Annotated in this window: 50 protein-coding genes and 7 tRNA genes; 14 read left to right on the forward strand and 43 right to left on the reverse strand. The window is 63.8% G+C overall.

Annotation, left to right across the window (positions count from 1 at the left end; translation table 11 throughout):
- From BG57_RS31810 to typA, 3 genes are all read right to left on the reverse strand, one after another.
- On the reverse strand, positions 1-154 hold a 154-nt coding region (locus tag BG57_RS31810; RefSeq protein ID WP_338151984.1), incomplete at its 3' end, for a biotin/lipoyl-containing protein.
- Positions 155-236: 82 nt separating this feature from the next.
- Complete coding sequence (locus tag BG57_RS24955) at positions 237-3098, reverse strand: 2-oxoglutarate dehydrogenase E1 component (RefSeq protein WP_035969172.1); 2862 nt, start codon at positions 3096-3098, stop codon at positions 237-239.
- 351 nt (positions 3099-3449) lie between these two features.
- Positions 3450-5276: a translational GTPase TypA gene (gene typA / locus BG57_RS24960; protein WP_035969175.1), complete on the reverse strand. Its 1827-nt coding sequence runs from the start codon at positions 5274-5276 to the stop codon at positions 3450-3452.
- 414 nt (positions 5277-5690) lie between these two features.
- On the opposite strand from typA, the gene BG57_RS24965 reads away from it, so the two are divergent.
- The 4 genes from BG57_RS24965 to BG57_RS24980 all read left to right on the forward strand — a co-directional run bounded on the left by BG57_RS24965 (position 5691) and on the right by BG57_RS24980 (position 10717).
- Positions 5691-6206: a MarR family winged helix-turn-helix transcriptional regulator gene (locus BG57_RS24965; protein WP_035969178.1), complete on the forward strand. Its 516-nt coding sequence runs from the start codon at positions 5691-5693 to the stop codon at positions 6204-6206.
- Positions 6207-6285: 79 nt separating this feature from the next.
- A complete protein-coding gene (locus BG57_RS24970; protein WP_035969180.1) occupies positions 6286-7809 on the forward strand; it encodes an efflux transporter outer membrane subunit in 1524 nt (507 codons plus the stop codon).
- A 52-nt stretch (positions 7810-7861) separates the two neighbouring features.
- On the forward strand, positions 7862-9133 hold the full coding sequence (locus BG57_RS24975) for an HlyD/EmrA/EmrK family protein (RefSeq protein WP_035969182.1): 1272 nt from the start codon (positions 7862-7864) through the stop codon (positions 9131-9133).
- Positions 9134-9157: 24 nt separating this feature from the next.
- On the forward strand, positions 9158-10717 hold the full coding sequence (locus tag BG57_RS24980) for a DHA2 family efflux MFS transporter permease subunit (RefSeq protein ID WP_035969184.1): 1560 nt from the start codon (positions 9158-9160) through the stop codon (positions 10715-10717).
- A 66-nt stretch (positions 10718-10783) separates the two neighbouring features.
- Here the strand turns inward: BG57_RS24980 and truB are convergent, their stop codons facing one another.
- From truB to BG57_RS25025, 9 genes are all read right to left on the reverse strand, one after another.
- Positions 10784-11725 (reverse strand): tRNA pseudouridine(55) synthase TruB, encoded by a 942-nt coding sequence (truB, locus tag BG57_RS24985; RefSeq protein ID WP_035969186.1) that lies wholly within the window; start codon positions 11723-11725, stop codon positions 10784-10786.
- Between the two features lie 3 nt (positions 11726-11728).
- The gene (gene rbfA, locus BG57_RS24990) at positions 11729-12106 is read right to left on the reverse strand and encodes a 30S ribosome-binding factor RbfA (protein WP_035969188.1); all 378 of its coding nucleotides are present in this window, start codon (positions 12104-12106) and stop codon (positions 11729-11731) included.
- 96 nt (positions 12107-12202) lie between these two features.
- Positions 12203-15202 (reverse strand): translation initiation factor IF-2, encoded by a 3000-nt coding sequence (infB, locus tag BG57_RS24995; protein ID WP_035969191.1) that lies wholly within the window; start codon positions 15200-15202, stop codon positions 12203-12205.
- 93 nt (positions 15203-15295) lie between these two features.
- A complete protein-coding gene (gene nusA / locus BG57_RS25000) occupies positions 15296-16771 on the reverse strand; it encodes a transcription termination factor NusA (protein WP_035969193.1) in 1476 nt (491 codons plus the stop codon).
- Positions 16768-17226, reverse strand: a complete 459-nt coding sequence (gene rimP, locus BG57_RS25005) for a ribosome maturation factor RimP (RefSeq protein WP_035969196.1) — start codon at positions 17224-17226, stop codon at positions 16768-16770. The genes nusA and rimP overlap by 4 nt, the downstream gene beginning before the upstream one ends.
- Positions 17227-17590: 364 nt before the next feature.
- The gene (gene rluB / locus BG57_RS25010) at positions 17591-19456 is read right to left on the reverse strand and encodes a 23S rRNA pseudouridine(2605) synthase RluB (protein WP_052005984.1); all 1866 of its coding nucleotides are present in this window, start codon (positions 19454-19456) and stop codon (positions 17591-17593) included.
- Positions 19457-19628: 172 nt separating this feature from the next.
- Positions 19629-20525, reverse strand: coding sequence for an SMC-Scp complex subunit ScpB (gene scpB / locus BG57_RS25015; RefSeq protein ID WP_035969200.1), 897 nt, complete (start codon positions 20523-20525; stop codon positions 19629-19631).
- A 315-nt stretch (positions 20526-20840) separates the two neighbouring features.
- Entirely contained in the window at positions 20841-22076 is a 1236-nt protein-coding gene (locus BG57_RS25020) for a pyridoxal phosphate-dependent aminotransferase (protein ID WP_081850983.1), read from the reverse strand.
- An 86-nt stretch (positions 22077-22162) separates the two neighbouring features.
- Positions 22163-23065: a LysR family transcriptional regulator gene (locus tag BG57_RS25025; RefSeq protein WP_035969264.1), complete on the reverse strand. Its 903-nt coding sequence runs from the start codon at positions 23063-23065 to the stop codon at positions 22163-22165.
- Positions 23066-23488: 423 nt separating this feature from the next.
- Here BG57_RS25025 and BG57_RS25030 point away from each other — a divergent pair, with 423 nt between their 5' ends.
- Entirely contained in the window at positions 23489-23890 is a 402-nt protein-coding gene (locus BG57_RS25030; protein ID WP_035969202.1) for a transposase, read from the forward strand.
- Positions 23891-24092: 202 nt separating this feature from the next.
- A complete protein-coding gene (locus tag BG57_RS25035) occupies positions 24093-24350 on the forward strand; it encodes a hypothetical protein (RefSeq protein WP_035969204.1) in 258 nt (85 codons plus the stop codon).
- Between the two features lie 200 nt (positions 24351-24550).
- Here the strand turns inward: BG57_RS25035 and BG57_RS33915 are convergent, their stop codons facing one another.
- Positions 24551-24862 (reverse strand): hypothetical protein, encoded by a 312-nt coding sequence (locus BG57_RS33915; RefSeq protein WP_035969206.1) that lies wholly within the window; start codon positions 24860-24862, stop codon positions 24551-24553.
- 244 nt (positions 24863-25106) lie between these two features.
- Between BG57_RS33915 and BG57_RS25045 the strand changes: the two genes are divergently transcribed.
- Positions 25107-25856: a YdcF family protein gene (locus tag BG57_RS25045; protein WP_075583200.1), complete on the forward strand. Its 750-nt coding sequence runs from the start codon at positions 25107-25109 to the stop codon at positions 25854-25856.
- Between the two features lie 290 nt (positions 25857-26146).
- Positions 26147-26392, forward strand: a complete 246-nt coding sequence (locus tag BG57_RS25050; RefSeq protein ID WP_035969211.1) for a hypothetical protein — start codon at positions 26147-26149, stop codon at positions 26390-26392.
- Between the two features lie 101 nt (positions 26393-26493).
- On the opposite strand, the gene BG57_RS25055 is transcribed toward BG57_RS25050, so the two are convergent.
- A complete protein-coding gene (locus BG57_RS25055) occupies positions 26494-26910 on the reverse strand; it encodes a gamma-glutamylcyclotransferase family protein (RefSeq protein ID WP_035969213.1) in 417 nt (138 codons plus the stop codon).
- A 146-nt stretch (positions 26911-27056) separates the two neighbouring features.
- Between BG57_RS25055 and BG57_RS25060 the strand changes: the two genes are divergently transcribed.
- Positions 27057-27890, forward strand: a complete 834-nt coding sequence (locus BG57_RS25060; RefSeq protein ID WP_035969215.1) for an AraC family transcriptional regulator — start codon at positions 27057-27059, stop codon at positions 27888-27890.
- A gap of 18 nt (positions 27891-27908) precedes the next feature.
- On the opposite strand, the gene BG57_RS25065 is transcribed toward BG57_RS25060, so the two are convergent.
- The 9 genes from BG57_RS25065 to gltX all read right to left on the reverse strand — a co-directional run bounded on the left by BG57_RS25065 (position 27909) and on the right by gltX (position 31152).
- Complete coding sequence (locus tag BG57_RS25065) at positions 27909-28373, reverse strand: GNAT family N-acetyltransferase (protein ID WP_035969266.1); 465 nt, start codon at positions 28371-28373, stop codon at positions 27909-27911.
- A 174-nt stretch (positions 28374-28547) separates the two neighbouring features.
- Positions 28548-28624: transfer RNA gene (locus BG57_RS25070), tRNA-Asp, on the reverse strand.
- A gap of 75 nt (positions 28625-28699) precedes the next feature.
- Positions 28700-28775: transfer RNA gene (locus tag BG57_RS25075), tRNA-Glu, on the reverse strand.
- Between the two features lie 72 nt (positions 28776-28847).
- Positions 28848-28924 (reverse strand) — tRNA-Asp (locus BG57_RS25080).
- A 75-nt stretch (positions 28925-28999) separates the two neighbouring features.
- Positions 29000-29075 (reverse strand) — tRNA-Glu (locus BG57_RS25085).
- Positions 29076-29147: 72 nt separating this feature from the next.
- A tRNA-Asp gene (locus BG57_RS25090) sits at positions 29148-29224 on the reverse strand.
- 75 nt (positions 29225-29299) lie between these two features.
- A tRNA-Glu gene (locus BG57_RS25095) sits at positions 29300-29375 on the reverse strand.
- 160 nt (positions 29376-29535) lie between these two features.
- Positions 29536-29611 (reverse strand) — tRNA-Ala (locus tag BG57_RS25100).
- A 134-nt stretch (positions 29612-29745) separates the two neighbouring features.
- The gene (gene gltX, locus BG57_RS25105; protein ID WP_035969216.1) at positions 29746-31152 is read right to left on the reverse strand and encodes a glutamate--tRNA ligase; all 1407 of its coding nucleotides are present in this window, start codon (positions 31150-31152) and stop codon (positions 29746-29748) included.
- A gap of 283 nt (positions 31153-31435) precedes the next feature.
- On the opposite strand from gltX, the gene BG57_RS25110 reads away from it, so the two are divergent.
- A complete protein-coding gene (locus BG57_RS25110) occupies positions 31436-32374 on the forward strand; it encodes a patatin-like phospholipase family protein (RefSeq protein WP_035969218.1) in 939 nt (312 codons plus the stop codon).
- A gap of 69 nt (positions 32375-32443) precedes the next feature.
- Here BG57_RS25110 and BG57_RS25115 read toward each other — a convergent pair whose 3' ends face one another.
- From BG57_RS25115 to BG57_RS25180, 14 genes are all read right to left on the reverse strand, one after another.
- Positions 32444-33706, reverse strand: coding sequence for a c-type cytochrome (locus BG57_RS25115; protein WP_035969220.1), 1263 nt, complete (start codon positions 33704-33706; stop codon positions 32444-32446).
- Entirely contained in the window at positions 33703-34275 is a 573-nt protein-coding gene (locus BG57_RS25120; RefSeq protein ID WP_035969222.1) for a (2Fe-2S)-binding protein, read from the reverse strand. Before BG57_RS25120 ends, BG57_RS25115 begins: the two co-directional genes overlap by 4 nt.
- Entirely contained in the window at positions 34272-37094 is a 2823-nt protein-coding gene (locus BG57_RS25125) for a xanthine dehydrogenase family protein molybdopterin-binding subunit (protein ID WP_035969224.1), read from the reverse strand. The genes BG57_RS25120 and BG57_RS25125 overlap by 4 nt, the downstream gene beginning before the upstream one ends.
- Positions 37095-37443: 349 nt before the next feature.
- The gene (gene iscX / locus BG57_RS25130; RefSeq protein WP_035969227.1) at positions 37444-37641 is read right to left on the reverse strand and encodes a Fe-S cluster assembly protein IscX; all 198 of its coding nucleotides are present in this window, start codon (positions 37639-37641) and stop codon (positions 37444-37446) included.
- 14 nt (positions 37642-37655) lie between these two features.
- Positions 37656-37997 (reverse strand): ISC system 2Fe-2S type ferredoxin, encoded by a 342-nt coding sequence (gene fdx, locus BG57_RS25135; RefSeq protein WP_035969229.1) that lies wholly within the window; start codon positions 37995-37997, stop codon positions 37656-37658.
- A gap of 25 nt (positions 37998-38022) precedes the next feature.
- Positions 38023-39888, reverse strand: a complete 1866-nt coding sequence (gene hscA / locus BG57_RS25140; RefSeq protein ID WP_035969231.1) for a Fe-S protein assembly chaperone HscA — start codon at positions 39886-39888, stop codon at positions 38023-38025.
- A 36-nt stretch (positions 39889-39924) separates the two neighbouring features.
- Positions 39925-40452 carry a Fe-S protein assembly co-chaperone HscB gene (gene hscB / locus BG57_RS25145; protein WP_035969233.1) on the reverse strand — a complete coding sequence of 176 codons (528 nt, stop codon included), beginning with the start codon at positions 40450-40452 and terminating at the stop codon, positions 39925-39927.
- 83 nt (positions 40453-40535) lie between these two features.
- Positions 40536-40859: an iron-sulfur cluster assembly protein IscA gene (gene iscA / locus BG57_RS25150; protein ID WP_035969235.1), complete on the reverse strand. Its 324-nt coding sequence runs from the start codon at positions 40857-40859 to the stop codon at positions 40536-40538.
- A 125-nt stretch (positions 40860-40984) separates the two neighbouring features.
- Positions 40985-41413 (reverse strand): Fe-S cluster assembly scaffold IscU, encoded by a 429-nt coding sequence (iscU, locus tag BG57_RS25155; protein ID WP_035969238.1) that lies wholly within the window; start codon positions 41411-41413, stop codon positions 40985-40987.
- Positions 41414-41449: 36 nt separating this feature from the next.
- On the reverse strand, positions 41450-42673 hold the full coding sequence (locus tag BG57_RS25160) for an IscS subfamily cysteine desulfurase (protein ID WP_035969241.1): 1224 nt from the start codon (positions 42671-42673) through the stop codon (positions 41450-41452).
- A gap of 85 nt (positions 42674-42758) precedes the next feature.
- The gene (gene iscR, locus BG57_RS25165) at positions 42759-43286 is read right to left on the reverse strand and encodes a Fe-S cluster assembly transcriptional regulator IscR (protein WP_035969242.1); all 528 of its coding nucleotides are present in this window, start codon (positions 43284-43286) and stop codon (positions 42759-42761) included.
- A 143-nt stretch (positions 43287-43429) separates the two neighbouring features.
- Positions 43430-43912 (reverse strand): low molecular weight protein-tyrosine-phosphatase, encoded by a 483-nt coding sequence (locus tag BG57_RS25170; RefSeq protein WP_035969244.1) that lies wholly within the window; start codon positions 43910-43912, stop codon positions 43430-43432.
- 88 nt (positions 43913-44000) lie between these two features.
- Positions 44001-45218 (reverse strand): DUF3734 domain-containing protein, encoded by a 1218-nt coding sequence (locus BG57_RS25175; protein WP_035969245.1) that lies wholly within the window; start codon positions 45216-45218, stop codon positions 44001-44003.
- Positions 45219-45231: 13 nt separating this feature from the next.
- On the reverse strand, positions 45232-46026 hold the full coding sequence (locus BG57_RS25180; protein ID WP_035969247.1) for a 3-hydroxybutyrate dehydrogenase: 795 nt from the start codon (positions 46024-46026) through the stop codon (positions 45232-45234).
- Between the two features lie 251 nt (positions 46027-46277).
- Here BG57_RS25180 and BG57_RS25185 point away from each other — a divergent pair, with 251 nt between their 5' ends.
- Positions 46278-47123 (forward strand): 23S rRNA (adenine(2030)-N(6))-methyltransferase RlmJ, encoded by an 846-nt coding sequence (locus BG57_RS25185; protein ID WP_035969249.1) that lies wholly within the window; start codon positions 46278-46280, stop codon positions 47121-47123.
- A gap of 12 nt (positions 47124-47135) precedes the next feature.
- Here BG57_RS25185 and BG57_RS25190 read toward each other — a convergent pair whose 3' ends face one another.
- A complete protein-coding gene (locus BG57_RS25190; RefSeq protein WP_052005986.1) occupies positions 47136-47471 on the reverse strand; it encodes a hypothetical protein in 336 nt (111 codons plus the stop codon).
- 96 nt (positions 47472-47567) lie between these two features.
- On the opposite strand from BG57_RS25190, the gene copM reads away from it, so the two are divergent.
- The gene (gene copM / locus BG57_RS25195) at positions 47568-47966 is read left to right on the forward strand and encodes a CopM family metallochaperone (protein WP_035969251.1); all 399 of its coding nucleotides are present in this window, start codon (positions 47568-47570) and stop codon (positions 47964-47966) included.
- Between the two features lie 100 nt (positions 47967-48066).
- Here the strand turns inward: copM and BG57_RS32720 are convergent, their stop codons facing one another.
- Positions 48067-48213, reverse strand: a complete 147-nt coding sequence (locus BG57_RS32720; RefSeq protein ID WP_152562693.1) for a DUF3563 family protein — start codon at positions 48211-48213, stop codon at positions 48067-48069.
- A gap of 209 nt (positions 48214-48422) precedes the next feature.
- The gene (cueR, locus tag BG57_RS25200; protein WP_035969253.1) at positions 48423-48809 is read right to left on the reverse strand and encodes a Cu(I)-responsive transcriptional regulator; all 387 of its coding nucleotides are present in this window, start codon (positions 48807-48809) and stop codon (positions 48423-48425) included.
- Between the two features lie 99 nt (positions 48810-48908).
- Here cueR and BG57_RS25205 point away from each other — a divergent pair, with 99 nt between their 5' ends.
- Together BG57_RS25205 and BG57_RS25210 are read left to right on the forward strand one after the other, a co-directional pair.
- Positions 48909-49115 (forward strand): heavy-metal-associated domain-containing protein, encoded by a 207-nt coding sequence (locus BG57_RS25205; RefSeq protein WP_035969255.1) that lies wholly within the window; start codon positions 48909-48911, stop codon positions 49113-49115.
- Positions 49112-50044, forward strand: coding sequence for a dTDP-4-dehydrorhamnose reductase family protein (locus tag BG57_RS25210; protein WP_035969257.1), 933 nt, complete (start codon positions 49112-49114; stop codon positions 50042-50044). The genes BG57_RS25205 and BG57_RS25210 overlap by 4 nt, the downstream gene beginning before the upstream one ends.
- Before the next feature lie 2 nt (positions 50045-50046).
- On the opposite strand, the gene BG57_RS25215 is transcribed toward BG57_RS25210, so the two are convergent.
- The 3 genes from BG57_RS25215 to imuA are packed head-to-tail and all read right to left on the reverse strand — an operon-like array spanning position 50047 to position 55910.
- The gene (locus BG57_RS25215; protein WP_081850982.1) at positions 50047-53511 is read right to left on the reverse strand and encodes an error-prone DNA polymerase; all 3465 of its coding nucleotides are present in this window, start codon (positions 53509-53511) and stop codon (positions 50047-50049) included.
- A 7-nt stretch (positions 53512-53518) separates the two neighbouring features.
- Positions 53519-55102, reverse strand: coding sequence for a Y-family DNA polymerase (locus BG57_RS25220; RefSeq protein WP_035969259.1), 1584 nt, complete (start codon positions 55100-55102; stop codon positions 53519-53521).
- On the reverse strand, positions 55047-55910 hold the full coding sequence (gene imuA / locus BG57_RS25225; RefSeq protein ID WP_035969261.1) for a translesion DNA synthesis-associated protein ImuA: 864 nt from the start codon (positions 55908-55910) through the stop codon (positions 55047-55049). The genes BG57_RS25220 and imuA overlap by 56 nt, the downstream gene beginning before the upstream one ends.
- Between the last annotated feature and the right edge of the window lie 209 nt (positions 55911-56119).

Below are 56119 nucleotides of genomic sequence, written 5' to 3' on the forward strand. Positions count from 1 at the left end.
GCGCGGGCACTTCGAGCACGACCTTGTCGGTCTCGATTTCGATCAGGATTTCATCCTGGGCGACAGCCTCGCCCGGCTTCTTCTTCCACTGCAGCATGGTGGCTTCCGAGACCGACTCGGAGAGCTGGGGAACCTTGACTTCTACGATAGCCATTTCTGTATTGTCCTAATGCGTGTCTGTGTGTACGAGCATCGGGACCGGCGCACGTTTCGCGCGCCGGTCCCGGTCAGGCAGATTACTTCGCGATGGTCTGCGCGCCCTTCAGGCGGCCGAACGCGCCTTCGACCAGCGCTTTCTGCTGCTCGTAGTGCTTCGCGTAGTAGCCGACTGCCGGCGAGGCCGAAGCCGGGCGGCCGCTGTACGCGAGCTTCATCCCTTCCTTCATGCCTTCACGCAGATGGTGCTCGACGTAGAACCATGCGCCCTGATTCTGCGGCTCGTCCTGCACCCAGACCACTTCGGTCGCGTTCTCGAACTTCTTGAGTTCCGAGTCGAACTGCTTGTGCGCGAACGGATACAGCTGCTCAATACGCACGATGGCGACGTCGTTCGCCTTCGCTTCGCGGCGATGCGCGACGAGGTCGTAATACACGCGGCCCGAGCAGCAGACCACGCGCTTCACCTTCTTCGCGTCGATGGCTTCGTCCACTTCGCCGATGACCGGCTGGAACGAACCCTTCGCCAGTTCCGACAGATCCGACACGGCTTCCTTGTGACGCAGCAGCGACTTCGGCGTCGCGATGATCAGCGGCTTGCGGAACAGGCGGATCATCTGGCGGCGCAGCAGATGGAAAATCTGCGCGGGCGTCGTCGGCTGGACCACTTGCATGTTGTGATCCGCGCACAGTTGCAGGAAGCGCTCGATACGCGCCGACGAGTGCTCCGGACCCTGGCCCTCGTAGCCGTGCGGCAGCATCATCGTGAGACCCGAGACGCGGCCCCACTTCACTTCGCCCGACGAGATGAACTGGTCGATCACGACCTGCGCGCCGTTCACGAAGTCGCCGAACTGCGCTTCCCACGCGACGAACGTGTTCGGCTCGGCGGTCGAATAGCCGTACTCGAAGCCGAGCACCGCTTCTTCCGACAACACGGAGTCGATGACGGTGAACTTGGCCTGACCTTCCGCGATGTTCTGCAGCGGGATATACGTGCCGTCGTTCCAGCGTTCGCGGTTCTGATCGTGCAGAACGGCGTGACGGTGCGTGAACGTGCCGCGGCCCGAATCCTGACCCGTCAGACGCACCGCATAACCCGATGCGACCAGCGACGCGAACGCGAGATGCTCGCCCATGCCCCAGTCGAGCTTCGATTCGCCACGGCCCATTGCGCGGCGATCGTTGATCACGCGCTCGACGAGCGGATGCAGCTTGAAGTTTTCGGGGATCGTCGTGACACGCTCGGCGAGGCGCTTGAGTTCCGCGAGCGGGACGGCCGTATCGGCGGCGTCGGTCCACTTGCGGTTCAGGAACGGCACCCAGTCGACCGCGTACTTGCTCTTGTAGTTCGAGAGCACCGGATCGATCGTGTGATGGCCTTCGTCCATCGCCTGACGGTATGCCTTCACGAAGTTATCGGCATCTTCAGCGGTGATCACGCCTTGCTGCACCAGCTTCTCGGCGTACAGCGCGCGCGTGCCCGGATGCTTCGCGATGGTCTTGTACATCAGCGGCTGCGTGACCGCCGGCGTGTCCTGCTCGTTGTGACCCAGCTTGCGGAAGCAGACGATGTCCACCACCACGTCCTTGTGGAACTTCGTGCGGAAGTCGATCGCGAGCTGCGTGGCGAGCACGACGGCTTCGGGATCGTCGCCGTTCACGTGCAGCACCGGCGCCTCGATCATCTTGACGACGTCCGAGCAGTACAGCGTCGAGCGCGAATCGCGCGGGTCCGACGTCGTAAAGCCGATCTGGTTGTTGATGACGATATGCAGCGTGCCGTGCGTGCCGTAGCCGCGCGTCTGCGCGAGGTTCAGCGTTTCCATCACGACGCCCTGGCCTGCGAAGGCCGCGTCGCCGTGAATCTGCACCGGCAGCACTTGCAGGCCTTCTTCGTCGCCGCGGCGATCCATACGCGCCTTCGCCGAACCTTCGACCACCGGGTTCACGATTTCGAGGTGCGACGGGTTGAACGCGAGCGACAGGTGAACCGGGCCGCCTTCGGTCGACACGTCCGACGAGAAGCCCTTGTGGTACTTCACGTCGCCGGCCGGCAGATCATCGACGTGCTTGCCTTCGAATTCGGCGAAGAGGTCAGCCGGCATCTTGCCGAGCGTGTTGACCAGCACGTTCAAACGCCCGCGGTGCGCCATGCCGATGACGATTTCCTGCACGCCGTTCTTGCCCGCGTGACGGACGACTTCGTCCATCGACGCGATGAAGCTCTCGCCGCCTTCCAGCGAGAAGCGCTTCTGGCCGACGTACTTGGTGTGCAGGAAACGCTCGAGGCCTTCGGCGGCCGTCAGGCGATTCAGAATGTGCTTCTTCTTTTCGTTCGAGAAATTGGGCGTCGAGCGGATCGACTCGAGGCGTTCCTTCCACCAGCGCTTCTGTTCCGGATCGCTGATGTACATGTACTCGGCGCCTATCGTGCCGCAATACGTGTCGCGCAATGCCTTGACGATCTCGCGCAGCGTCGCGCGCTCGAAACCGAAATACAGGTTCGTGGCGCTGAACGTCTGGTCCATGTCGGCTTCGGTGAAGTCGTAGAACGCAGGCTCGAGTTCGGGGATATGCGGACGCTCGCGGCGCTTGAGCGGATCGAGATTGGCCCATTGTGAGCCGAGAAAGCGATACGCGCCGATCAGGGACTGAACGTAGACTTGCTTGCGCGCGGTGGCGAGGTCTTCCGTTGCGCCTTCACGCGGGAGGAAGGCGTTCGACTTCGCGCGTTGTGCGAAAGATTCGACGATGGGGCCGTGGGCCACGTCGTTGTGATTGGTGCCGTCCGATGCGGGCACGTTTTGCAACGCATCGAAATAGGCTCGCCAGGTCTCGGGCACTGACGCGGGATTATCGAGATATGCCTCGTACAACTCTTCGACGTACGGAGCATTACCGCCGAACAGATAAGAGTTCGACTGGAATTGCTTCATCATTTTACGCTCACCTTTCTTCGAGTTTCTCGAGGAAGTGCGGGTTACAAAACCTTCCGCGACACGGCCTGACCGTTTAGCGGATTGCGCGAATCAAGTCTGCTTGGAAGGACCTAAAATGCGACAGCTAATCCGAGTAGCATAGCACATAACCATTCGTCATATGACCGGTGGTCGCACCGTCGCTCTCGTCTTCGCCCTTCTGCAACGGGCATTTGCGGGCGCTGATCCGCGTTGCAAGGGCGCATGCTCCCGATATTTAACGGTTGCCGCCGGACAATCTTTAGCGGCTCTCACGGCCACTAAACACAAAAGCCGCCCGAGGGCGGCTTTTGCTTGTCACTGCTGTAAGGCTTAGTCAGCAGCCGACTCGCGGCTCGCGCGACGGCGCTCGTGTTCCTTCAGGTGACGCTTGCGCAGACGGATCGACTGCGGCGTCACTTCGACGAGTTCGTCGTCATCGATGAACTCGACCGCGTATTCCAGCGAAAGCTGGATCGGCGGCACGAGGCGCACGGCTTCGTCGGTGCCCGATGCGCGCACGTTGGTCAACTGCTTGCCCTTGATCGGGTTCACGACGAGGTCGTTGTCGCGGCTGTGAATGCCGATGATCATGCCTTCATACAGCGCATCGCCGGGCGACACGAACATGCGGCCGCGATCCTGCAGCTTCCACAGCGCATAAGCGACAGCGGCGCCATCGTCCTGCGAGATCAGCACGCCGTTGCGGCGCTCGCCCACCGAGCCTTCCTTGACCGGCGCATACGAATCGAAGGTATGGCTCATCAGGCCCGTGCCGCGCGTGAGCGTCAGGAACTCGCTCTGGAAACCGATCAGACCGCGCGCCGAAATCTTGTACTCGAGACGCGTGCGGCCACGGCCGTCGGACGTCATGTCGAGCATTTCGCCCTTGCGGCGGCCGAGTTCTTCCATCACGCCGCCCTGATGCTGGTCTTCGATATCGACCGTCAGGTTTTCATACGGCTCGCACTTCACGCCGTCGATTTCCTGCAGCACCACGCGCGGACGCGACACCGCGAGTTCATACCCTTCACGGCGCATGTTCTCGACAAGAATGGTCAGGTGCAATTCGCCACGGCCCGACACTTCGAACGTGGTTTCGTCGCCGGTATCTTTCACGCGCAGCGCGACGTTGTGATTCAGTTCCTTCGTGAGACGATCGCGGATCTGGCGGCTCGTCACGAACTTGCCTTCCTTGCCCGCGAGCGGCGACGAATTCACGAGGAAGTTCATCGTGAGTGTGGGTTCGTCGACGGTGATCATCGGCAGGGCTTCAGGATTCTCCGGCGCGCAGATGGTCACGCCGATGCCGATTTCCTCGATGCCGTTGATCAGCACGATATCGCCCGCTTGCGCTTCTTCCACTTGCACGCGCTCGAGGCCGTGGAACGACAGCACCTGATTGATCTTGCGATTCAGGATTGCGCCGTCCGGACCCGAACGCACCGCGACCTGCATGCCGGGGCGGATGCGGCCACGCGCGACACGGCCCACGCCGATACGGCCGACGTACGAGTTGTAGTCCAGCGAGGTGATTTGCAGTTGCAGCGGACCGTCAGGATCGGCCGGGCGAACCGGCACGTGCTCGAGAATGGCTTCGAACAGCGGACGCATCGTGCCTTCGCGCACGTCCGGATTCAGTCCGGCAAAGCCGTTCAGGCCCGATGCATAGACGATCGGGAAATCGAGTTGCTCTTCGGTGGCGCCGAGCTTGTCGAACAGATCGAAGGTCTGGTTGATCACCCAGTCGATGCGCGCGCCCGGACGATCCACCTTGTTGACGACGACGATCGGCTTGAGGCCGAGCGCGAGCGCCTTCTTCGTGACGAAGCGCGTTTGCGGCATCGGGCCTTCGACGGCGTCGACGAGCAGCAACACGGAATCGACCATCGACAACACGCGCTCCACTTCGCCGCCGAAGTCGGCGTGCCCGGGGGTGTCGACGATGTTGATGTGCGTGCCTTCATACTCGACCGCGCAGTTCTTCGCGAGGATCGTGATGCCACGTTCCTTTTCGATGTCGTTCGAGTCCATGACGCGCTCGGCGACCTGCTGGTTTTCACGGAACGTGCCCGATTGACGGAGCAACTGGTCGACGAGCGTGGTCTTGCCGTGGTCGACGTGAGCAATGATGGCGATATTGCGGAGGGCGCGAGTCATAAGGGATATCTTGGTTGTGCGCCGTCGAAGCGAACCCCGGGAGCTGGAAACTCCTGGCTGGCTCGGCAGACCGTCGATTGAGCGTCACATCGTGCATGACGCCTGGCGTGGATCGCTCGGAAGACTTCAGGGATTTGAACTACTCTTCCGGCCCGGCGCGGTGAGAACCGTAAAGTATAGCACGCACAAACGTCCTCTTTTCGACAATAGGACGCTACCCGAACCTTTAGGAAGGCCTTCGCCGGCGCCGCGCCGGGCCGCCGAAGGCGACGAGACGCGCCGAAGCCCGTCGCATAAGGCCGCAGGCGTAACGCGCCGTTCATTGTAAGCGGATCCAGAAAAGTCCCTTGCAGGCGGCGCAACGCCGCGCCTATAATCCTGCCTAGTCCACTATTGCACTTGCATATTCCTTTCATGAGCGACGCCCCAAAACCCACGTCGATCGACAGCTATGTGCTGAGCGAGAGCGTCGGCTATCTGATCAGTCGCGTGCGCTCGACGCTCTGGAACATGGTGACGCAGCACACGACGGCCGAACTCGGCATCACGAGCACGCAGGCGAGCATCGTGTTCATGCTGGCGGTCGGCAAGTGCCTGACGGCGGCCGACATTGCCCGCGAATACGGCATCGACGCGAGCGCGGTCACGCGTCTCATCGACCGGCTGGAGAAGCGCGGGCTGCTGTCGCGCGTGCGCAGCAACGAAGACCGCCGTGTGGTGCGCCTTGCGCTCACGCCCGACGGCCGCGCGATGGCCGAGCAGGTCCCGGCAATCTTCACGCGCGTGCTGGATACGCTGCTCGCCGGCTTCACGCCCGAAGAAGTCGGGTTCCTGAAAAGCATGCTGCGGCGGATTCTCGCGAACACCTGCGATCCCGCCGCCGCGTGCCTCGCCGGCACCGTCGAAAAGCCCGGCGCGCCTTCGCGATGACGCGCGAGACGATCGGTCTGCCAGCGCATCTGAAATAGTTGCAACGTCCATAATCCATACCTCTCTCAAGAGACGAGCGATGAAACACCTTTCCTTGTCCGCACTTTGGCCCGCGAGCCAATTGCGCCGCGCGCAGAGCGCCGTGGCCGCCGCCGTGGCTGCGCTCGCGGTCGCGGGCTGCGCGAACTACGCGGGCATTTCGAGCGACAAGCAGATCACCGCACCGGAAACGCTGGAGTCCACCCAGAGCGTGCCGGCGCAAGGCGGCCAGTGGCCGAGCCTCGACTGGGCGAAACAGTTCGGCGATCCGCAATTGCCGCAACTGATCGACGAGGCGCTCGCGGGCAATCCGAGCATCGCGCAGGCGCAGGCGCGCATTGCGAAGGCGTCGGCTTATATCGAGAGTTCGCGTTCGTCGCTTTATCCGCACGTCGAGGCCAAATATTCGTGGACGCGCGAGCTCTATTCGGCCAACGCCCTCTTCCCGCCGCCCTACGGCGGAACGTGGTACAGCGAGAACAACGTGCTCGCGAGCGCGTCGTGGGACCTCGATCTGTGGGGCAAGAACCGCTCGCGCCTGAACATGGCGGTCTCGCAGCAGAAGGCGGCCGAAGCCGACATGCAGCAGGCGCGTGTGACGCTGGCGGCATCCGTGGCGCGCACCTACAACCAGCTTGCGCTGCTCTATGCGCTGCGGGATGTGACGCAGCGTGAGATCTCCAATCGCGAGAACGTGGGGCGCATCACGAGCGGGCGCGTCACCGCAGGTCTCGACACGAATGTCGAGCAGCGCACCGCCGAAGGCAACGTCGCGACCAGCCAGACCAATCTCAGCGAACTCGACGGGCAGATCCAGTCGGTGCGCTATCAGCTGGCGGCGCTGCTGGGCAAAGGCCCCGATCGCGGGCTGCAGATTGCCAATCCGTTGATCAATCCGGACATCAACGTCGCGCTGCCGGACAACGTGCCCGCCGATTTGATCGCACGCCGGCCGGATATCGTCGCGTCGCGCTGGCAGATCGAAGCGGCGACGCACAACATCAAGGAAGCGAAGGCCGAGTTCTTCCCGGACATCAACCTCGCGGCAGGTTTCGGTTTCGACGCCTTCGGCTGGGGCCGCTTCCTGACGGCGAGCAGCCGGCAGATTCAGGCTGGCCCGGCAATCCACCTGCCGATTTTCGACGCCGGCGCACTGCGCGCGCAGTTGAAGGGCCGCTACGCCGACTTCGAAAGCGATGTCGCCAATTACAACCAGACGCTCATCAACGCGCTGAACGACGTGGCGACCAACATCGCCGCAATCCGCGCGCTCGACAGGCAAATGGCCGACGCGCAGCGCGCGCTCGCCGCCGCCACGAGCGCCTACCAGCTCTCGGTGATCCGCTACAAGGCGGGTCTGTCGCCGCAACTGCAGGTGCTGACGGCGGACCAGAACCGCCTCGCCAACGAGCAGACCGTCACGAACCTGCGCCTGAAGCGCAGCGATCTTCAGATCGCGCTGATTCAGGCGCTCGGCGGCGGTTTCGACGCGACGAGCACCGACCTTGCCATCGACGGCAGCGGACAGCGCCAGGCCGTGAACCAGCAAGCGGCATCGCACTGAGCCGCGCACAAGAACACGCATTAAGACCAATACGGAATTTTCGGAGCCCTTCATGAGCGACCCTAAACAAAACGCCGCCAGCGCACCCGCCTCCGCGCCGGCGCCGAAGCAAAACAACGGCAAGCGCCGCCGGCTGATGGCGCTGATCGTGCTTGTCATCGTCATCGCGGCTGTCGCGTACGGCCTGTACTACTTCCTCGTTGCGCGCTTCCACGAAGACACCGACGACGCCTACGTCAACGGCAACGTCGTGCAGATCACGCCGCAAGTGGTCGGCACGGTCATCTCCGTCAATGCCGACGATACGCAGACCGTAAAAGCCGGCGATCCGCTCGTCGCGCTCGATCCGGCCGATTCCAAGGTCGCGCTCGATCAGTCCGAAGCGAATCTCGCGCAGACGGTGCGCCAGGTCCGTACGTTCTTCGTGAACAACAACCAGTACGAAGCGCAGATCGCGCTGCGCAAGTCGGACCTGTCGCGGGCGCAGGACGACCTTCGCCGCCGCCTGACCGTCGCACAGACGGGCGCGGTGTCGCAGGAAGAAATCTCGCACGCACGCGATGCGGTCCGCAGCGCGCAAGCCGCGCTCGACGCAGCACAGCAGGAACTCGCGTCGAACCGCTCGCTGACGGCCAACACGACCATCGCCAACCATCCGAACGTGCTCGCCGCCGCGGCGAAGGTGCGCGATTCGTACATCAACTATGCGCGCAACACGCTGCCCGCCCCGGTCACGGGCTATGTCGCGAAGCGCTCGGTGCAGGTCGGCCAGCGCGTGGCGCCGGGCAATCCGCTGATGGCGATCGTGCCGCTCAACGCCGTGTGGGTCGACGCCAACTTCAAGGAAGTGCAGCTGAAGCACATGCGTATCGGCCAGCCGGTCGAACTGACGGCTGACCTGTATGGATCGGGCGTGGTGTTCCACGGCAAGGTGATCGGCTTCTCGGCCGGCACGGGTTCGGCGTTCTCGCTGCTGCCGGCGCAAAACGCGACGGGCAACTGGATCAAGGTGGTGCAGCGTCTGCCGGTTCGTATCCAGCTCGATCCGAAGGAACTTGAACAGCATCCGTTGCGCATCGGCCTGTCGATGAACGTGGATGTCACGATCAAGGACGAGCAAGGCGGCCAGCTCGGCGCGGCGCAAAACACGGTGTATCAGACGAACGTGTTCGACAAGTACGGCGAGCAGGCGGACGCGGAAATCGCGCGCATCATCCAGCAGAACGCCGGTACGGGCGCCGGCACGCAGGGCACGCAGGGCACGCCGCCGTCGGCTTCGCGCGGCAACGCGACGAAGTCCGCGTCGGCCGCCAAGCTGATGTAAGCGGCAGCATCGCGGACTCCACACATGTCTCAAGCTAACGTCGTTCATCCGCCGCTCTCGGGCGGAAAGCTGGTCGTCGGGACGATCGCCGTGTCGCTCGCGGTGTTCATGAACGTGCTCGACACGTCGATTGCGAACGTCTCGATTCCGTCGATCTCCGGCGACCTCGGCGTATCGTCGGATCAGGGCACGTGGGTCATCACGTCGTTCGCGGTCGCCAACGCGATCTCGGTGCCGCTGACCGGCTGGCTCACGCAGCGTATCGGCCAGGTGCGGCTGTTTCTCGGCTCGATCATCCTGTTCGTGCTCGCGTCGTGGCTGTGCGGACTCGCGCCGACGCTGCCGTTTCTGCTCGCCGCTCGCGTGCTGCAGGGCGCGGTCGCCGGCCCGATGATCCCGCTGTCGCAAACGCTGCTGCTCGCGAGCTATCCGCGCGAGAAAGCGCCGATGGCGCTCTCCATGTGGTCGATGACCACGCTGATTGCGCCCGTCGCCGGCCCGGTGCTCGGCGGATGGATCTCGGACAACATTTCGTGGCCGTGGATCTTCTACGTGAACATCCCGGTCGGCATTGCGGCGGCGCTCGCGACGTTCGTGATCTTCCGCGACCGCGATTCCGCGATCCGCAAGGCGCCGATCGACACGGTCGGGCTCGCGCTGCTCGTCGTGTGGGTCGGCTCGCTGCAAGTCATGCTCGACAAGGGCAAGGACCTCGACTGGTTCAACTCGACGACCATCGTCGTGCTCGCGCTGATCGCCGTCATCTCATTCGCGTTCTTCATCGTGTGGGAGCTGACGGCGGAGCATCCGGTCGTCGACTTGTCGCTATTCGAATTGCGCAACTTCACAGGCGGGACAATCGCGCTGTCGATCGGTTACGGGCTGTACTTCGGCAATCTCGTGCTGCTGCCGTTGTGGCTTCAGACGGATATCGGTTACACGGCGACGAACGCGGGTCTCGTGATGGCGCCCGTCGGCGTGTTCGCGATCCTGCTCTCGCCGATCACCGGCAAGTTCTTGCCGCGCACGGATCCGCGCCGCATCGCGACGGCCGCGTTCCTCGTGTTTGCGCTGTGCTTCTGGATGCGCTCGCGCTATACGACCGGCGTCGATACGTGGTCGCTAACGCTGCCGACGCTGATTCAGGGCATCGGCATGGCGGGCTTCTTCATTCCGCTCGTGTCGATCACGCTGTCGGGGCTGCCGGGGCATCGCATACCGGCGGCGTCCGGACTGTCGAACTTCGTGCGGATCATGTGCGGCGGTATCGGCACGTCGATTTTCTCGACGGCATGGGAGCATCGGTCGATCGTGCACCATGCGCAGCTCATCGAACAGGCCAACGCCTACAACCCGACGTTCGTAAATTCGATGCAGCAGATGGGCGCGCTCGGCATGTCGCAGGAACAGACTTACGGTCTCTTCAACAGCATGGCGACGCAGCAGGCCGCGCAGCTTGGCGTGAACGACATGTTCTATATTTCAGCGGGGATTTTTGTCGCGCTGATCGCGCTGATCTGGATCACGCGGCCCGAACGCGCAGGCGGCGGGGATTCGGCGGCGGCGGCATCGGCGGCGCATTGAGTCTTTCTGCACCGCGCACGTGAAAAAGCCCGGAATCCTTGCGATTCCGGGCTTTTTCTTTTGTGCTTAGCTTGCCGTGACGACGAGGCGCTCCGGCGCGAGCACGCCTTCGCCTGCTTTTGCCACACCGAGCAAACGGCCGCCTGCCTGCGCGTAGACGCGCACGCGGCCCGCCTCGATGTGCTCCGGCGACACTTCGGCCAGCTTGAGCCGCTGCCCGTGCAGGAACCGGCGGCACGCTTCGTCGTCGAGCCGCACGGCGGGAAACGTCGACAACAGCGCGTCCACCGGCTGCAGCCGCGCGTCGCGATCCGCTTCGTCCAGTTCCGCCAGTTCGTCCAGCGTCAGCGCATGCTCGAGCGTCAGCACGCCCACGCCGGTGCGACGCAGCGCCGTCAGATGCGCCCCGCAACCCAGCGCCTCGCCGATATCCTCCGCCAGCGTCCGCACATAGGTGCCCTTGCTGCACGTCACGCGAAAGGTCACGAGCGGCAACGCGCACGCGATCATCTTCAGCGCGTGAATCGTCACCTGACGGCCTTCGCGCTCGACCGTCTGCCCGGCGCGGGCGTATTCGTAGAGCGGCTTGCCATCGCGCTTTAGCGCCGAGTACATCGGCGGAATCTGCACGATATCGCCGATGAACCGCGTCATCGCCGCTTCGACGGCCGCTTCATCGCACGCGACGTCGCGCGTTTCCACCGCTTCGCCTTCGGCATCGCCCGTCGCCGTGCGGATGCCGAGACGCATCGTCGCTTCGTAGGTCTTGTCGGCGTCGAGCAGGTCTTGCGAGAACTTGGTCGCTTCGCCGAAGCAAAGCGGCAAGAGGCCGGTCGCGAGCGGATCGAGCGTGCCGGTGTGACCCGCCTTTTTCGCCAGAAAAATGCGCTTCGCCTTGATCAGCGCGTCATTGCTGGACAGCCCGAGCGGCTTGTCCAGCAGCAGCACGCCATCGAGCGCGCGGCGCACGAGCTTCGGCCGGGCGGCATGATTCTTCGAAGCGGTCATCGCTCAGGCGCCTTCCTCGTCGTCCTTGGCGCGCGTCGCGTTCGCTTCGTCGATCAGGCGCGACATCTCGACGGCCTTTTCGATCGTCTGGTCATAGTGGAAATGCAGCGTCGGCACCGTATGGATGTGCAGCCGCTTGAACAACTGGTTATGCAGATGGCCGGCCGCGTGGTTCAACGCTTCCTGCGTTTGCATCGGATCGCCCGTGAGCGTCGTGAAATAGACCTTCGCGTGCGCGTAGTCCGGCGTGAGTTCGACGCTTTGAATCGTCACCATCCCGACGCGCGGGTCCTTCACCTCGCGCATCAACTCCGACAAATCTCGCTGAATCTGATCCGCAATCTGCACGTTGCGGTTCGCGGATGTCCGTCTTTTAGCCATGATCTTGTTCCGTTTTCTGTCTTGCCGCCGCGCCAAAGAAAAAGGCGGAGCCAGCCGTTTGGCCCGCTCCGCCTCGAGGCTCAGCGTATTGATGCGTTACAGCGTGCGAGCCACTTCCGTCACTTCGAAGACTTCCAGCTGATCGCCTTCGACGATGTCGTTGAAGTTCTTGATCGAGATACCGCACTCGAAGCCCTGACGCACTTCCTTGACGTCGTCCTTGAAGCGCTTGAGCGATTCGAGCTCGCCCGTATGGATGACGACGTTGTTGCGGATCACGCGCACCGACGAGGAACGCTTGACGAAACCGTCCGTCACCATACAGCCCGCGATCAGGCCAACCTTCGGCACGCGGATCACCTGGCGCACTTCGACCATGCCCGTCACCGTCTCGCGCTTCTCCGGCGCGAGCATGCCGGACATCGCCGCCTTCACCTCATCCACTGCGTCATAGATGATGTTGTAGTAGCGGATGTCGATGCCGTTCGATTCGGCCAGCTTGCGGGCTTGCGCATCCGCACGCGTGTTGAAGCCGATGATGACCGCCTTCGACGCCGTTGCCAGGTTGACGTCCGACTCGCTGATCGCGCCGACCGCGCTGTGCACGATCTGAACGCGCACTTCGCCGGTCGACAGCTTTTGCAGCGACTGCACGAGCGCTTCCTGCGAGCCCTGCACGTCCGCCTTGACGATGAGCGGCAGGTTCTGCACTTCGCCTTCGCCCATCTGCTCGAGCATGTTCTCGAGCTTGGCGGCTTGCTGCTTCGCCAGTTTCACGTCGCGGAACTTGCCCTGACGGAACAGCGCGATTTCGCGCGCCTTGCGCTCGTCCGGCAACACGATGACTTCTTCGCCCGCCGCCGGCACTTCCGACAGACCCTGGATTTCCACCGGGATCGACGGACCTGCGGTCTTCGTCGGCTTGCCGGTTTCGTCCAGCATTGCACGGACGCGGCCGTAAGCGCTGCCTGCCAGAACCACGTCGCCGCGATTCAGCGTGCCCGACTGCACCAGGATGGTTGCGACCGGACCCTTGCCCTTGTCCAGCTTGGCTTCGATGACGAGACCCTTGGCGGCAGCTTCGACCGGCGCGGTCAGTTCCATCACTTCGGCTTGCAGCGAGACGTTTTCCAGCAGGTCGTCGATGCCCTGGCCGGTTTTCGCCGACACTTCGAGGAACGGCGAATCGCCGCCGTACTCTTCCGGCACCACGCCTTCCGCGACAAGTTCCTGCTTCACGCGGTCGGGGTTGGCGTCCGGCTTGTCGATCTTGTTGATCGCGACGACGATCGGCACGCCGCCCGCCTTCGCGTGAGCGATTGCTTCCTTCGTCTGCGGCATCACGCCGTCGTCGGCTGCGACCACCAGAATGACGATGTCGGTCGCCTTCGCACCGCGCGCACGCATTGCCGTAAAGGCTTCGTGACCCGGCGTGTCGAGGAAGGTGATGACGCCGCGCGGCGTATCGACGTGATATGCGCCGATATGCTGCGTGATGCCGCCCGCTTCGCCCGCCGCCACTTTCGCGCGACGGATGTAGTCGAGCAGCGACGTCTTGCCGTGGTCGACGTGACCCATCACGGTCACCACCGGCGGACGCGGCAGACGCTCTGCCGTTTCCTCGGTCGTTTCGCCTTCGGTCAGCAGCGCTTCCGGATCGTCCAGCTTGGCCGCAACCGCGCGATGGCCCAGTTCCTCGACGACGATCATCGCGGTTTCCTGGTCCAGCACCTGGTTGATGGTGACCATCTGGCCGAGCTTCATCATCACCTTGATGACTTCCGAAGCCTTCACCGACATCTTGTGCGCAAGGTCGGCCACCGAAACGGTTTCCGGCACGTGCACTTCACGGATGATCGGTTCGGTCGGCGCCTGGAACGTGGTCTGATCCTGATGCTTGCCACGGCCCTTCGGACCGCCGCGCCAGCCGCGATCGACGCCGCCGCTCGTGTCGCCGCGCGTCTTGATGCCACGGCGCTTCGATGCGTCGTCCTGCCAGCCGCCCTTGCCGCCGGCCTTCTTCTTGTCGCCCGAAGGAGCCGCCGCTGCGGGCGCAGGTGCGCCGGCAGCCGGCTTCTTCACGGCGGGACGCGCTGCCTGCGCGCCTTCCGGCTTCGCGGGCTTGTGCAGCGTACCCTTCGCTTCGGCAGCCTTGGCCGCTTCCGCCGGCTTCGCAGCCGGGGCCGGTTCCGGCGCCTTGACCTGCGCCTTGCGCGGGGTGTTCATCATTTCGCGGATGGCGCGTGCTTCGGCTTCAGCCGCCGCACGGCGCTTCGCGATGGCTTCTTGCTCCATGCGAGTCTTCTCAGCGGCCGCCTTGGCGTCTTCTTCCGCCTTCTTCGCGGCTTCACGCTGGGCGGCGCGCTCGCTGGCGGCCTTCTCTTCCGCTGCCTTTTCGGCGGCGGCAGCGGCTGCGCGCTGAGCGCTGTCGTCTTGCTTGTCTTGTTTGTCCTGCTTCGGCTCGGCCTTCGCCTCGGCGGTGACCGGCGTACGCGCCTCCTGACGTGCAGCCTGAGCCGCACGGGAGATTTCCGCTGCCTGAGCCGCCGCCGTCGCCCGGCGTTCCGCCTCGGCTTCCTGCTTGCGACGCTCGGCTTCGGCCGCTTCCTCGCGGGCGCGGCGCTCGGCTTCTTCACGCTCGAGCTGGGCCTGACGCTCCTTCAGCTCGCGCTCTTCGCGCTCGAGCTGCTCGGCTGCGCGGCGCGCTTCTTCTTCGCGGCGCTGCAGTTCGGCCTCGTCGACTTCCGGCTCTTCGACGTGATTGGGCGTTTCGACAGGCTGCTCGACGCCGGTTTCGTCGCGCTTCACGAAAACACGTTTTTTGCGCACCTCGACCTGAATGGTGCGAGCTTTACCCGTTGCGTCGGATTGCTTGATTTCCGACGTATGCCGGCGGGTCAAAGTGATCTTGCGCTTGTCGGCGTCGGCGGAACCGTGCGACTTGCGCAAATGATCGAGCAGACGCGCCTTGTCCGTCTCGGACAGGTCGTCGTTCGCGCTCGCTTTCTGGACGCCAGCCGCCTGCAACTGCTCGAGCAGGACGCCCGCAGGCATTTTGAGTTCCGCGGCAAATTGGGCTACGTTGTTACTCGCCATTCATTCCTCTTGATGCAAGGACCAATCCTTGCGGTTAGATCGGGGTCATGCGGCCAAACCGGCCGCGATATATCAGTGCGCCATGGTCATTTCTCACTGGAACCAGTGTTCACGTGCTTTCATGATCAACGCCTTAGCGGCATCCTCTTCCATACCGGTCATTTCGACCAGTTCATCTACTGCCAACTCCGCGAGGTCATCGCGGGTTTGAACCTGGTGCTCCGCGAGCTTCGCGAGAAGCTCGTTGTCCATGCCTTCCAGACTCTTCAAATCGAGCGCGACGCCTTCCACCTTCTCTTCGTTGGCGATGGCCATCGTCAGCAGCGCATCACGCGAGCGGTTGCGCAACTCGTGCACGGTGTCTTCGTCGAAAGCTTCGATTTCGAGCATCTCGTTGAGCGGCACATAGGCGATTTCTTCGAGGCTCGTGAAGCCTTCGTCGATCAGGATGTCGGCAACTTCCTCGTCGACATCGAGACGCGCCATGAACAGGTCGCGCAACTTGCCACGCTCTTCGTTCTGCTTCAACGCCGACTCGTCCGGCGTCATGATGTTGATCTGCCAGCCGGTGAGCTCGCTGGCGAGTCGAACGTTCTGGCCGCTGCGGCCGATGGCGACCGCGAGTTCGCTTTCGTCAACGACGACGTCCATCGAATGCTTTTCTTCATCGACGACGATCGACTGGACGGCTGCCGGCGCGAGGGCGCCGATCACGAACTGCGCGGGGTCTTCCGACCATAGCACGATGTCGACGTTCTCGCCACCGAGCTCGTTCCTCACAGCCTGCACGCGCGAACCGCGGATGCCCACGCAAGTGCCGATCGGGTCGATGCGCTTGTCGTAGGCGATCACCCCGATTTTCGCACGCACGCCGGGATCGCGCGCGGCCGCCTTGATTTCCAGCAGCCCTTGTTCGATTTCAGGGACTTCGAGTTCGAACAGCTTCATCAGGAACTCGGGCGCCGTGCGCGAGAGTTCGATCTGCGGACCGCGCGCGGTGCGATCGACCTTCGCGATGTAGGCGCGCACGCGGTCGCCCACGCGCAGGTTTTCCTTCGGAATGAGCTGGTCGCGGCGCAGCAGCGCTTCCACACGACCCGATTCGACGATGAAATTGCCCTTGTCCAGACGCTTGACCGAGCCGGTCATGATCTTTTCGCCGCGCTCGAGGAAGTCGTTCAGAATCTGCTCGCGCTCGGCGTCGCGCACCTTCTGCAGGATGACCTGCTTCGCGGCCTGTGCACCGATACGGCCGAATTCGATTGACGGGATCGGTTCCTCGATGAAATCGTCCACTTCCGCGTCGGCCTTCTGCTCCTTCGCTTCGAACAGGAGGATTTCCTGATCCGGCTCTTGCAGGCCGGCCTCGTCCGGCACTACGCGCCAGCGGCGGAACGTTTCGTGTTCGCCGCTTTCGCGGTCTATCGCGACACGGATATCGACATCTTCCTCGAACAGCTTTTTCGTTGCCGAAGCAAGCGCAGCCTCCAGGGCTGCGTACACCACGTCCTTGTTGACGTTCTTTTCGCGCGCCAGCGCATCCGCCAGCATCAAAACTTCGCGACTCATTGTTTGCGGCTCCTAAAGTCAACTTTGGGGACGAGACGTGCTTTATCGAGGTCCGCGACCGTGAAATCGAGCATTGCGGCGCCGTCCTTCCCTTCAAATTCCAATTCGATCTTTTCGCCTTGCGGGGCGTGCAGAATGCCCCGGAACGACTTGCGGCCGTCCAGCGGCTTTTTCAATGTGATGACGATTTCGCTTCCCGCGAAGCGCTCGAAATCGGCCAGCTTCTTGAGCGGGCGATCGAGCCCCGGCGACGACACTTCGAGGCGGTCATAGTCGATGTTCTCGACCTCGAGCACGTACTGGAGCTGACGTGTGACTTTTTCGCAGTCTTCGATGGCGATACCGGCCGGCTGGTCGATATAGATGCGCAGCATGCCGCCTCCCGAACGCTCGAGATCGACAAGCTCGTAGCCCAGGCTCGAGACCGTGGTTTCAATCAATTCCGTCAGTTGCACAGTAACTCCAAGGTGTTCGCGCATCGCGCCGCGAAACACCTGCGGGCGAGCGCCTTGACCGGGCGCGCACCCCTGCTCCCGAGATGCCGAACCAAAAAGCCAAAAAAAAATGGGCGCAACGCCCATCTTTTTCAACCGAGGTCGCACCCGGGCAGCGCGAAAACTATGTGCCCAGCGACTTCGTGATTTTAGCCATTTTTCGGGATAAACGCAAACGTAACGCCCGCGTTCGGCACTGTTTCGCGCCGGATCGCATGCATTTTTGCTTTGTGTCGATGGCGCAGGCTGCGCGCTTTCGAATTCGGCCGATAGCGCCGCTATCGACCGCTCCGGTTCGTCGCCCGGTCAGGCGACGAACGGGTTTTCATCGTCCGCGCGAGCGATTGCGCGGACCGCCACGACCCGCGCCGGCCTTGCCCTGCGTCGCAGCGGGCTGCTGTCCGCCGCCCTGACGATTGCCGCCGCGCGGGCCATTGCCGCTTGCGCGCTTGGCCGGGCCATTCGCACCTTGCGGGCCGCCTTGCGGACGAGCGCCGCGCTGACCCGGACCACGACCGCCGCTGTTCGCGCGGTTGCCGTTGGGCTCGCCGCCGGCGCGATTGCCGTTCGCTTCCTGGCCACCGCGCCGGCCGGAACCGCCCGCATTGACGCTGTTCCCGCCGAAACCGCTGCCCATGCCGAACCCGCCCGGCATGCCGCCCGCCGCGCCGCGCCGCCCGCCGCGAACCGGCGTTTGCGCCATGCGCAAGTGCGAACTCAGCACCGGCTCACGCGTGATGAAGCCCATCGAGGTTTGCATCGGATCGGGCTGCACACGCGGCGTCGAACTGCGTCCACCCTTCTCGGCGACCGGGGCCTTCAGACCCACCGACTCCATGAGACTGCGCACCTGATTGTCTTCGAGCTCTTCCCACTTGCCGCGTTTTAGGCCGCGCGGCAGCGCGATCGGACCGTGACGCGTGCGGATCAGGCGGCTGACCATCAGGCCGGCCGCTTCGAACATCCGGCGCACTTCGCGATTGCGGCCTTCCGCCAGCGCGACGTGATACCAGTGATTCGTGCCTTCTCCGCCGCCGTCCTGAATGCGCAGGAAGTTCGCGGGGCCGTCGTCGAGTTCGACGCCCTTCAGCAGCTTCTGCTTCATCGCCTCCGACAACTGGCCGACGACGCGCACCGCGTACTCGCGCTCGACGCTGTATCGCGGATGCATGAAGCGGTTCGCGAGGTCGCCCGAGGTGGTGAGCAGCAGCAAGCCTTCGGTATTGAAGTCGAGGCGGCCGACCGCGAGCCACTTGGCCGTTTTCATCGACGGGAGCTTGTCGAACACCGAGGGACGCCCTTCCGGGTCCGCGTGGCTGACGATCTCACCCGTCGGCTTGTGATACAGCAAGATGCGCGGCGGCTTGCTCGCGAGCTTGCGCTTGAGCGGCTTGCCGTTGACGCGCACCTGGTCCGTCGGCATGATCCGCTGGCCGATGTGCGCCGGCTCGCCATTCACCGACACCCGCCCCGCGATGATCAGTTCTTCCATGTCGCGACGCGAGCCCATGCCCGCATCGGCGAGAACCTTGTGGAGCTTCGGTGTGTCGTCGTCCGGCTCGAGCACGCGCTTTTGCTGGGTGGCATTGCGGCCGCGGCGCAGCATCGGCGCACGCACGCCGCCAGAACCGTTGTCCGCGTCGAATGCGGGCGACGTCACGTAAGCGAACACGTCGTCGACGGCAGCCGCGGCGGCCTTCTCGACCGTCGCCGGGCCCGCATCGTTGCGCTTGCCGCGCTTGTCCTGCTTGTCGCGGGTCTGCTGGGGCGCCTTGCGACGACCGCCTTCGCGCGGTCCGGCGGCTGCCGTTTCGCCCGATGCCTCGATTCCCGCCTCGCCCGGGTTGGGGCGCGCGTTCTTGCGCCCGCCTTGCTTGCGCGCGGGCTTCTCGCCCTGCTTTTCGGTTTGCGGCTCGCCGCCGGCGTTACGCGGCGTCTTCGCGCTCGCGTCCTTGCGCGGCATGCGTACCTGCGCGACGACGACGCCATCGGGCGGCGCTTCCGTCACCGCGCCCGGCGCGGCGGGCGCGCCTTCGGCGCCCTTGGTCTTGGCGACAGCGCGGCGTCGCGCGATCAGACTGCGCGGCCCGCGACGCAGGCCGCGGCGCGGACGATCGTCGCCGTCGGCGCTCTCGTCGCTGCGCGTGCGTTCGCCGGCATCGGCCGAGTCATGGGCGTCCGCGGCGTGCATGGGCCGCGCGGATTCGGGCGAATCGCTGTCGTGGGAGTGTGTCAAAACAACCTCAAATGTCGAAGTGCGCGCCCGGGCGGACGCGCCAAAAATATCCACTGATCGGACCGGCCTCCGTCTTCGACGTAATCTTTTATCGAAGACCGGGTGAATCAGGGGCCATGCAATTGCATCAGGCGCGGCGCGCCTTCGGTTCCTCTTCGGAATCGTCGTCGGTCAGGTCGACGCCGGACGACGGGCGTGCGGCCTGTTCGTCGCCGTGCGCCTCGCGAGCCGCATCCGCGCTGCCGGCGTCGGCGGCTTCGTGCTCCGGCTTCAGCGGCTGCACGCGAAATTCGGTCAGCGACGAAGCGGCGGTCTCGCCCTCCACGTTCGCATGATCCGTTCCGGCTTTTTCGTTACTTTCCGCTGCCTCTGCGGCGGTTTGATCGATATCCGCTACCTGCGCGTCCTGCTCGCCGCTTTCGCTCGCGGCGTCGTTCAGCGACGCCTGCGCCGCCGCGCCATCCGGGAAATTGATCGAATGCTGCGCGAGCAACGATGCTTCCAGTTGCGACGACGGATTGTCCAGCGCGGGCAGTTCGTCGAGCGCGGTGAGGCCGAGATCGTCGAGAAACTGCTTGGTCGTCGCGTAGAGCGCGGGCCGGCCGGGAACGTCTCGATGGCCGATCACCTCGATCCATCCGCGATCTTCCAATTGCTTGACCACTTGCGTATTGACCGTGACGCCGCGAATCTCCTCGATATCGCCGCGCGTCACCGGTTGCCGATAAGCAATGATAGCCAGCGTTTCCATGACGGCGCGCGAATACTTCGGCGGCTTTTCCGGATGCAGCCGATCGAGATAAGTCCGCATGGCGGCCTTGCTTTGAAAGCGCCATCCCGACGCGAGCGCCACGAGTTCGACGCCGCGGTCCGACCATGCGGCCTGGAGCTCTTCGAGCAGCGTACGCACGGTATCCGCCGATATGTCTTCGGCGAAGAGCTTGCGCAACTCACTCAGCCGCAGTGGCTCCTGCGCGCAGATCAAAGCGGTCTCGAGGACGATTTTCGCCTCTTGGGTATTCATGCAGCTTGGGTCAACCCTGTATGGTCAATGATCCAATTTCAAATCGAGCCTGAGCGGATTCAAACGGCACCGCAGCGGTGCACGCGATAAAGCTGGACGCGGAGTTTCAGACGCGCTCGCCCGATTGATCGGTCATATTGATTGGGAGCACGCACCGGGGGGAGGCATCAATGGGCGATCGGTGAGCGAATCGCCGGGCCATCCCAGCCGGACGAGGTGGCGCTTTCCTAGGCGAAAGCGCATGACTGAGCGCCATATTACGCAAAAAGAACCGGGGCGTAAAGGTGATTGATTCCCTGCCCCGGCGCTCACTCGTCAGGCGCGTAGCGCGAGAAAACGCCGCAAGCGTTCGACGCCTTCGTCGAGTCGCGCGGGGTCGCAGGCATAGCACCAGCGCACGAAACCTTCGCCTTCCGCGCCGAATGCGCTGCCCGGCGCAAGTCCGAGCCCCGCCTCGCGCACCAGCGCCTTGCACAGCGCCAGACTGTCCGACGCGCCGGGCAGCGAGAAGAACACGTACATCGCGCCGTCGGGCGCGCGGACATCGACACCGTCGATGCTTTGCAGCGCCTTGACGAGGTGATCGCGGCTTGCCCGCAGATCGGCGACGAGCGATTGCGTGAAGGCTTCGCCCTGCTCCACCGCGACGATGCCTGCCTGCTGCACGAACGACGGCGCGCATGACGTGTTGTATTCGACCAGTTTGCCGAGATCGTCCATCAAGGCCGTCGGCGCCACGATCCAGCCGAGACGCCAGCCGGTCATGAGCCACGCCTTCGAGAACGAATTGACCGCGATCACGCGTTCGTCGCGCGCCGCGAGGTCCAGGAACGACGGCGCGACCGTTGCGCCTGCGCCGTAGTAGAGCCGCTCATAGACTTCGTCCGCGACGATCCAGATGCCGTGCCGCCGGCAATGCTCGAGCACGATGCGTTGCTCGTCGCGCGTCATCGTCCAGCCGGTCGGGTTGTTCGGCGAGTTGATCATCAGCATGCGCGTGGAGGGCGTCAGCGCAGCGAGCAGTTGCTCGACGTCCAAAGTCCAGCCGCGCGGGCCGTAACTCAGCGAGACCGTGTCGACCGTCGCGCCCAGGATCTTCGGGATTTCGACGAGGTTCGGCCAGAGCGGCGTCACCGCCACCACGCGATCGCCCGCGCCGACGACGAGCTGCGCCGCCAGCATCAGCGCATTGACTCCGGCGCTCGTCACCGCGATGTTTTCCGCGGGCGTCGCGCCGTGCAGTGCGCTGACATAGCGCCCCAGCGCCTCGCGCAGCGGCGCGATGCCGAGATTGTGCGTGTAGAACGTTGCGCCATCGGCGAGCGCGCGGCTCGCGGCATCGCGGATAAAAGGCGGCGTGACGCGGTCCGACTCGCCGAACCAGAATGGCAGCACGTCGGGCACGCCGAACCCCGCGTTCGCCACTTCGCGAATCTGCGAAGGCCGCAGCGCCCGCACGGCATCGCGCGCGTTGGGTGCGCCGCGCATGTCCGCCTGCGCGCCCGTCAAGCCGCTCAATTCAACGATCACCGCGCCTTCCGATTCACTCATCGCCCGCTCCATCGAAAAAAACGAAGTCTAACGCGGCCGCGTCGATTTCGAGATGGCCTGCCGCTCGTTGCGGCCATATTCGGGCCTTATTCCAGTTCTTCCGCGCGCGCAGGCAGCCCCGCGATCAACGCCCAGACCGATTCGGCCGCAGGCGACAATGAACGGTCGCGCCGGCGCACCAGCTCGACGGTGCGCTCGGCGCGCGGCTCGAGCGGCAACGCGACAAGCGATGACTCGGCCGGCAGCGGCAGCGCGAGCCAAGGCAACACACTGACGCCGACGCCCGCCTCCACGAGACCGAACACGGTCGCCGAATGACCCAGTTCCTGAACGACGTGCGCGTCGACGCCATGTTCCTGCATGACGGCATCGATGATCGGCCGGCTGCCGGACGCATAGTCGAGCATCACCAGCCGTTGGCCCGCGAGCGCCGCCCAGGGCGCGGCGCGCTCCTGCGCGAGCGGATGATCGCGTCGCGCGACGAGACAGAAGGAATCGGTCATCACCGGTTGGCACTCGAGCTCGTCGGCAGCGAACGGCCCGATCACGACGCCGAAGTCCACTTCGCCAGACTTGACCTTGCGGACCACGTCGGACTGCACGTCATCGCGCAGACTCAGGGTGATGAGCGGATGCTGCCGCAGACACGAGGCGATCACGCGCGGCATCAGCCGGCACGCGACCGTCGGACTTGCGGCGACGATCACGCGTCCGCGACGTTGCTGGCCGAGATCGCGCACCTCGCGCAACGCTTCGTCGAGATCGGCGAGCAGCCGCGATACCGTGCCGACGAGATCGACGCCGACGTCCGTCAATTGCACCTCGCGCGTCGTCCGGTCGATCAGTTTCAGGCCGATCTCGCCTTCGAGCTCTCGCACGCAGCGGCTGACCGCCGATTGCGTGAGGCCGATTTCATCGCCCGCGCGGCTGAAGCTGCGCAGCCGGGATACTTCGATAAAGACGCGCAATTGCCGCAACGTCACGTTCAGAGGCGCGTTCATTACAGAGAGTCATCAATAGCCGGTTTTCATGCCGGATTATAGGGGTGCTGCGTCGCCGCTCGCTTATCGGCCCCGGTTTCGCTGCGGTGCAGCAATCCGCATCGAACGCACGGCGGATGGGCCTGCTGCACAGGATTGGTGATTGTCCCGATTTCTTAATCAATCCGTTTCGGGTCTGATACGGGCCATGCTGGCATCGCGTCAGCCTAGTGCCATGCGGGTTCCCGGGATTTCGCGATACGCATGGCACGGTTCTCGCATTTCATTGCGCACAAAGGTCGGAGCCATACGCGGACATCTCGCAGCACTGCCGCGGCCGCTTCGGCCTTTCCTTGGTATTCGTTCATCGGATTCCGACCAGAGTGCGCGGCGCGGGGCAGCGCACCGGGGTTAGCTTCGCTGAGGTGAGATATGGTGCTGTTCGACGATTTGAGAGATAACGAGTGGGCGCTGGTCGAGGCGTTGTTCTGTTCCGAGCCGGCGCGTAGCGAACGGCGCGGCCGTCCGCGCGTCGAAGCGCGCTCGGTGGTGAACGCCGTGCTGTGGGTATTGTCGACCGGCGAAGGCTGGTCGAAGCTTCCTGGCCGTTATCCTTCGCCGCCTACCTGCCGTCGTCGCTTCGACGAATGGCAAGCCGATGGCACGCTCGCGGAAATTGTGAAACGGCTGTCGAGCAACGGCCGCGAGGTTTCGCTGCGCGGACGCATCGGTTCGAGCGCAGTGAAGCCGCCCGCACCGCCCAGCCGTGACCGCTTGCGCGGCGCTTTCTGGACCAATCCGGAATCCTGGCGCGCGCCCGCGAAGATGGCCTGAGTCAGTTGCTTCGGTCGTAGCCGGGTGCGCGCCGGCTACGGCTGTCTCTCTTCCTCTGCGCGCGTCGTAACTCTTTTCTCTCGCAAGAGCGCTAGCCGCTTTACGCGATACATCTCTTTACCATTGCTTACAGCGGCACGATCCGACGAGGCATAGCTTGTGGAGTGGGTAAACACGTCCACGAGGACTCGAAGGACTTTCCATGAAGGCATCGACTCTGCTCGTCCGGGGCGCGCTGCTTGCGCTCGCCGGCGTAGCGGCAGCCGGCCAGGCCCAGCCGCCGCTCGCATCATCGGAATTGCGTTTGGGCGCCCGCACGTCGGCGGCTTCGCAACAGAATGCAGCGCGCGCCCGCACTGCGACACCGCCCGCGCCGCGCGGCGACCTGCGCGGGGATATCGCGAGCAATGCCCGCGCTCGGCCGGACAACGATCGCGAGGAACGCTCACCGCAACACTGATTGCGGCGGTTCGTTATCGCGGAACCACGCGCGCCGGCATCAGTCACACCTTATGCCATGAGCACAGCATGGCAACAGTGATATCCGGTCTGCCCGTATCCCCAGGATACGGGCTTTTTTTGACCTTCACCGCCCATACCAGCGACGACGCTGCCCCTCGGCCCGTTCACCGATCGGTCCGCGCCGTCCAGGGGCGCTGACTAGATTCTCGCTTCGAGCATCGCTTCGTGCCCGCCGAACGTGTATGGCTCGGCACGGCGCAAATCCCAGTCGGTTGAACGCTCATCTCTCGACAGCCGCGAAAATTCTTGCTTTCCACGCTCGGTGACGACGGCGATATCGACTGGCGCGTGGAACCCGGGCGCCGGCGCGACGGTTCGTTGCCGCGCGAGTTCGAGCAGCCCGAGGGCGCGGAGACGGTCGAAAACGTTGGGGCGTTTCGCCCACGGAACTTGACGATACTGGGCTCGGCGAAGTGCTTCGAGTACGGCTTCGTTGGAATACGTGGTCATCTCGTTCTTTCTTCCTGTGCAGCCATGACGACGCTCGTGACGGTCGCAAGACAGCCCGCGACGTCGACTAAACGCGGCGCGCCGAATTTCGCGCTGACGAGCGAAACCGCCGTTCGCAGCCTGAATGTTTGGCCACCGCTTGCGTTAGGTGCTGCTTTCTCTTAAAACCCCCGTTGACGCGCGCTGATCACGCGCCTTCTACATCCCCGCCGATGCGCTCTCGAAAACACGATGACGGAGCGAATTGTCCTTAAACCAATACGTTACCCCAATCAAATTGGTTCTATTTACTTTATTGCTGCTTTTTTTCGCATTGTTAGCGCTTTGGCCGCGAAGGCGCAAGCAGATCGCCATCGTTGGCCTGTTGCTCGCCTGGGGCTTCGGTACAGGCTGGTTCGCGAGGCCGCTGTTCGCCCTCGCACAGTACGGCTATGAAAAGACGATACCGCCTGCCTTCGCTCCTAAAACGACGATTGTCCTGATGGGCGGCGGCACTTCCCGCAGCGACGCCGGACTCGTTCCCAAGCGGGCCGCGATGCCGCGCATCGATGCCGCGGCGCAGGTTTATCGCGAGTGCCGCGCGAAAGGCGCGTCCTGCCGCGTCATCGTGAGCGGCGGCGACCCGCAGGATCACGGTCAAGCGGAAGCCGACAACTATGCGCCTTACGTCCTGGCGCGCGGAGTGCCGTCCGCCGACCTCACGCGCGAGAACAAAAGCCTGAACACCTACGAGAACGCACAGAACGTAGCCGATATCTTAGGGAACGCGCACGATGGCGCTTTGATCGTCATCACGTCGGCTTACCACATGCGGCGTTCTGTCCGGGCTTTCGAGGCGTTCGGCTATGAACCGCAACCCTATGTCTCCGACGTCCGACGCTCACGGCTCACGCTCATTCCGCGCTTCAAGAGCTTCGAAAACAGCGAGTTGGCGCTGCATGAACTCGTCGGGCTGGCCCGGTTCCATGTCTATCGCTGGCTGCATCTATATTAGGGGTGCCATATCAAAATAATCAGGACTAGAAAGTACTGAAATGCGCCGGTATGATTTTGCTCCGACCTCGATGGCTGGACGAAATCGCCTGTCCGACATCTTGCGTACTTGTTTTGGGCTTACGATCGACCAGGCGGAGTCGTCGCCCGCCGGCTGGCCCGCGTCATCGCCGTCGTCATTGACGCACGAGCGCGCCGTCATCGGCAGGAGCGCTTTTTGCTCGTCTCGATGCGTCTGTCCAACCGGATCGGCAGGCGATTCCCGGGTTCAACTGCTATTAGGAGCTAAAAATGAAGAAAGTGTCCCTGGCTGTTCTGTTGTCCATTAGCGCAGTCGCGTCGGCATATGCGCAAAGCGAACAAGGCGTGCGGATGAGCACGGATCCCGCAACGATCGCGGACGTCGAATCGCGCGCGCAAGCGCTGCAATCGCGTCAGTCGAGCATGCAAGACATGCAGATGGACCAGTCGGCGTCGGGCAAGTCGGGCCATCACAAGAAGTCGCACGGCAAGTCGAAGAAGCAATCCGCCGAGTAACACGCTTCGGCTTCCGGCCCGCAGCGCGGGTCGTCGCGCCGTCACTGCGATGCACGCGCGTCGCGTGACGGCGTAGATTGCTTTTTACTTTCGTTTTGCGCTTAGCCGCCAGCAGTCCGGTGCGCGATCCAGTCGCCACCTTCTATGCGCGGCAGTCCTTGCGCCGCTGCCGCCGTCACCGGGTAGATCAGACAGTCGATGGGCGTCGCCGCGCCGTCCAGCTCGACTTCGACGTGCAATCGATGTGCGCGAAAAAGCCCTTCCACGCCCGGATACACGTGTTCGATCTCATCCAGCACAGGCACGAGCGCGTCTTCGATCCGATACACCTCCCCATGAATGGGCGCGCCTGCGTCGTCCAGCACCAGTCCCGGATACGAGCCGAAATCGTATAGACGGCCGGCCACGTGCGCAGCGCCGATTCTGGTCGGCGCCGCAATCGCATGACGCTGTGCAGCCGCGTTGATATCGTTGACTTCGCCCGCCCGCAGCGTGCCGTACACGAAAACGTATTGCATCGGAGAAACCGCTCCCACGTCGATAATCAGGTGAGCCACCATTATCGCCGCTCAAAAACCCGCTGCGCTCGCTGCTCGATTAACATCGACGGGTCGCGGCCAGTGTCCAGTGCCGTCATGCACCACGAGCACAGACCGATACGAACATGGCGTCCTTCGCCGATTCACGGCCGATCAACGAGGAAGTCGAACATCTCGACATTCCCGTCGAGCATTCGCCGACGCTCGACCATCCCATGCGCGTGCGCTCGCGCCCGGTGCCGTCCGGCGTGCGGATCGCGCTGCATACGCATGCGTGGGCGCAGGTGGCGTACACATCGCGCGGCGTGCTCCGCGTCGCAACCGCCGATTCCACCTGGATGGTGCCGCCCTCGCGCGCGATCTGGGTTCCGCCCAACGTGACCCACGAAGTCGTGATCGTCGAGGACGCGTATCTGCGCACGCTGTACGTGGATGCCAGCGTCGTGCCGCCCGGCCTCGATGCGTGCCGTGTCGTTGAAGTATCGCCGCTATTGCGGGAAGTCATCGCAGCCCTCGACGACAAGCCGATCACCCGCGAGCGCGAGCGGCTGCTCGGCACCCTCGCGCTCGATGAAATCATCCGCTCTCAGCCCTTGCCGCTTTCCGTGCCGATGCCCACGGAGAAGCGCCTGCGCGCGCTCTGCAACGCGGTGCTCGCGGACCCGTCGCATGCGGACCTGGAACGCTGGTCATCGGAAGCGGGCGCGAGCACGCGGACCATCGCGCGGCTTTTCAGGCGGGAACTGGGTGTGAGCTTTTCGCAGTGGCGTCAGCAGGCGGTACTCGCGCGTGCCATTCCGCTCTTGAGCCAGGGGCGGCCGCTCGCGCAGGTTGCGCGCGAGTTGGGTTATCAGAGTCAGAGTGCGTTCTCAGCGATGTTCCGCCGCGCGTTCGGCGAAAGCCCCCGCGCCTTCTTCGCACGCGATTCCAGCGACGGGGGCAACGGCGACAGCCTCTAATTGGCTAAGTCGAAAGCCCTAGATGCGCCGCACCATGTGCCGTATCGCGCCGAGTTGCGCCAGCCGCGGCCCGGCCGGTCGATAGCCCATGCGCACATAGAGCCGCGCGGCGGGGTTATCGACGAACACACGCAGTTGGCATTCAGCCAGACCGCGCGCCCGGGCCCACCGATGGGCGGTGTTGAGCAGGAAGGTGCCAGCGCCCCGCCCGCGATAGCCCTGCGCGATCTGCACATCGCGAATATGAAGGGAATGATGTTCCTCGGTGACGCGCATCATGCCGATCGGCACGCCGTCCGCTTGCAGGATGAAGTTCTCCGACTCTCGCCAGCTCGACAGGAACAGATCGCCGCGCCAGACGAGGTTGTGCCGCCGGTAGTAGCCGACCATGTTGTCGTGCGTGAGCGCTTCGGCGAAGGCGAAATCGGCCATCGTCGCCTGGCGGAGTTGATAGAGGGAAAGGTCTTCGGTCGGGTCGAGCATCGCACGCATGCAGGCACGGGACAGTGCCTCCACACTATGACAGCGCGAGCGTGCTGGCAATCAAAATGCGAGGATCACAGCGTGGTTTCCGCTTAATCAGGAAATCAGGCAGCAAATGCGGGGAGAACGGGCAAAAAAAATCCAGCCCGAAGGCTGGATTTTCTCATCATGAGCTGGCGGAGCGGACGGGACTCGAACCCGCGACCCCCGGCGTGACAGGCCGGTATTCTAACCAACTGAACTACCGCTCCAACTCTTTCATCGCGCCCGCGAGAGTGATGAATCTCGCGAAACGTGCAGCGCTTGACTAGCAGCCGCCGATGTTCTGGCGTCCCCTAGGGGATTCGAACCCCTGTACTCACCGTGAAAGGGTGATGTCCTAGGCCTCTAGACGAAGGGGACAACAAACTTATTGCAACCCTGCGGCGAAAAAAAACCGGCTAATCAGCCGGACTACTCCTGCTCGCAAGGCATTGGCGGAGCGGACGGGACTCGAACCCGCGACCCCCGGCGTGACAGGCCGGTATTCTAACCAACTGAACTACCGCTCCAACTCTTTCATCGTGCCCGCGAGAGTGATGAATCTCGCGAAACGTGCAGCGCTTGACTAGCAGCCGCCGATGTTCTGGCGTCCCCTAGGGGATTCGAACCCCTGTACTCACCGTGAAAGGGTGATGTCCTAGGCCTCTAGACGAAGGGGACAACAAACTTATTGCAACCCTGCGGCGAAAAAAAACCGGCTAATCAGCCGGACTACTCCTGCTCGCAAGGCATTGGCGGAGCGGACGGGACTCGAACCCGCGACCCCCGGCGTGACAGGCCGGTATTCTAACCAACTGAACTACCGCTCCAACTCTTTCATCGTCTCACGTGCCTGCCTGGCTCATGAAACTGGCAGCGCTTTCAACTAGCAGCCGCCGATGTTCTGGCGTCCCCTAGGGGATTCGAACCCCTGTACTCACCGTGAAAGGGTGATGTCCTAGGCCTCTAGACGAAGGGGACAGAAACTTGTGATTCTGTCTTTACAGCTTGCTTCGCTGATTCTTTTGCTGCTTCGAATCAACGAAGACCGAAATTCTAAACAACTTCGAGTATCTTGTGAAGTATTTTTTGCGGCTTCCTGTTTCGGCAACTACTTCGCAAATTCACTTCATCTGTTCTTTGGTGGAGGTAAGCGGGATCGAACCGCTGACCTCTTGCATGCCATGCAAGCGCTCTCCCAGCTGAGCTATACCCCCTTGCAGAACAGAAACGAGATTCTAGCGGCCGTTTTCGAACTTGTAAATACCTTCTGGCCGAACAATCGAACTTTTTTTGCCTGTCTGCCGCTTTTGCGCGCAATGGGCGCTTTCGCCCATTGCGCGCCCCTTCTTCAGGCGGCCGCCTTGCCGAGCCGGCGCAGCACGGTTTCGCGGCCGAACAGCATCAAGACGACATCGATGGACGGCGTATGCGTCGTGCCCGCGACGAGCAGACGGACCGGCATCGCGAGCTGCGGCATCTTGAGCTTGTGCGCGCTCAGCGTCGATTTGAACGCGGCCGAAATCGCCTCCTTGCTCCATTCGGCCTTTTCGAGCGCCGTGCGCAGATCGGCGATCGCCGGGCGCACCGCGTCGCTCACGTGCTGCGCGTAGGCGTCGGGATCGATGGCCGGCTCGCGATAGAACATCGCGGCGTTCTCGGCGATCTCCTTGACCGTCGATGCGCGATCCTTAAGCAGCGAGACAACCTGATCCAGCGGCGCGCCGCCGTCGATGGCCGCGGCGTCGATTCCGGCTTCCGCGAGGAACGGCCTTGCCAGCTCCGCGAGCCGCGCGTTGTCCGCTTCCTTGATGTAATGCGCGTTCAGCCAGTTGAGCTTGTCGTGGTCGTACTGCGCCGGCGACTTGCCGAGATGGTCCAGATCGAACCACTCGACGAACTGCTCACGCGAGAAGATTTCCGCATCGCCGTGCGACCAGCCGAGCCGCGCCAGATAGTTCACGACCGCTTCCGGCAGATAGCCCGCATCGCGATAACCGACGACGCTCATCGCGCCGTGGCGCTTGCTCATCTTCTCGCCCTGCTCGTTCAGCACGGTCGGCAGATGCGCGTATACCGGCGGCTCGCCGCCCAGCGCGCGCAGAATGTTGATCTGGCGCGGCGTGTTGTTCACGTGATCGTCACCGCGAATGACGTGGGTAATCTTCATGTCGAGATCGTCGACGACCACGCAGAAGTTGTACGTCGGCGTGCCGTCCGGGCGCGCGATCACGAGATCGTCGAGTTCTTCGTTCGAAATTTCGATGCGCCCCTTCACTGCATCGTCCCACGCGACGACGCCCGTCAGCGGATTGCGAAAGCGCACGACCGGCTGCACGCCTTCGGGCACCGGCGGCAGCACCTTGCCTGGCTCCGGGCGCCACGTGCCGTCGTACCGCGGCTTCTCGCCTGCGGCGCGCTGGCGCTCGCGCAACGCGTCGAGCTCTTCCGTCGACATGTAGCAGTGGTACGCAAGCCCGCTTTCGAGCATCTGCGCGACGACCTCGCGATAGCGATCCATGCGCTGCATCTGATAGAACGGGCCTTCGTCGAAGTCGAGGCCGAGCCACGCCATGCCTTCGAGAATGGCATCGACGGATGCTTCCGTTGAGCGCTCCACGTCCGTGTCCTCGATGCGCAGCACGAAGGTGCCCTTCATCTTGCGCGCGAACGCCCACGGATAAAGCGCGGAGCGGATATTGCCGAGATGGATGAAGCCGGTCGGGCTCGGGGCGAAGCGTGTACGGACTTGGGTCATTGCGTTGTTCTCGAAATACTCGATGGCCGGTGCTCGCAAACCGCGATGCCTTCGCGCGTCCCGCAATCGGGTGCTCGAAGCGCTCTGACGGAACGAAAAGCGCCGTGAGCACGAGGCGCGCGCCACCTAGAAAATGAGACGAAATTATACTCGTCGACCGCTTCGCGCCGCCCCGCCCGGCTTTGTTTTATGATGTGCGCGCCGTTTTCCCTTGCACGCGAAACCGTCCTCGAAAGCCGGCCCTTTCACACCTGTCGCACCCGTCGCACCGCTGGAGTTCGCCTTGAAGTCATCGTCACCTCGTCTTTCGCGCCGCGCGTTTTCGCTCGCGGCGGCATCGTCCGTTCTCGCCGCCTGCACCACGACGGGCGGCAGTTCCGGCGGCGGCGCGCCCGTCGCGGCCACGCCCGCGCCTAACGCAGCTTCGCAGCGCCCGGCCCGCATCGGTCTCGCGCTCGGCGGCGGCGCGGCGCGCGGCTTCGCTCACATCGGCGTGATCAAGGCGCTCGAGGCCCGCAACGTGCCGGTCGATCTGGTGGCCGGCACGAGCGCGGGCTCCGTGATCGCGGCCTTGTACGCTTCGGGGATGAACGGCATTGCGATCAACAAGCTCGCGCTGACGATGGACGAAGCGTCGATCAGCGACTGGGCGATGCCCTTTCGCACGCGCGGCATCCTGCAAGGCGTCGCGCTGCAGAACTACCTCAACAAAACGCTCGACAATCGGCCGATCGAGAAGATGGCGAAGCCGCTCGGCATCGTCGCCACGGATCTCAGGAGCGGCCAGCCGATTCTCTTTCAGCGCGGCAATACGGGCATCGCGGTGCGCGCGTCGTGCAGCGTGCCGTCCATTTTCGAGCCGGTGAAAATCGGCGGCCACGAATACGTCGATGGCGGCCTAGTCAGCCCGGTGCCGGCTGCGTTCGCGCACAAGATGGGCGCGGATTTCGTGATCGCCGTCGACATCTCCGCGCGTCCGGAAACCGCGCTCACGCAGAGTTCGTTCGACGTGCTGATGCAGACCTTCACGATCATGGGCCAGTCGATCAAGGCCTATGAACTCGACAAATACGCGGACGCGGTCATTCGCCCGAACCTCAACGCGATGAGCAGCAGCGACTTCAGTCAGCGCAACGCGGCGATTCTGGCAGGCGAAGAAGCAGTCTCGAAGATGTGGCCGGCGCTGCAGCGGCAGCTTGCGGAGCGCGGCGTGCGCGTTTGAACGACACGCTGAAGCCAGTTGGACGATCCCAAAAGACGAAGGCCACGCATTTGCGTGGCCTTCTCTCTTTTAGCGCAAGGACTTCACCTCGTCGGCAGTGACGTCGCTGCGCTGCCCGCCCCACGTCACGCGCAGATAGTTCGTCAACCGCGCTATCTGCTCGTCGCTATACGTGCCGGCGAAACCGGGCATGTGCTGCATGCTTTCGATGCCCGGAAACGCCCGCGCTTCGATACCGTCGAGCATCGAGACGATCAGGTTGTGCGGATCGCTCTGACGCAGCGTCGAGTTCTGCTTCATCGCCACTGCGACATGCGGCTTGCCCTCGCCCTCGCGTCCGTGACAGCCGGCGCAGGAATCCAGGTACAGATTGCGGCCCGCTGCCAGTTGCGCGGCATCGCCGCTCTGAACTGTCATCGGCGCGGGTGCGGGCGGCGCATCGCCCAGCAGATACACCGTCAGTGCGCGCAGATCGTCCGGATTCAAGTGCTGCGTGCTCAGATAAACGACCGGATGCATCTCGCTGAACGCCGAGCCTTGCTTCGCGAAACCGGTGGAGAAGAACGCCTGCAGGTCCGGACCGGTCCAGCCGCGCGCCGCCAGTGCGGCGGGCGTGATGTCCGGCGCACCGACGCGTCGGAGCGTTCCGCCCTGCAGCGTCTGCGCGCCCTGAAGCTGACCGAACGCGCCGCGCGGCGTGTGACATTCCGTGCAGTGACCGAGCGCGTTGGCCAGATAGCGGCCGCGCGTCCAGTCGGCGGAACGGCCCGTCGAGGCGTCCGGCAACTGATCCTTCAGGAACAGCGAGTCCCAGAAACGCACGGCGAAGCGCACGTTGTACGGGAACTTGAGATCGGCGCCGATGTTCGGCACGGCCGCCGGCTTCTGCGACATCAGATAGGCGTAGATCGCATCGCTGTCCTCGCGCGTCATCTGCCGGTACGACGTGTACGGCATCGCCGGATACAGCTTGCCCTTCGGCGTCTTGCCGTCGTGAAGTGCGGCGTAGAAGTCGTCCGCGCTCCATTGGCCGATGCCGTATTTCGAATCCGGCGTGATGTTCGTGCCATGGAACGTGCCGAACTGCGATTCCAGTTTCACGCCGCCCGCGAACGGCGCGCCGCCCGTCGAGGTGTGGCACGCGGCGCAATCGGCGGCTTGCGTGAGGTAGCGGCCACGCGCGACCAGTTCCGGCGAACTGGTCTTCGGCGCAGCGCTCTCATGGCTGCCGCAGGCGGACAACGCGAACGCGCCGGCTGCCGCGAGAACGAGCGGCAACGCGCGCATTGCGCGGGAGAAGCGGCGAATGACGGTTACGGTCGATCCGATCATGCGGCGTCCTTCACGAGTCCCGGCGTGGACAGCACGAGGTCCTTCACCGCCTCGTAGTAACGGACGCAGCCGGTGCAGCGGCAGATGTGATCGTTGAGCGCGTCCATGATGGTCGCTTCGATCTGATCCTTTGCTATCGGCTCGCGCTTGAGCCGCTCCAGCAGCACGGTCGCCGCGTTGACAAAGCCGGGCGTGCAATAGCCGCACTGAAAGCTGAAGTGCTCGAGGAACTTCTGCTGCACCGGCGCCAGTTCGACGACTTCGCCCTGCTCGTTGCGCTTCGCGTGGCCTTCGATGGTCCGCACGGTTTTGCCATCGAAGAAATGCGCGCCATTGATGCACGTGCGCACTTCCTCGCTCGTGCCGTCGGCGCGATCCACGATGACGACGCACGCGTGGCAGACGCCCTGCCCGCAGCCAAGCCGCGAGCCCGTGAGGCTCGCGTACTCGTGCAGGAAATCGATCATCGGCAGACCGGAGGGGACTTGCATCGGCCCGACCTTGTTGCCGTTGATGGTCATCGAGAGCGAGCGTGTTTCGACGCCCGCGGCGGATTGGATGGCCGTCATGCGAGCACCTCCTGAATGTTCTTCGGCGTCACCGGCAAAGCGGTGAAACGATGGCCGATCGCATGCGCGATCGCGTTGACGATGGCTCCGACCACCGGGATCATCACCACCTCGGCGATGCCCTTCGGCGGGTCGGTCTCACTGAGCGGCGGCAGCACTTCGCCGGTCTGTTTCCACACGGCCACGTCGCTTGCGAGCGGCAAGTGATAGCGGTTGAAGTTCCAGGTGCCGTTGCCGGGGCCGTCTTCGTAGAGCGGCAGATATTCGTGCAGCGCGTGGCCGATGCCCATCGCGAGGCCGCCTTGCAATTGACCCGAGACGAGTTGCGGCGAGATCTGGTTGCCGCATTCCATGATCGAGTGATGCGACAGCAGTTCGACCTTGCCGCTCGCCTCGTTCACCGCCAGTTCGACGAGCGTGCCGATTGCGCTGTAGTACGTGACCATCGCGTTATTGCGCTGCACGGGCGGGATCATCAGCTTCTTGCGATCGAGCACCGTGTAGCCCTTGGCCGCAGCCTTGCCCGTCTCTTGCGCGCCTTCGCCGCCGAAGCGCACCGACAGGCCATCGAGCGGAAGCCGATCGGGCGTGCCCGCGATATCGAATTGCGCCTCGCTCCATTGCCAGCGGTTGAACGTGTGCACGACCGCGCCCGTCACAAGGCCAAGGTCGTGCGCTTTCTTCGCGAGCACCTCGAAGGCAATTGGTTCGAGGCCGTCGGCGGAGAGCTTGCCGTCGACCCACCGCGCATCCTCGATACGCACGATGAACGATGTCGCCTGCCCGCCGCCGATGCCTTGCGACCAGATCGCCATCGCAGCGGGCCACAGGCCGTGACGGAACACGACGCGCGCCGCCTCGCGCGTGGCGTGCGAGAAGTAGTACGCCGAGTTCGTCGCGCTCGCCGGCGACATGTAAGCCGGCGACCAGCGTGGATTCGCGCTCAGGCGCTCCTGCTCCGCCTGAGACATGATGTACGGATCGCCGCTCGTCACGACCGGCAAATCGATCCAGTCCGTGACCGCCATGTGGACCTCGGAGGCCGGCTTGCCCAGCCATTTCGCGACGACGAGCGCCTGCGCCGTCGACGATCCGGTGCCGATTTCCGCGCCCGAGTGCGACAGCGCGATGCGCCCGTCCGCCGTGAACTCGACCTTCGCAAACGCGCTTTCCGCGCCGGTGCCGAAGTCCTTCTGCGTGCAGGCAAAGCCGACGCCATAGCGCATGCCCGGATGCGCGGCCTCGTATTCCACTTTGCGCTTCGCACGCTCCGTCCACAGCGGATGCGTCTTCGCCTTGCGCAATACGTCCTCGGCGCGCACGGCGCCGGCTGGAATCGCGCCCTGCGTGTTTTTCATGCCGCTGCGCATCACGTTCCTGAGGCGCAGGTCGATCGGATCGATGTCGAGCTGGGCGGCGATATCGTCGATCATCATTTCGGTGGCCGCCATGCTCTGCAGCGTGCCGTAGCCGCGCGCCGAGCCGGCGTCGACCGCGCGCGATGCGTTCGCGACCGCGATGAGATCGCTCTTCGGGATGTAGTAGATGGATTGCGCAGCGGTTGCGCCGACCATCGCCACCGACGGCGAGAAGTTGCAGCGCCCGCCGCCGTTCGCGCTGAAGTCGCCCTTGAATGACTGAATCTGGCCGGTCTTCTTGTCGACCGCCATGCGATAGCGCATGTCGAATGCGTGGCGCTTGAGCGAACTCTGGAACTGCTCGAAGCAGTTGAACGCGAGGCGCACCGGGCGGCCATCACCGTACATGGCCGCGACGAGACCATAGAACGGCACGTTGTAGTGATCCTTCGAGCCGTAGCCGACCGTGTAGCACGGATGCAGGAACAGGTTCTTCACCGGAAAGCGCGACTTGCCTGCCATCTCCAGCGCGCTTTGCGCCACTTCATGCGGTCCCTGCGTCGGGATGACCATGTGCAGCGATTGCGTCGCGGCGTCGTACCAGCAGTTCGCGTTGTCCGGCTCGAGCGCGGCCGTATCGACAGATTGCGTCTTGTACGCGCGATCCACCACGAGCCATTCCGCCGGCGGATGATCCAGCTCCTCGGCGATGGCCTGCGCGTGAAACACGCCCTGCTCGTCGAGCTTGCCGTGCTCGTGGGCATCGGTCCAAACCGGCTCGCGCTTCTTCATCATGTGCGGGAAGAGCGGCGAGTCCTTCATGCTGGAGAAGGTGTCGTCGTCATACGGCGTCTTGCCGCCGACGCGCACGAAGCGGAACGTCGCCCACGGATCGCGCTCGACGAACGCCGTGCGCTCGCCGTAACGGACGACGCCTTCGCGGAACTGCAGCTTGTCCTTCGCGAGACGGAAGCGCGCGAAATCGTGATAGATCAGAATCGCGACCGCCTGCCCCAGATACGCGGGGGTCTTGCCGGCAGGCAACAACATGTCGTCGCCGTAGAAAGCGGGAAACGCGAGCTTGTCGCGCGCCAGATCGTCGGCCGTAACGACGCGATCAGGCGCGAGCCCGCCGTCGAGCGACGAGAGATCGATGCCCGCGTAAGTACGATCCGCGAGCGTCGTGCGCAGAACGAGCGCGTGCGACTGCTCCTGCGGCCAGTGCGGCATGTCCTTCGCGCGGATGTCGCGAGCGAACACTTTCGCGCCCGTTACTTTCGCGACGCCGTCGATGCGGAACTTCGCGTTGCCACTCGCCGCATCCCACTGCACGGGTGTCAGGATCTTTTCTTCGAACAGGGCCGCGAACGCGCGGCTGCCCAGGGGCGCAATGAAAACCGACACGCCCGCGAGCGCGCCCGCCTTCAGAAAACCACGACGCGACAGGCCGAGTTTTCCCATGTACTTCTCCTAAAATGAACGCCCGGAAACCATCCGCTGGACGGACGGCCACACGCCGCCTCGAAGCGAGGCATGTAAGATTTTGTTCGTTATGCCAAACATCGACGCGCGAATTACTGCGGCGTCTGGGCGTGATGGAATGCGGCCGGCGTTGCTTGCCGGCACACAGCGGGCGCGATTTTAAGTGGCAGGGGAAGCGTGAACAACGCTGGCGGCGTCAAGTTCTGTCAAGATTCGCGGGTGGCAAGCCGTGCGGGCTGCCGTGCGGGCTATCTATGGCGCGCGTCAAATGAAAAACGGCGGCCTCTCGCGAGCGCCGCCGTTCTTTGATGCCGATGCAGTGGGGAATTCAGTAATCCGCGTCTTCGATCCACGCCGCCTGAATCGCTTCGAGGATTTTTTCGTTGGATTTTTGCGGATCGTCGTCGAAACCGTCGAGCTCCGTCACCCAGCGATGCAGATCCGTGAAACGCACGTATTGGGGATCGACATCCTGATGCGCGTCGGTGAGCGCCATCGCGATCTCCTGGGTATCCGTCCACTTCATGGGCGAGCCTCCTGTCAGTGATTTTCCTTGGCATGATTGATGGAGTACCGGGGAATCTCGACCACCAGGTCGTCCTCGGCCGGCATCATCGCCTGACATGATAACCGCGAAGTCGGTTCCAGGCCCCAGGCCTTGTCGAGGAGATCGTCTTCGGTCTCCTCCGACGGTTCCAGCGCGTTGAAACCCTCCCGGACGATGACGTGGCAGGTCGTGCACGCGCACGACTTCTCGCACGCGTGCTCAATTTCAATGCCGTGTTCCAGCAGGTTGTCACAGATGCTCTTGCCGGCATCGGCGTCGATCACCGCGCCGTCCGGGCAGAGTTCGACATGAGGCAGCACAACGATTTGAGGCATGGTTTTCCGTGGATACTTGAGTGGATCAGACGTCGTCGAGCTTGCGGCCGGCGAGCGCGCGGCGAATGCTCTTGTTCATGCGGCGCGCGGCGAACTCGTCGGTGGCGGCGGATAGCGTCTTCGTCGCGTCTTCGATTTGCTGCGTCGAATCGCCCTTCGAAAGCCTCGCCAGTTCGGCCGCTAGCGTGTCGATTTGCGCGCGCTCGGCGTCGTCGAGCAGTTCGGCGTCAGCGGCGATGGCCGCGTGCGTCGCTTCGACGAGGCGCTCCGCTTCGACCTGCGCCTCGCGCAGCGCGCGGGCGCGCATGTCGGTCTCGGCGGTCTTGAAGCTCTCATCGAGCATGCGGGCGACGTCGTCATCGGCGAGACCGTAGGACGGCTTCACCACCACCGACGCCTCCACGCCCGACAACTGCTCGCGAGCGAACACGGACAGCAGGCCGTCCGCATCGACCTGATACGTGACGCGGATACGCGCGGCGCCCGCGGCCATCGGCGGAATGCCGCGCAGTTCGAAGCGCGCAAGCGACCGGCAGTCGGAGACAAGCTCGCGCTCGCCCTGCACGACGTGAATCGCCATCGCCGTCTGGCCGTCCTTGAAGGTCGTGAAATCCTGGGCGCGGGCGGTCGGGATCGTCGAATTGCGCGGGATGATCTTTTCGGTGAGGCCGCCCATCGTTTCGACGCCGAGCGACAGCGGGATTACGTCGAGCAACAGCCAGTCGTCGCCTTCGCCGCGCCGGTTGCCCGCGAGCAAATCCGCTTGCACCGCGGCGCCGAGCGCGACGACCTGATCGGGATCGAGATTGACGAGCGGCGGCTGGCCGAAGAACGCCTCGACCGCGCGGCGGATGACCGGCATGCGCGTCGCGCCGCCGACCAGCACGACGCCCTTGATGTCGGCGGGCGTGACTTTCGCGTCGCGCAGCGCCTTCTTCGTCGGCCCGAGCGTGCGGGCGACGAGCGATTCGGTCAGCGCGGCGAACTGCGCTTCGGTCACGGCCACGTCGATGTGCGCGCCGGTCGACAGCGTCGCCTGCACGCGCGCTTCGTTCGCCGACGAGAGCGCTTCCTTCGCGGTGCGCACGTGATCGAGCAGCAGGCGCACGTCCTCCGGCGCTTCCGGCTGAACGCCCGCCTGGGCGAGCACATGCCGGTACAGCGCGTGATCGAAGTCGTCGCCGCCGAGCGCGGAATCGCCGCCCGCCGCGAGCACTTCGAAGACGCCCTTCGTCAGCTTGAGAATCGACAGATCGAAGGTGCCGCCGCCGAGGTCATACACCGCGTAGAGACCTTCCGAGCCATTGTCGAGGCCGTACGCGATCGCGGCCGCGGTCGGTTCGTTCAGCAGGCGCAGCACGTTCAGGCCCGCGAGCTTCGCCGCATCCTTGGTCGCTTGGCGCTGCGCTTCGTCGAAATACGCGGGCACGGTGATAACCGCGCCGACGAGATCCTCGCCGAGCGTGTCTTCCGCGCGATAACGCAGCGTCGCAAGAATTTCCGCCGATACTTCGACCGGGCTTTTCACGCCATCGACGGTGCGGATCTGCACCATGCCGGGCGCGTCGATGAAGTCGTACGGCGCGTTCTCCGCGCCCTCCACTTCGGTCTTGCCGCGGCCCATGAAGCGCTTGACGGAGACGATCGTGTTGCGTGGATCGGTGGCGGCTTCTTCCTTCGCGATCCGGCCGATGCGCCGGCCGCCCTTGTCCAGATAGCGCACGACGGACGGCAGCAGCACGTGGCCGTCCTCATCGGGCAGCGCTTCGGGCACGCTGTTGCGCACGGCGGCCACGAGGGAATTCGTGGTCCCGAGATCGATGCCGACCGCGACGCGCCGCTGGTGCGGCGCAGGCGCCATGCCGGGTTCTGAGATTTGCAGTAAAGCCATCGTTGGTCTTGTGGGGTTGTATCCGGCGCGTGCTGGTCAGTGTTCGAGCCGCTCGATCTGCTCGCCGATCTCATGCGCCACGCGCTCGATGAACATCAACTGACGCACCGCTTCGCTCGCCGCCTGGTCCGCCTTGCTGTCGATCAGCGCTTCGAGCTTCGTGAAGCGCACGCGCTCTTCGTCGCGCAGTTCGTCGAGCAATGCCTCGAGCGCGCCGACGTTCTTCGCGGCGGCGGCATCCTCGATATTCTCGCGCCATTCCATCTGCTGCATCAGGAAAGCCGGCTCCATCGCCGTATTGTTTTCCGCGCCGACATCGACGCCGCGCAGCGACAGCATGTAGCGCGCGCGCTTGAGCGGATCGCGCAGCGTCTGATACGCCTCGTTCGCGCGCGTCGCCCATTGCATCGCGAGGCGTCGCTGGGCGTCGCCGGCGGCGGCGAAGCGGTCAGGATGAACCTGCGCCTGCACGGTGCGATAGGCGTCGTCGAGCTTCTGGCGATCGACGGCGAACGTCTGCGGCAGGTCGAAGAGATCGAAGTGACTGTCGGTGAGCGTGGCCATGACGTTGGTATGTGTTCAAGAAACGCGAATGAAAAAGGCGGCCAGCGCCGCCTCTTATGCCGAAACCGCCGGCGTCACTCGCGTCATACGCGGAACGATTCGCCGCAGCCGCATTCGTCCTTCGCGTTCGGATTATTGAAGCGAAAGCCTTCGTTCAGCCCTTCGCGGGCGAAGTCGAGTTCGGTGCCGTCGAGGTACGCGAGGCTCTTCGGGTCGATCACGACCTTCACGCCGGCCGATTCGAACACCATGTCTTCCGGTGCGAATTCATCGACATACTCGAGCTTGTAAGCCAGACCCGAGCAGCCCGTCGTGCGCACGCCCAGGCGCAGGCCGAGGCCCTTGCCGCGTCGCGTCAGATACTTCTGCACGTGTTGTGCCGCCTTCTCCGTCAACGTGATTGCCATAGTCTTCGCGTCTCTCGCGCTCAAATCCCGCCTTGTCGCAGCGTTGCCGCCGATGATGCGGCGCCGCTGCGGCCATGCCTTGCTTCGAAAACCGTATGCGCGCGCTGATGCTCGCGCGCTCGTCCTTACGCTGCCTGCTGCTTCGCTTGCGCTTCCTGCGCTTGCGGAGCCGCTGCGCCGTGACGCTCCTTGTAATCGGCGACCGCTGCCTTGATCGCGTCTTCCGCGAGAATCGAGCAGTGGATCTTCACCGGCGGCAGCGCCAGTTCTTCGGCGATGTGCGTGTTCTTGATCGACAGCGCCTCGTCCAGCGTCTTGCCCTTCACCCATTCGGTGACGAGCGAGCTCGACGCGATGGCCGAGCCGCAGCCGTACGTCTTGAACTTCGCGTCTTCGATCACGCCGTCCGCGCCGACGCGGATCTGCAGCTTCATCACGTCGCCGCAAGCGGGCGCGCCGACCATGCCGGTGCCGACGGTGTCGTCGTCCTTCGAGAACGAGCCGACGTTGCGCGGGTTTTCGTAGTGGTCCAGAACCTTGTCGCTATAAGCCATGATTCAAACTCTCCTTTATTCGATGACGCGCGTCGCTCAGTGCGCCGCCCACTGAATGGTCGAAATGTCGATGCCGTCCTTGTGCATTTCCCAGAGCGGCGACAGATCGCGCAGTTTCGCAATCTTGCTCTTGAGCAGGTTGATGACGTAATCGACATCCTGCTCGGTCGTGAAGCGGCCGACCGTGAAGCGAATCGAGCTGTGCGCGAGTTCGTCGTTGCGGCCAAGCGCACGCAGCACATACGACGGCTCGAGCGAAGCCGACGTGCACGCCGATCCCGACGACACCGCGACATCCTTCACCGCCATGATCAGCGATTCGCCTTCCACGAAGTTGAAGCTGATATTGAGGTTGTGCGGCACGCGGCGCTCCATGTCGCCGTTGACGTACACCTCTTCGATATCCTGTAGGCCCTTGAGCAAGCGGTCGCGCAACATGCGAATGCGCTCGTTCTCGGTCGCCATTTCCTCGCGCGCGATACGGAACGCCTCGCCCATGCCGACGATCTGATGCGTTGCGAGCGTGCCCGAACGCATGCCGCGCTCGTGACCGCCGCCGTGCATCTGCGCTTCGATGCGCACGCGCGGCTTGCGGCGCACGTACAACGCGCCGATGCCCTTCGGGCCATACGTCTTGTGCGCGGAGAACGACATCAGATCGACCTTCAGCTTTTGCAGGTCGATTTCGATCTTGCCCGTCGCTTGCGCGGCATCGACGTGGAAAATGATGCCTTTGGCACGCGTGATCTCGCCGATCGCCTCGATATCCTGAATCACGCCGATCTCGTTGTTCACGCTCATCACCGAGACGAGAATCGTGTCCGGGCGGATCGCCGCCTTCAGCTTTTCCAGGTCGATGAGACCGTCGTCCTTCACATCCAGATACGTGACTTCGTAGCCTTCGCGCTCCAGTTCGCGGCAAGTGTCGAGCACGGCCTTGTGCTCGGTCTTCACCGTGATGATGTGCTTGCCCTTGCTCTTGTAGAAGTGCGCCGCGCCCTTGATGGCGAGGTTGTCCGATTCCGTTGCACCCGAGGTCCAGATGATTTCGCGCGGGTCGGCGTTGACGAGCGCGGCGACGTTCTCACGCGCTTCCTCGACTGCACGCTCCGCATCCCAGCCATATTGATGGCTGCGCGAGGCCGGATTGCCGAACTGCTCGCGAAGATACGGAATCATCTTGTCCACCACGCGCGGATCGATCGGCGTCGTCGCGCTGTAGTCCATGTAAATGGGCAGGTGGGGAATATCGTTATTCATCAGTCGCTCCGGATTAAACGGTCAAATCGTCTGCCAGGCCGCTGCCTGCCGCGCTGCCATTGCCGGCTTCGCGCGGCGGCGCAGATCATCCGGCCAGATTGAAAATGGAATTCGGTCCCTTGGGGACGACACGCGCGGCCTCGACGCCAGCCGGCTCGGCGCGCCGGTCGCGCAGCACGGCCTCAGAACCTTCGCGGGCGCGCTGCTGGTCGACCAGATCCTTCAGCGAGACGGAATCGAGGTACTCGACCATCTTCTGATTGAGCGTCGCCCACAGTTCGTGCGTCATGCAATGGCCGTCGTGCTGCTTCGTGCCTTCGCAGGTGCCCTTGCCGCCGCACTGGGTTGCGTCGATCGGCTCGTCGACCGCGATGATGATGTCGGCCACCGTGACGTTTTCCGCGCGGCGCGCGAGGTTGTACCCGCCACCCGGACCGCGCACCGATTCGACAATCTCATGGCGCCGCAGCTTGCCGAACAGTTGTTCGAGGTAGGAAAGCGAGATGCGCTGGCGCTGACTGATGCCTGCCAGCGTCACCGGGCCCTGCTCCTGGCGCAACGCCAGGTCGATCATCGCCGTGACGGCGAAACGGCCTTTCGTGGTGAGTCTCATAATTGGGGGCTAACGCTAATACTCGATGATTTTCGTCAAGTATAAATATCCCACAGTTTTAGTCAAGTATCCGGGGCGAAATATGTAGCGGTTTAAGGGGATTTTTTCGCGCGCTGTTTCTGGGCCGTGCGGCCCGCCGCCGCTCAGGCCATCAACTGGGCGCGCAGGGCCTTGAGCAAGCCGGCGCACGCGTCTTCGCACTGATCCAGCACGCGCTCGAAGCCCTCGTCGCCGCCAAAGTAGGGATCGACGACGACGCGGCTGTCATCCAGTGTGGCGAATTCCATCAGCAGGCGGATCTTGTCCCGGTGCTCCGGCGGACAGACCGATGCGAGCGCCGCAACGTTCGCGTCGTCCATGACGATGAAAAGGTCGAAGCGCGCGAAATCTTCCGCCCCGACCTGACGCCCGCGCAGGCTCGACAAGTCGTAGCCCCGCTTCTTCGCTATACGCTGGGCGCGCTCGTCCGGCGGCTGACCGATGTGCCAGTCTCCGGTGCCCGCCGAATCGATGACGATCCGGTCCGCGAGCCTCGCACGCCCGACCAGATCGCGCATGACCGCTTCCGCACTGGGCGACCGGCAGATGTTGCCGAGACAAACGAAGCAGACAGCGATCGAATTCATCGGGACGAGAGCGTAAAGAACGATGGGAGCGGCGCGGTCGGATTATACAAAGTAGTGACAAAGCGCGCCGGGACGGCCGTTCGGCGGATCAGCGTTCGTCGCGGTGAATATCGTGAGTGACGAAACGCGCTTCGCCGTTCGGCATCTCCAGCCAGTCACGATGCGCGAGCGTGCGGCGGATATCGGTGAGTCCGCTCTCCCAGTGCTCGCGCATGGTCGACAGGCCGAATTGATAGTCCTTGTAATGGCCCTCGTATTCCTTCTGCCGGTAAATCAGGTGAATGACGTTGTACCGCTTCGAGCACGAAAGCTCGGCGGCGAGGCGGCACCACTCGTCGTTCTTGCGGACGTCCTCCGGCACGAGATCGAGCACGTGCTGCAGCACGTTGCGGTATCGCTGCGCGCGCTGCATCTGATCCGTGACGAGGCGGGTTCGGCTCGAATACTGGACGTCCTTCACGCGGCCCATTACATCGACGATGCTGTCCGGGACCGGTCCGCGCGCGCTCCACAAGTCGACCTGAAAACCGAGCGTGTCGCGGCGAGGGGTTGCCTGCGCGATCTCGTAGAGCGGCGTGTTCGACATGAGGCCGCCGTCCCAGTAGAACTCGCCGTCGATTTCGACAGCCGCGAAACCGGGCGGCAGCGCGCCCGACGCCATGAAATGCTCGGCGCGCAGTTTCATCTGCGTGTTGTCGAAATAGGCGAAGTTGCCCGTGCCGACATTGACCGCGCCGACCGACACGCGCGTCTCGCGTGAATTGATGCGATCGAAGTCGCAGAGGCGTTCGAGCGTGGCCTTGAGCGGCGTCGTGTCGTAGTAGCTCGCGGTTTGCGGCGAACCGGCGGCGAGCGGCGACGGCGGCGGAAAACGCGGGACGAAGAAGCCCTTTTGCCCTTCGACGAGCGCCCCGACCGCCTGCAGCGCCGTAAACGCCTTACGGATCTCGTCGGGAGATTCGAAGAAGGCGCGCTCGGCGAAGGCGGGCAACGGGAAACCGAAGGCCGGCTGGCAGATGGTTTCCCAGAATTCCAGCAGACGCGTCGCGCGCTTCTCCGGCGCATTGCCCGCGATGATCGCCGTATTCAGCGCGCCGATCGAAATACCGGCGATCCAGTTCGGATGGATATCCGCCTCGTGCAGCCCTTGATAGACGCCCGCCTGATAGGCGCCGAGCGCGCCGCCGCCCTGGAGCATCAGCGCGACGGTCTCGTAGGGCGGCAACGCAATGCGCTTGCCGGACGCGGCACCGGCGGTGGCTTCGGGCGCGGCTTCGTGCTCCGCGAGCGGTTCCATGTCGGCCATGAAGCGGCGCTCCTTATTGCATGTGCCAGCCGTGGCTGACGACGAACGACTGCCCCGTCAGCGCCGCTGTTTCGAATGCCGACAGGAAGAGCACCGTCTGCGCGACGTCGTCGACCGTGGTGAACACGCCGTCCACCGTGCCGCCGAGCATCACGCGCCGAATCACTTCTTCCTCGCTGATGCCCAGTTCCTTCGCCTGCTCCGGAATCTGCTTGTCGACGAGCGGCGTGCGCACGAAACCCGGGCAGACGACATGTGAACGGACATTGTGCTTCGCGCCCTCCTTCGCGAGCACGCGGGCGAGGCCCAGCAAACCGTGCTTCGCCGTCACGTAAGCCGATTTCAACGGCGACGCTTCGTGCGAATGCACCGAACCCATATAAATGACCACACCGCCGCGATCGTCCTTGTACATATGCCTGAGCGCGGCGCGCGTAGTGAGGAACGCGCCGTCGACGTGGATCGCCATCATCTTTTTCCAGTCGGCATAGGCGTAGCTCTCGATCGGATTGACGATCTGAATCCCCGCGTTCGACACGAGAATGTCCACGGAACCTAGTTCCGCCGCGACGCGCTCGATGCCGCTGTCGACGGCTTCCTCGTCGGTCACGTCCATTGCAATGCCGATCGCCTTGCCGCCTTTCGCACGAATTTCGGCGGCCACGGCGTCCGCGCCGGCCTGATTCAGATCGGCGATGGCTACCGCCGCGCCTGCATCGGCCAACGTGAAAGCGATTGCGCGGCCGATGCCGCTCGCCGCACCCGTCACTACTGCCGTCTTGCCGTCGAGCTTACCGTTCTGTGACATGCGAATCTCCCTATCGGATGACTGAATGACAACATGCGATGCAGAGGGCCATCAAGCTGGCCGTTCGGCATAGGAACAATCGCGCAGATGATGCGACACCGCCTATGCCGTTCGGCCGACTGTTGCGCGCGGCCCGGACCGGCTATTGTGCATGAACGTCGTGATGCACCGCACCAGCGTATGAACCCGTAAGCCGCGAGCGTGTGCTCCGCTACAATCGACCGTTTAGCTTCTCTTACGCGCCATTCGCCATGCTCAGTTACCGCCACGCCTTTCATGCCGGCAATCACGCCGACGTGCTGAAGCACGCGATCGTCGTTCAGATGCTTCGCTATCTCGGGACGAAGGACAAGTCGTACTGGTACATCGACACCCATGCGGGTGCGGGCGTGTATGCGCTCACCGAAGGCTTTGCAGCGAAGAACGCCGAGTACGAAACCGGCATCGCGCGGCTGTGGGACCGCACCGACTTGCCGCCGCTGCTCGCGGATTTCGTCGACGAAGTGCGGGCGCTGAATCCGGAGGGCGGCTTGCGCTTCTACCCCGGCTCGCCCTATCTGGCCTGGCGCGCGATGCGCGAGCAGGACCGCATGCGGCTCTTCGAGTTGCATAGCACGGAAATCGACGTGCTGCGTCACAACTTCCGCGACGCCGGCCGCCGCGCCATGATTTACGAAGGCGACGGCTTCGACGGCATCAAGGCGCTTCTCCCGCCGCCGCCGCGCCGGGCGCTGGTTCTGATCGATCCTTCTTACGAGGACAAGCGCGATTACGCGCGCACCCTGTCGTGCCTGGAGGAATCGCTGAAGCGGTTCGCGACGGGGACCTACGCGGTGTGGTATCCGCAAGTCGCGCGGATGGAATCGCAGCGGTTCGCGGAACAATTGAAGGCGATTCAGCCGAGTGGATGGCTGCACGCCACACTGACCGTCAAGGCCGCGCCGGCAGATGGCTTCGGCCTCTTCGGCAGCGGCATGTTCATCCTGAACCCGCCGTACAAGCTGGCGAGCGAGCTAAAGGCCGCGCTGCCCTATCTCGTCGATGCGCTCGGGCAGGACGCGAACGCATCGTTCAATCTGGAGCACCGCGCGGACTGAGCGCACGCGAGTTCAGGGATACGTCCCGCGTTGTCGCCGGTAATAGCCTTGGCCGTTCGCCGGCGGCGCGGCGCTCTCGCCGCCATATTGGACGTACGGCGAAACGACGATGGGCTGCTGCTCCTGTTGCGGCAGCCCGGGCAGCGTCGCCATCGGCACCATGCCCGGCGCACCGAGCGGCGCGCTTTGCAGGACGGTGCCGCTCACGCCGCTGTGAATGCCGGTCTGCGTGTCGAGCACCAGCGGTTCACCGCCGGGCTTGGCGAAAGCCGCCTGGGTGAAAGGAAGGCATACGGCTGCGAGAGCACAGATACGCAACGTCATTGTTTGGCGAATGGAGCCTGGCATCGCTTGCTCGATTGAATAGACGAAACGCTTTACCTTACCCCGCTGGCAGGCTTTACGCTAGGCGCTCCAATCCGCACGAGATCCGAAGGAGTATCGATGAAACCCACAAGCGCGCTACTTGCCGTCTTTACCGCCTTCTGCAGCGCAACCGCCATCGCACAGACTGCAGTTCCGGCACACGGCGACATGCCGGGCATGCATGCGGAACAATCCGCAGCTAGCGACACCGACCTTCCTTCCACGGCGGCTTTTCAGGCAGCCGACCAGTCGATGATGTCGGCGATGTCCGATATCGAATACACGGGCGACGCGGACCGCGATTTCGTCGCGCACATGATCCCGCATCACCGGGGCGCCGTGGCCATGGCGAAGATCGAACTGAAGTACGGGAAAGACGCGAAGCTGCGCAAGCTGGCGAAGGACATCATCGCGGCGCAGGACAAGGAAATCGCGTTCATGAATCAATGGCTGGCCGCGCATCCGGCGAAGAAGTGAGATTCGCTCTGGCTGCGTAGCACGCCTGAAAAGACAAAAGCCCCGCGATGCGGGGCTTCTCGTTCGACTTCTGGCGCTTTTCGCGCCGGGCGGTTTCGCCTTAGAAGTTGTAGCCGTTGTTTTCGAGCGAGCGGATGCGCTTTTCCAGCTGAACCACGTCCGACGATTGCGCGAGGTACTCTTCGCGGCGGCGTTGTTCGGCGGCTTCAAACCAGATGCTGAGTTTTTCGAGCAGGATTGCAAACATGATGTTTCTCCAAGGATTCTGTTGGTCCCTGGCGTTCGGGTCAGGGATAACCCGCATTAGGGATAACCCGAATTATAGCGACACCCTCTGTGATGCGGTAGTGAAATGCATGCATCAAGTGCATTCTGTTTCGGAATGGTGCGCGGTAACAACGCCGTAACCGCTTGACTCCAAACGAAAAGCCAATTCAATGCACCATATCGGTGCGTCTACTGCGCCAATTTGTCCAAGATCGGGCAATCGGGCCGCCCGTCGCCATGACAGTTTTTCGCCAGATGTGCGAGCGTGTCGCGCATATCGGTCAACTCCGCGATGCGCCGGTCAAGCTCCGCGACGTGCTCCAGGGCAATCGCCTTCACTTCCGCACTCGCGCGGGACCGGTCTTGCCAAAGCGCCAGCAGTTTCCGGATGTCTTCCACGAGAAAGCCGAGCCTCCTCGCTTGTCGCACGAAGCGCAGCGCATGGACCTCCTGCGGCCCGTACACGCGATACCCCGCCGACGTGCGTCCAACCGGATTGAGCAGCCCAACACTCTCGTAGTAACGAATCATCTTGGCCGTCACGCCTGACGCGCGCGCAGCCTCGCCGATGTTCATGGTCAACTCCCTGATCATTTATTGATTCGACTCTACACCTTCCCATCATGGCAACGTATACGATGGTGATATGCAGAGTCATTTAAAGAGGAAACCGACATGACGGAATTTCAGGTTCAGGGTATGAGTTGCCAGCACTGTGTTGCCGCGGTCACGCGCTCGATTCAGGAAATCGATCCGCAAGCGCAAGTGCGCGTCGATCTCGAAAACGGCAAAGTCGCGGTCGACTCCACGCAGTCCGAACAGGCACTGAAGGACGCCATCGACGATGCGGGGTACACGGTCGTCGGCGTCGCGTCGGCATGACGGGCGCGGAGCGCTTCACTGTCGCGCTGATCGGCGCGTCGGGACTATTGGGGCGCGCGGTTGCCGTCGAACTGGCGCGGCAGGCGAAGGACTGGCGCGTCGTGTGTACGGCGCATCGCCGTGCCGTTGCCGACAGCGTGCCGCTGGATATCCGCGATCACGACGCCGTGCGCGCCTTCCTGCGCCGCGAGAAGCCGCAGGTGATCGTCGTCGCGGCGGCGGAGCGCCGGCCGGACGTGTGCGAGAACGATCCCGCGCTCGCCCGCGCATTGAACGTCGACGCGCTCGGCGCGATTGCCACCGAAGCGCGCGCGCTGGGCGCGTGGGTGCTGTCGATTTCAACCGATTACGTTTTCGACGGCACGTCCCCGCCGTATTCGCCCGATGACGCGCCCGCTCCGCTCAACGCCTACGGCCAAAGCAAGCTGGACGGCGAAAACGCGCTGCTCGGCTGCGATCCGCACGCCTGCGTGCTGCGCTTGCCGCTGCTTTACGGGCCGGTCGTCGACTGGAGCGAATCCGCAGTGACGAGCCTCACGCCGGCGATCGTCGCATCGGCTGATACGGCCAACGCGCCCGCTACGATGGACGCCTGGGCGACGCGCTATCCGACGTACACGCCCGATGTCGCGGTCGTGATTCGCGGGATGATCGAGCATCACGCGCGGGGCGCGACGATTTCCGGCATCACGCAATGGTCCGGCGACGAGCCGATGACGAAGTTCGATATCGCGGAACGCATCGCGCGGGCGCTGAAGGTCGACGCGAAACTCGTTGCGCAGCGCACGCCGGCCGATGCGACACCTCGACCGCGCGATTGCCATCTCGATTCGGCGCGGCTGGAGGCGCTCGGCATTGGCCGGCGCACGCCGTTCGATACGGCCATCGCACACGTGCTGGCCCGCTATCCGGCGCTCCCGCCGCATTAACGTCAGTGGAAATCGCGGCTCGCGGCGGCGAGGCGGCCGAGCAGCGAAGTATGGTCTTCGAGCCGTTGCGCAACCAGATGCCGCACGTCGCCTTCGTTCTGCCAGACGCCGTGCACACCGAGCAGCGATGACCCAAGCAATACCTTGCGCTGTTTTTCAACGAGCCCCGGCCAGACGATCACGTTGATCGCGCCCGTTTCGTCTTCGATCGAAACGAAGATCGTGCCGTTTGCCGTGCCCGGCCGCTGACGCACCGTCACGATGCCGCATGCGCGCACGATGCGCCCGCTTTTCAGATCCGCCAGATCGGCGGCGGTTTTGAAGCGCAGGCGCGAGAGCTTCGCGCGCAGCAACGCCAGCGGATGGCGATTGAGCGTGAGCCCGAGACTCGCGTAATCATCGACGATTTCGCGGCCTTCCGATGCCTGCGGCAACGCGAGCGGCGCTTCGGTCATCGGCGCATCGCGCAGCAGTTCCGGCGCACGCTGCTGCGCAGTGACGGCCCACCACGCCTGACGCCGATGTCCCGCGATGTTCGCAAGCGCATTGCCGGCGGCCAGCGCCTCGAGTTCGCGGCGGGACAGGGCCGCGCGCCGCGTGAGATCGTCCACATCGGCGAAAGGCGCTTCGGCGCGCGCGATCATGATCCGCTCGGCCGCCGCCTGCGGCAAACCCTTGATCAGTTGCAGACCGATGCGCACGCCCGGCCCATTGGCGCCGTATCGCTGCGCGGCCAGCATGATGCGCGCTTTCAGCTTGCGCGCACCGCGCCGCATGGTTTTGCGGAACACCTGATCCGGCAGCGGTGTGCCATAGAATTGCTGCCGCCGCCGCTCTCTGCCGGGATCGAATACGACGCGCTCGCCGTTGCCGGGCGCCCTTTCCAGCACGGATTCCCAGTCGCTCAGCGAAACGTCCGGCGCGAAAACTTCGACGCCGTGACGCCGCGCGTCCTGCACGAGCTGCGACGGCGAATAAAAGCCGAGCGGCTGGCTGTTCAGCAAGCCGGCAAGAAACGCCGCGGGCTCGTAACGCTTGATCCACGCGCTGAAATAAACGAGCAGCGCGAAACTCGCCGAATGACTTTCCGGGAAACCGTATTCGCCGAACCCCTCGATCTGCTTGCAGACGCGCGCCGCAAAGTCGTGCTCGTAACCGCGCGCGAGCATCTTTTTCATCAGATCGGCCTGATATTCCTCGAGATGACTGCCGCGTCGCCAGGCGGCCATCGCGCGGCGCAGTTGATCGGCCTCTTCCGCCGCATAGCCCGCCGCGACCATCGCGAGCTTCATCACCTGCTCCTGAAAAATCGGCACGCCGAGCGTGCGGCCGAGCACGGGCCGCAGTTCTTCCTTGGGATAGTCCGCATCCTCCAGGCCCTGCTTGCGTCGCAAATACGGATGCACCATGCCGCCCTGAATCGGGCCGGGCCGCACGATCGCCACTTCGATCACGAGGTCGTAGTATGTCTGGGGCCGCAAGCGCGGCAGCATGCTCTGCTGCGCCCGCGATTCAATCTGAAACACGCCGATGGTGTCCGCGCGGCAACACATTTCGTACACCGCCCTGTCTTCGCGGCGAATGTGCGTAATGCCGAAATTCGGGACGCCGCGCCGCAGCGCAACGAATTCGAGCGCGCGCCGGATCGCCGACAGCATGCCCAGCGCGAGCACATCCACTTTCAGGAGCTTGAGCTGGTCGATGTCGTCCTTGTCCCACTGGATCACGCAGCGGTCTTTCATCGCGGCGTTTTCGATCGGCACGAGCCGCGACAGCCTTTCGCGCGCAATCACGAAGCCGCCGACGTGCTGCGACAAGTGACGCGGAAATCCGCGCAGTTCGCGCGTCAGGCGGATGAGATGCCGCGTGATGTGCGAGTCCTCACTAAAACCCGCCTCCTTGAGATAACCGGCGACCGCCGACGGCCCGTCCCACCACTGCTGCGACTTGCCGATGCGCTCGATCAGCGATGCATCGAGCCCGAGCGCCTTGCCGACGTCCTTCAGCGCGCTTCTCGTGTGATACGTCGTGACCGACGCCGCCAGCGACGCGCGATGCCGCCCGTACTTCTGATAGATGTACTGGATGACTTCCTCGCGTCGCTGATGCTCGAAATCGACGTCGATATCGGGCGGCTCGTTGCGCGCCCGCGAGATGAAGCGCTCGACCAGGAGGCCCATCCGGACCGGATCGAGTTCGGTGATGAAGAGACAGAAGCAGATGATGGAATTCGCCGCCGAGCCGCGTCCCTGGCAGAGGATGCCCTTGCTGCGCGCGAACGCGACGATGTCGTAGACCGTCAGAAAATACTTCTCGTATTTCAGTTCGGCGACGAGTTCCAGTTCTCTGTCGATCTGGCCGATGGTGTCGGCGTCGAAACCGTCCGGCCAGCGCTGCTTCGCGCCCTCGATGACCTTCTTGCGGAGATAACTGGCGGGCGTCTCGCCGCGCGGCACCAGTTCCTCGGGATATTCGTACTCGAGCTCGTCGAGCCGGAATGTGCAGCGGGCGGCCACTTTGAGCGTTTCTGCGATCGCCGCCTTCGGATACAGCGCGCCGATACGCAAGCGCGTGCGCAGATGCCGCTCCGCGTTCGCTTCGAGCGCATAACCGCACTCGCCGAGCGGACGGCCGAGGCGAATGGCGGTCAGCGTGTCCTGCAACGGCTTGCGCGATCGCGCGTGCATCAGCGCGCCGCTTGCCGCGACGAGCGGCAGACCGCTCGCTTCCGAAATCACGCGGCATGAGGCGAGGCGCTCGTCGTCGCTGCCGTCTTGCCACAACTCCAGGGCAAGCCACGCCCGCCCCGCTGCGAAACCGGCGAGCCAATGGGCGCGGTCGAGCGTGTCGGCGAGCGTTGCCGAGCGTTGCGGCACGAGAATCAGCAGGCAGCCGGGCAGATGCTTCAGGTGCGCGATATCGCCGCGCAAATCGGTAACATCCGTGGCATCGGACGACGCGGCGGGATCGGTGAAGTCTTCCGGGCCCAGCCGATAGCGGCCTTTCGGCGAACGCGAACGCGCCAGCGAAATCAGTTCCGACAGATTGCCGTAGCCTTCGCGGTTCGTCGCGAGCGCGATGAGCGTGCAGAACGGCTGCCCGTCGGCATCCGTCAGATGCAGTTCGGTGCCGATGATGAGCTTCAACGTCGGCTTGTCGGGTAGCGGCTGGCCGGCAAGCCGCGCGGCCTCGATGGCCGCTTTCGCCTTCGCCTCGATGTCCTTGATCGCGCCATGCGCGCGGACGACGCCCGCGAGCGAACATTCGTCGGTGATGGCGAGCGCGGTATAACCGTGCTCGTGCGCGGCGAGCGCCAGCTCTTGCGGATGCGACGCGCCGCGCAGGAACGAAAAGTTGCTCAGGCAATGCAATTCGGCGTAACCGGGCAAAAGCGCCGACGCGGACACCGCGCCCGACGAACCGCTGCCTTCGCCGCTCAGACCGATGATGTCGTTCAGATCGTCCATGAGCGCGTCATCCGAAAAATCCGTGCAGGAACCAAGCGCCGCTCAATCGCTCGCGATAGAGCCAGAACATGCGGCCGCGATCGTCCGAAGCGACGTAATAATCGCGCTGAACACCGTTGCCGTCCCACCATCCCGCCTCGATGCGCTCCGTGCGGCTGATCAACTTCAGCGGACGACGGTAGAACGGCCGCTCGTTGCGCAGTTTCAGCGGCTGCGGCGTCTCCAGAATCCACGACGGTCGCGGCTGCGAAGGCACGGCCAGGTCGGGCAGCTCGAGCTGCTCGCCCGGTTCCATGTCCGCCGCTTCCATTTCCTGCTCTTCGTCGGGAGCCGCTTCGGCAGGCGCCTCCTTCGGCTTTTTGCCGCGCTTCGGCCTGGCATCGCGCGCGACCTGATAGGGCTCGACCGTCATCGCCGCCTCCGGCCGATGATCCTCCCGCTCGACCAGTTGCACGACGTTTTCGGCGCCCAGGCGCGCACTCAGGCGTTCGAGCAGTTTCGCCATCGATTCGTTATCGGAAGCCGGCATCGGAAACAGCGTGTCGGACGGCGGCGTGTGCTCGCTGACCTTGTCGGCAAGCAGTTTCATCTCGATGACCGGCGCGATGAGCGTCGTCTGATTCAGCTTTTCGCGCAGCAGCCACAGGATGTGGTCGGCATCGCGCGTCGGCACGGCCCAGGCAATCTGGAGCGTCGAAGTCTTCGGCGCGTTGCGCGCAGCCAGTTCGTGTTCGAGCAGCAGCGCAAACCCGCTGACTGCGGCGTGATGCGCGCTCAGCCAACCGGCCAGTTGCAGCACGAGCCGGCGCGCCGCGAACAGCAAGGCCTCGGCACTATCGACGCGCGCCTGCAATTCGAGCCGCGCTTCGAACGATGCCGGCGCGCAAAACACCTCGCGAGGATCGGGGGCCTGCCCGTACGCCTGTGCGAGCCACTGCAGAATGCCTTGTCCGAACCGGCGCGCCACGCCTTTGCGCGGCAGGCGGCGCAGATCGGCAAGCGTCGAGCAGCCGATCTGTTCGAACACGTTGCCATGCGATTCCGCCGACGGAACGAGCGATACGGGCAAGGCATCGAGAACGCGCAGGAGCGTCGTCTCTTTCACGATCCGCACGCGACGCGTCACCCGACGCGTACGCGCGTGCGCGAGCAGCCACGCGCCCCACGCGGTTGGCGCGCACCCTAGACGCGAGGTGAATCCGCAGCCCTTCACCGTGGACGCCACCTTTAATAGCAGCGCGCGCAGTCCGCCAAACAGCCGCGTGCTCCCACTGACTTCCAGCAGCACCGTATTGGCGTGCGCAAGCACGACCTTCGGCGTAAATACGAGCAAGGCCAGCGCGACGGCTTCGAGCGCGCGCTGCTCCTCGCTGATATCGACCGCAAGCAGCGTCAGGCGCGGCGCCAGCGCGAACGCGTGCGAGCGTGTGCTGCCGGGCCGCACGCCAAGCCGAAACGCGATGAGATCGGGCAGCAGAATGCGCGCGTGATCGGCAAGCGCAAAGCAAGGCTCGTCGATGGCGTCTGCCGCGTGGTCATTGCCCGTCGGCCTCGCTCCAGGCGAAATCGAACTCGCCGATGCGGATGGCATCGATGGCGGCCTGACTGCTTCGAGCGATAATAGCGGCAATGTCACCGCTATCCACAACATGATTGACCTCTCGTGCTTTCCTTTGCTGGCTCGCGCGTCGCAGATGCTCGGGCAACGCAGGCAACTGCAACGGCAGGCGCAGCTGCAATGGCTTTCCCAGCAGCGGACCGCGCCGCTTGATGATGTCGATTTCCAGCATGACGGCCTGGATCCATTCGCGGCGGTTCATCGTCTGCGCGGCAGGCGGCAATATCGGCTTGCAAACCATGCGCAGTGGCGCGGCGGAAGATTGCTTCGCGGCATTGAGCGGGCGAAACAAGAACGCCAGCGATTGAGACTCCTGGGCCGCCACCTGCAGCCGGCGCAAGGCTTCAGGACGCGCCTTGGGCAGCCAGACCAACACCGCGCCGATGCCCTCCTGCTTCAGCGACTGCTCCGCGGCCCAAAGCACCTGTTCATCGGCCGCTCTAACCCAGACCAGCTTGTCCGTTGCGATGTGCATTGCCCGGAAGGCAGCGAAGTTGGGCATCCACGGCGGCGCGACGAATACGACGGATCGGCTCTGAGTGGTCGTCAGCTCTCGAAGCGAGCGTGCAAGCAGTCTGATTTCACCGACGCCGCTCTCTTCGATCAGCACCTCGGTAACGGTGCCAGGCAGCCAGCCTGCGCCAGGCAAAACGCGATCGAGCAAGCGATAACCGCTCGAGATAACGTTTGGATGCGACGTGCTGAACTGCTCGCCTTGCCAAAGCTGCTGCTGCAGGCGGGCAGTCAGTTCGAAATCGAGCAATGAAAGTGCGGCACCCATGAGTTCCCGTTCGAAATTGGACGGGGCCGCTCATGCGTGACACGTGACGGCCTCTAGCTATACTGTATATTTATACAGTATTTCGAGGCGAATGGTAACTGCGAAGGGGCTAGTAGGAACGGAGTCTAGGAGCGCGGGCGATGAAGGGGAGTTGTGATATCGCGTAAATTGCGCCCGCAAACGCAAAAACCCCACCTTTGCGGGGTGGG

The sequence above is a fragment of the Caballeronia grimmiae genome (assembly GCF_000698555.1).
GTDB lineage: Bacteria > Pseudomonadota > Gammaproteobacteria > Burkholderiales > Burkholderiaceae > Caballeronia > Caballeronia grimmiae.

Excerpts from the sequence above, each read along its gene's own strand:
- BG57_RS24980 (WP_035969184.1), top strand. The coding sequence starts at position 9,158 with ATGTCTCAAGCTAACGTCGTTCATCCGCCGCTCTCGGGCGGAAAGCTG.
- rbfA (WP_035969188.1), bottom strand. The coding sequence starts at position 12,106 with ATGGCTAAAAGACGGACATCCGCGAACCGCAACGTGCAGATTGCGGAT.
- BG57_RS25175 (WP_035969245.1), bottom strand. The coding sequence starts at position 45,218 with ATGGCCGACATGGAACCGCTCGCGGAGCACGAAGCCGCGCCCGAAGCC.
- BG57_RS24970 (WP_035969180.1), top strand. The coding sequence starts at position 6,286 with ATGAAACACCTTTCCTTGTCCGCACTTTGGCCCGCGAGCCAATTGCGC.
- truB (WP_035969186.1), bottom strand. The coding sequence starts at position 11,725 with ATGACCGCTTCGAAGAATCATGCCGCCCGGCCGAAGCTCGTGCGCCGC.
- BG57_RS24975 (WP_035969182.1), top strand. The coding sequence starts at position 7,862 with ATGAGCGACCCTAAACAAAACGCCGCCAGCGCACCCGCCTCCGCGCCG.
- infB (WP_035969191.1), bottom strand. The coding sequence starts at position 15,202 with ATGGCGAGTAACAACGTAGCCCAATTTGCCGCGGAACTCAAAATGCCT.
- BG57_RS25190 (WP_052005986.1), bottom strand. The coding sequence starts at position 47,471 with ATGCCAGGCTCCATTCGCCAAACAATGACGTTGCGTATCTGTGCTCTC.
- BG57_RS25035 (WP_035969204.1), top strand. The coding sequence starts at position 24,093 with ATGAAGGCATCGACTCTGCTCGTCCGGGGCGCGCTGCTTGCGCTCGCC.
- BG57_RS25220 (WP_035969259.1), bottom strand. The coding sequence starts at position 55,102 with ATGCCATCCGCATCGGCGAGTTCGATTTCGCCTGGAGCGAGGCCGACG.
- scpB (WP_035969200.1), bottom strand. The coding sequence starts at position 20,525 with ATGAATACCCAAGAGGCGAAAATCGTCCTCGAGACCGCTTTGATCTGC.
- BG57_RS25210 (WP_035969257.1), top strand. The coding sequence starts at position 49,112 with ATGACGGGCGCGGAGCGCTTCACTGTCGCGCTGATCGGCGCGTCGGGA.
- fdx (WP_035969229.1), bottom strand. The coding sequence starts at position 37,997 with ATGCCTCAAATCGTTGTGCTGCCTCATGTCGAACTCTGCCCGGACGGC.
- cueR (WP_035969253.1), bottom strand. The coding sequence starts at position 48,809 with ATGAACATCGGCGAGGCTGCGCGCGCGTCAGGCGTGACGGCCAAGATG.
- iscX (WP_035969227.1), bottom strand. The coding sequence starts at position 37,641 with ATGAAGTGGACGGATACCCAGGAGATCGCGATGGCGCTCACCGACGCG.
- gltX (WP_035969216.1), bottom strand. The coding sequence starts at position 31,152 with ATGACCCAAGTCCGTACACGCTTCGCCCCGAGCCCGACCGGCTTCATC.
- BG57_RS25160 (WP_035969241.1), bottom strand. The coding sequence starts at position 42,673 with ATGAATAACGATATTCCCCACCTGCCCATTTACATGGACTACAGCGCG.
- BG57_RS24965 (WP_035969178.1), top strand. The coding sequence starts at position 5,691 with ATGAGCGACGCCCCAAAACCCACGTCGATCGACAGCTATGTGCTGAGC.
- BG57_RS25050 (WP_035969211.1), top strand. The coding sequence starts at position 26,147 with ATGAAGAAAGTGTCCCTGGCTGTTCTGTTGTCCATTAGCGCAGTCGCG.
- iscU (WP_035969238.1), bottom strand. The coding sequence starts at position 41,413 with ATGGCTTATAGCGACAAGGTTCTGGACCACTACGAAAACCCGCGCAAC.
- imuA (WP_035969261.1), bottom strand. The coding sequence starts at position 55,910 with ATGGGTGCCGCACTTTCATTGCTCGATTTCGAACTGACTGCCCGCCTG.
- copM (WP_035969251.1), top strand. The coding sequence starts at position 47,568 with ATGAAACCCACAAGCGCGCTACTTGCCGTCTTTACCGCCTTCTGCAGC.
- BG57_RS24955 (WP_035969172.1), bottom strand. The coding sequence starts at position 3,098 with ATGATGAAGCAATTCCAGTCGAACTCTTATCTGTTCGGCGGTAATGCT.
- BG57_RS33915 (WP_035969206.1), bottom strand. The coding sequence starts at position 24,862 with ATGACCACGTATTCCAACGAAGCCGTACTCGAAGCACTTCGCCGAGCC.
- BG57_RS25185 (WP_035969249.1), top strand. The coding sequence starts at position 46,278 with ATGCTCAGTTACCGCCACGCCTTTCATGCCGGCAATCACGCCGACGTG.
- BG57_RS25020 (WP_081850983.1), bottom strand. The coding sequence starts at position 22,076 with ATGAGTGAATCGGAAGGCGCGGTGATCGTTGAATTGAGCGGCTTGACG.
- iscA (WP_035969235.1), bottom strand. The coding sequence starts at position 40,859 with ATGGCAATCACGTTGACGGAGAAGGCGGCACAACACGTGCAGAAGTAT.
- BG57_RS25060 (WP_035969215.1), top strand. The coding sequence starts at position 27,057 with ATGGCGTCCTTCGCCGATTCACGGCCGATCAACGAGGAAGTCGAACAT.
- BG57_RS25115 (WP_035969220.1), bottom strand. The coding sequence starts at position 33,706 with ATGATCGGATCGACCGTAACCGTCATTCGCCGCTTCTCCCGCGCAATG.
- hscA (WP_035969231.1), bottom strand. The coding sequence starts at position 39,888 with ATGGCTTTACTGCAAATCTCAGAACCCGGCATGGCGCCTGCGCCGCAC.
- BG57_RS25205 (WP_035969255.1), top strand. The coding sequence starts at position 48,909 with ATGACGGAATTTCAGGTTCAGGGTATGAGTTGCCAGCACTGTGTTGCC.
- BG57_RS25170 (WP_035969244.1), bottom strand. The coding sequence starts at position 43,912 with ATGAATTCGATCGCTGTCTGCTTCGTTTGTCTCGGCAACATCTGCCGG.
- BG57_RS25055 (WP_035969213.1), bottom strand. The coding sequence starts at position 26,910 with ATGCAATACGTTTTCGTGTACGGCACGCTGCGGGCGGGCGAAGTCAAC.
- BG57_RS25030 (WP_035969202.1), top strand. The coding sequence starts at position 23,489 with ATGGTGCTGTTCGACGATTTGAGAGATAACGAGTGGGCGCTGGTCGAG.
- rluB (WP_052005984.1), bottom strand. The coding sequence starts at position 19,456 with ATGCACGCCGCGGACGCCCATGACTCGGCCGATGCCGGCGAACGCACG.
- BG57_RS25125 (WP_035969224.1), bottom strand. The coding sequence starts at position 37,094 with ATGGGAAAACTCGGCCTGTCGCGTCGTGGTTTTCTGAAGGCGGGCGCG.
- iscR (WP_035969242.1), bottom strand. The coding sequence starts at position 43,286 with ATGAGACTCACCACGAAAGGCCGTTTCGCCGTCACGGCGATGATCGAC.
- typA (WP_035969175.1), bottom strand. The coding sequence starts at position 5,276 with ATGACTCGCGCCCTCCGCAATATCGCCATCATTGCTCACGTCGACCAC.
- hscB (WP_035969233.1), bottom strand. The coding sequence starts at position 40,452 with ATGGCCACGCTCACCGACAGTCACTTCGATCTCTTCGACCTGCCGCAG.
- BG57_RS25215 (WP_081850982.1), bottom strand. The coding sequence starts at position 53,511 with ATGGACGATCTGAACGACATCATCGGTCTGAGCGGCGAAGGCAGCGGT.
- BG57_RS25065 (WP_035969266.1), bottom strand. The coding sequence starts at position 28,373 with ATGCTCGACCCGACCGAAGACCTTTCCCTCTATCAACTCCGCCAGGCG.
- nusA (WP_035969193.1), bottom strand. The coding sequence starts at position 16,771 with ATGAGTCGCGAAGTTTTGATGCTGGCGGATGCGCTGGCGCGCGAAAAG.
- BG57_RS25120 (WP_035969222.1), bottom strand. The coding sequence starts at position 34,275 with ATGACGGCCATCCAATCCGCCGCGGGCGTCGAAACACGCTCGCTCTCG.
- BG57_RS32720 (WP_152562693.1), bottom strand. The coding sequence starts at position 48,213 with ATGTTTGCAATCCTGCTCGAAAAACTCAGCATCTGGTTTGAAGCCGCC.
- BG57_RS25180 (WP_035969247.1), bottom strand. The coding sequence starts at position 46,026 with ATGTCACAGAACGGTAAGCTCGACGGCAAGACGGCAGTAGTGACGGGT.